The 55,672-nt window shown below is 63.8% G+C and carries 57 protein-coding genes, 3 tRNA genes and 1 other RNA gene (2 of these 61 only partly in view); 18 read left to right on the top strand and 43 right to left on the bottom strand.

Annotated features, from left to right (window positions below):
• The 5 genes from E0473_RS00860 to E0473_RS00840 form a co-directional block, all read left to right on the top strand.
• Positions 1–1,296: the 3' portion of a putative bifunctional diguanylate cyclase/phosphodiesterase gene (locus E0473_RS00860; RefSeq protein WP_137678985.1), read on the top strand. It extends 396 nt beyond the left edge of the window; 1,296 of the gene's 1,692 nt are visible here — the last part of the coding sequence; the start codon falls outside the window, past its left edge; its stop codon occupies positions 1,294–1,296.
• 59 nt (positions 1,297–1,355) lie between these two features.
• Positions 1,356–2,165: a diaminopimelate epimerase gene (gene dapF, locus E0473_RS00855; RefSeq protein WP_137678984.1), complete on the top strand. Its 810-nt coding sequence runs from the start codon at positions 1,356–1,358 to the stop codon at positions 2,163–2,165.
• Between the two features lie 17 nt (positions 2,166–2,182).
• Positions 2,183–3,355 carry a MiaB/RimO family radical SAM methylthiotransferase gene (locus E0473_RS00850; protein WP_137679993.1) on the top strand — a complete coding sequence of 391 codons (1,173 nt, stop codon included), beginning with the start codon at positions 2,183–2,185 and terminating at the stop codon, positions 3,353–3,355.
• On the top strand, positions 3,352–4,281 hold the full coding sequence (gene ftsY / locus E0473_RS00845; protein WP_137678983.1) for a signal recognition particle-docking protein FtsY: 930 nt from the start codon (positions 3,352–3,354) through the stop codon (positions 4,279–4,281). The genes E0473_RS00850 and ftsY overlap by 4 nt, the downstream gene beginning before the upstream one ends.
• A 134-nt stretch (positions 4,282–4,415) precedes the next feature.
• The gene (locus tag E0473_RS00840; RefSeq protein WP_137678982.1) at positions 4,416–5,063 is read left to right on the top strand and encodes an inner membrane-spanning protein YciB; all 648 of its coding nucleotides are present in this window, start codon (positions 4,416–4,418) and stop codon (positions 5,061–5,063) included.
• A gap of 284 nt (positions 5,064–5,347) precedes the next feature.
• Here E0473_RS00840 and E0473_RS00835 read toward each other — a convergent pair whose 3' ends face one another.
• The 10 genes from E0473_RS00835 to E0473_RS00795 all read right to left on the bottom strand — a co-directional run bounded on the left by E0473_RS00835 (position 5,348) and on the right by E0473_RS00795 (position 13,557).
• On the bottom strand, positions 5,348–7,240 hold the full coding sequence (locus E0473_RS00835) for a potassium transporter Kup (RefSeq protein ID WP_137678981.1): 1,893 nt from the start codon (positions 7,238–7,240) through the stop codon (positions 5,348–5,350).
• Between the two features lie 93 nt (positions 7,241–7,333).
• Positions 7,334–8,020, bottom strand: coding sequence for a tetratricopeptide repeat protein (locus E0473_RS00830; RefSeq protein WP_137678980.1), 687 nt, complete (start codon positions 8,018–8,020; stop codon positions 7,334–7,336).
• Positions 8,017–8,433, bottom strand: a complete 417-nt coding sequence (locus E0473_RS00825) for a cytochrome c-type biogenesis protein (RefSeq protein WP_137678979.1) — start codon at positions 8,431–8,433, stop codon at positions 8,017–8,019. Before E0473_RS00825 ends, E0473_RS00830 begins: the two co-directional genes overlap by 4 nt.
• Positions 8,430–8,966 carry a DsbE family thiol:disulfide interchange protein gene (locus tag E0473_RS00820; protein WP_137678978.1) on the bottom strand — a complete coding sequence of 179 codons (537 nt, stop codon included), beginning with the start codon at positions 8,964–8,966 and terminating at the stop codon, positions 8,430–8,432. The genes E0473_RS00825 and E0473_RS00820 overlap by 4 nt, the downstream gene beginning before the upstream one ends.
• Positions 8,963–10,915, bottom strand: a complete 1,953-nt coding sequence (locus E0473_RS00815) for a heme lyase CcmF/NrfE family subunit (RefSeq protein WP_137678977.1) — start codon at positions 10,913–10,915, stop codon at positions 8,963–8,965. Before E0473_RS00815 ends, E0473_RS00820 begins: the two co-directional genes overlap by 4 nt.
• A complete protein-coding gene (gene ccmE / locus E0473_RS00810; protein ID WP_137678976.1) occupies positions 10,912–11,385 on the bottom strand; it encodes a cytochrome c maturation protein CcmE in 474 nt (157 codons plus the stop codon). Before ccmE ends, E0473_RS00815 begins: the two co-directional genes overlap by 4 nt.
• A complete protein-coding gene (locus tag E0473_RS15480) occupies positions 11,382–11,522 on the bottom strand; it encodes a hypothetical protein (protein ID WP_162848934.1) in 141 nt (46 codons plus the stop codon). Before E0473_RS15480 ends, ccmE begins: the two co-directional genes overlap by 4 nt.
• Positions 11,522–12,271, bottom strand: coding sequence for a heme ABC transporter permease CcmC (gene ccmC / locus E0473_RS00805; RefSeq protein ID WP_137678975.1), 750 nt, complete (start codon positions 12,269–12,271; stop codon positions 11,522–11,524). The genes E0473_RS15480 and ccmC overlap by 1 nt, the downstream gene beginning before the upstream one ends.
• 85 nt (positions 12,272–12,356) lie before the next feature.
• A complete protein-coding gene (locus tag E0473_RS00800; RefSeq protein ID WP_137678974.1) occupies positions 12,357–13,439 on the bottom strand; it encodes a Leu/Phe/Val dehydrogenase in 1,083 nt (360 codons plus the stop codon).
• Positions 13,440–13,480: 41 nt separating this feature from the next.
• Positions 13,481–13,557 (bottom strand) — tRNA-His (locus E0473_RS00795).
• Positions 13,558–13,743: 186 nt separating this feature from the next.
• Here E0473_RS00795 and E0473_RS00790 point away from each other — a divergent pair.
• Genes E0473_RS00790 through E0473_RS00780 form a run of 3 tightly spaced genes read left to right on the top strand, consistent with a single transcriptional unit; the run spans position 13,744 to position 15,133 of the window.
• Positions 13,744–14,385, top strand: a complete 642-nt coding sequence (locus E0473_RS00790; RefSeq protein ID WP_137678973.1) for a prolyl hydroxylase family protein — start codon at positions 13,744–13,746, stop codon at positions 14,383–14,385.
• On the top strand, positions 14,382–14,690 hold the full coding sequence (locus tag E0473_RS00785; RefSeq protein ID WP_137678972.1) for a hypothetical protein: 309 nt from the start codon (positions 14,382–14,384) through the stop codon (positions 14,688–14,690). Before E0473_RS00790 ends, E0473_RS00785 begins: the two co-directional genes overlap by 4 nt.
• Entirely contained in the window at positions 14,687–15,133 is a 447-nt protein-coding gene (locus tag E0473_RS00780) for a GFA family protein (protein WP_137678971.1), read from the top strand. The genes E0473_RS00785 and E0473_RS00780 overlap by 4 nt, the downstream gene beginning before the upstream one ends.
• Before the next feature lie 84 nt (positions 15,134–15,217).
• On the opposite strand, the gene rpmE is transcribed toward E0473_RS00780, so the two are convergent.
• From rpmE to E0473_RS00705, 15 genes are all read right to left on the bottom strand, one after another.
• A complete protein-coding gene (gene rpmE, locus E0473_RS00775; RefSeq protein ID WP_137678970.1) occupies positions 15,218–15,445 on the bottom strand; it encodes a 50S ribosomal protein L31 in 228 nt (75 codons plus the stop codon).
• 94 nt (positions 15,446–15,539) lie between these two features.
• A complete protein-coding gene (fabZ, locus tag E0473_RS00770; protein ID WP_137678969.1) occupies positions 15,540–15,989 on the bottom strand; it encodes a 3-hydroxyacyl-ACP dehydratase FabZ in 450 nt (149 codons plus the stop codon).
• A gap of 25 nt (positions 15,990–16,014) precedes the next feature.
• Positions 16,015–16,680 (bottom strand): OmpH family outer membrane protein, encoded by a 666-nt coding sequence (locus tag E0473_RS00765; protein ID WP_137678968.1) that lies wholly within the window; start codon positions 16,678–16,680, stop codon positions 16,015–16,017.
• Complete coding sequence (gene bamA, locus E0473_RS00760; RefSeq protein WP_137678967.1) at positions 16,680–19,388, bottom strand: outer membrane protein assembly factor BamA; 2,709 nt, start codon at positions 19,386–19,388, stop codon at positions 16,680–16,682. Before bamA ends, E0473_RS00765 begins: the two co-directional genes overlap by 1 nt.
• A 175-nt stretch (positions 19,389–19,563) precedes the next feature.
• Positions 19,564–20,673 carry an RIP metalloprotease RseP gene (gene rseP, locus E0473_RS00755; RefSeq protein ID WP_338325083.1) on the bottom strand — a complete coding sequence of 370 codons (1,110 nt, stop codon included), beginning with the start codon at positions 20,671–20,673 and terminating at the stop codon, positions 19,564–19,566.
• On the bottom strand, positions 20,663–21,820 hold the full coding sequence (locus E0473_RS00750; RefSeq protein ID WP_137678966.1) for a 1-deoxy-D-xylulose-5-phosphate reductoisomerase: 1,158 nt from the start codon (positions 21,818–21,820) through the stop codon (positions 20,663–20,665). Before E0473_RS00750 ends, rseP begins: the two co-directional genes overlap by 11 nt.
• Complete coding sequence (locus E0473_RS00745; protein ID WP_137678965.1) at positions 21,817–22,593, bottom strand: phosphatidate cytidylyltransferase; 777 nt, start codon at positions 22,591–22,593, stop codon at positions 21,817–21,819. Before E0473_RS00745 ends, E0473_RS00750 begins: the two co-directional genes overlap by 4 nt.
• Positions 22,580–23,260 carry a polyprenyl diphosphate synthase gene (uppS, locus tag E0473_RS00740; RefSeq protein WP_137678964.1) on the bottom strand — a complete coding sequence of 227 codons (681 nt, stop codon included), beginning with the start codon at positions 23,258–23,260 and terminating at the stop codon, positions 22,580–22,582. The genes E0473_RS00745 and uppS overlap by 14 nt, the downstream gene beginning before the upstream one ends.
• Positions 23,261–23,277: 17 nt before the next feature.
• Positions 23,278–23,835, bottom strand: coding sequence for a ribosome recycling factor (frr, locus tag E0473_RS00735; RefSeq protein WP_137678963.1), 558 nt, complete (start codon positions 23,833–23,835; stop codon positions 23,278–23,280).
• A gap of 30 nt (positions 23,836–23,865) precedes the next feature.
• Positions 23,866–24,585 carry a UMP kinase gene (pyrH, locus tag E0473_RS00730; protein ID WP_137678962.1) on the bottom strand — a complete coding sequence of 240 codons (720 nt, stop codon included), beginning with the start codon at positions 24,583–24,585 and terminating at the stop codon, positions 23,866–23,868.
• A gap of 150 nt (positions 24,586–24,735) precedes the next feature.
• Positions 24,736–25,662, bottom strand: coding sequence for a translation elongation factor Ts (gene tsf, locus E0473_RS00725; protein ID WP_137678961.1), 927 nt, complete (start codon positions 25,660–25,662; stop codon positions 24,736–24,738).
• Between the two features lie 104 nt (positions 25,663–25,766).
• Complete coding sequence (gene rpsB, locus E0473_RS00720; protein ID WP_137678960.1) at positions 25,767–26,543, bottom strand: 30S ribosomal protein S2; 777 nt, start codon at positions 26,541–26,543, stop codon at positions 25,767–25,769.
• 469 nt (positions 26,544–27,012) lie between these two features.
• Complete coding sequence (locus tag E0473_RS00715) at positions 27,013–27,807, bottom strand: CDP-alcohol phosphatidyltransferase family protein (protein ID WP_241657360.1); 795 nt, start codon at positions 27,805–27,807, stop codon at positions 27,013–27,015.
• 145 nt (positions 27,808–27,952) lie between these two features.
• Complete coding sequence (locus E0473_RS00710; protein WP_137678958.1) at positions 27,953–28,705, bottom strand: phosphatidylserine decarboxylase; 753 nt, start codon at positions 28,703–28,705, stop codon at positions 27,953–27,955.
• 105 nt (positions 28,706–28,810) lie between these two features.
• Positions 28,811–28,896: transfer RNA gene (locus tag E0473_RS00705), tRNA-Tyr, on the bottom strand.
• A 149-nt stretch (positions 28,897–29,045) separates the two neighbouring features.
• Here E0473_RS00705 and rlmB point away from each other — a divergent pair.
• Positions 29,046–29,843 (top strand): 23S rRNA (guanosine(2251)-2'-O)-methyltransferase RlmB, encoded by a 798-nt coding sequence (rlmB, locus tag E0473_RS00700; RefSeq protein ID WP_137678957.1) that lies wholly within the window; start codon positions 29,046–29,048, stop codon positions 29,841–29,843.
• 85 nt (positions 29,844–29,928) lie between these two features.
• On the opposite strand, the gene E0473_RS00695 is transcribed toward rlmB, so the two are convergent.
• The 9 genes from E0473_RS00695 to E0473_RS00655 form a co-directional block, all read right to left on the bottom strand.
• A complete protein-coding gene (locus E0473_RS00695) occupies positions 29,929–30,201 on the bottom strand; it encodes an HU family DNA-binding protein (protein ID WP_137679991.1) in 273 nt (90 codons plus the stop codon).
• 267 nt (positions 30,202–30,468) lie between these two features.
• The gene (gene lon, locus E0473_RS00690) at positions 30,469–32,862 is read right to left on the bottom strand and encodes an endopeptidase La (RefSeq protein WP_137678956.1); all 2,394 of its coding nucleotides are present in this window, start codon (positions 32,860–32,862) and stop codon (positions 30,469–30,471) included.
• 112 nt (positions 32,863–32,974) lie between these two features.
• Entirely contained in the window at positions 32,975–33,316 is a 342-nt protein-coding gene (locus tag E0473_RS00685) for a YbaB/EbfC family nucleoid-associated protein (RefSeq protein ID WP_137678955.1), read from the bottom strand.
• Between the two features lie 15 nt (positions 33,317–33,331).
• Positions 33,332–35,188, bottom strand: coding sequence for a DNA polymerase III subunit gamma/tau (locus tag E0473_RS00680; protein ID WP_137678954.1), 1,857 nt, complete (start codon positions 35,186–35,188; stop codon positions 33,332–33,334).
• Between the two features lie 79 nt (positions 35,189–35,267).
• Positions 35,268–35,362, bottom strand: an RNA gene (gene ffs / locus E0473_RS00675) — signal recognition particle sRNA small type.
• A 42-nt stretch (positions 35,363–35,404) separates the two neighbouring features.
• Positions 35,405–36,322, bottom strand: a complete 918-nt coding sequence (gene bla, locus E0473_RS00670; RefSeq protein ID WP_137678953.1) for a class A beta-lactamase — start codon at positions 36,320–36,322, stop codon at positions 35,405–35,407.
• A 14-nt stretch (positions 36,323–36,336) separates the two neighbouring features.
• Positions 36,337–36,615 (bottom strand): ETC complex I subunit, encoded by a 279-nt coding sequence (locus tag E0473_RS00665; protein ID WP_137678952.1) that lies wholly within the window; start codon positions 36,613–36,615, stop codon positions 36,337–36,339.
• 15 nt (positions 36,616–36,630) lie between these two features.
• Positions 36,631–39,114, bottom strand: coding sequence for an ATP-dependent helicase HrpB (hrpB, locus tag E0473_RS00660; protein ID WP_137678951.1), 2,484 nt, complete (start codon positions 39,112–39,114; stop codon positions 36,631–36,633).
• Between the two features lie 102 nt (positions 39,115–39,216).
• A complete protein-coding gene (locus tag E0473_RS00655) occupies positions 39,217–40,239 on the bottom strand; it encodes a polyprenyl synthetase family protein (protein ID WP_137678950.1) in 1,023 nt (340 codons plus the stop codon).
• Between the two features lie 107 nt (positions 40,240–40,346).
• Here E0473_RS00655 and E0473_RS00650 point away from each other — a divergent pair, with 107 nt between their 5' ends.
• Complete coding sequence (locus E0473_RS00650) at positions 40,347–40,646, top strand: chorismate mutase (RefSeq protein ID WP_137679990.1); 300 nt, start codon at positions 40,347–40,349, stop codon at positions 40,644–40,646.
• A 15-nt stretch (positions 40,647–40,661) separates the two neighbouring features.
• Positions 40,662–41,624: a bile acid:sodium symporter family protein gene (locus E0473_RS00645; protein WP_137678949.1), complete on the top strand. Its 963-nt coding sequence runs from the start codon at positions 40,662–40,664 to the stop codon at positions 41,622–41,624.
• Positions 41,625–41,627: 3 nt separating this feature from the next.
• Here E0473_RS00645 and E0473_RS00640 read toward each other — a convergent pair whose 3' ends face one another.
• The 4 genes from E0473_RS00640 to E0473_RS00625 all read right to left on the bottom strand — a co-directional run bounded on the left by E0473_RS00640 (position 41,628) and on the right by E0473_RS00625 (position 44,975).
• Positions 41,628–43,097 carry a sensor histidine kinase gene (locus E0473_RS00640; RefSeq protein WP_421721758.1) on the bottom strand — a complete coding sequence of 490 codons (1,470 nt, stop codon included), beginning with the start codon at positions 43,095–43,097 and terminating at the stop codon, positions 41,628–41,630.
• Positions 43,048–43,725, bottom strand: a complete 678-nt coding sequence (locus tag E0473_RS00635; RefSeq protein ID WP_137678948.1) for a response regulator transcription factor — start codon at positions 43,723–43,725, stop codon at positions 43,048–43,050. Before E0473_RS00635 ends, E0473_RS00640 begins: the two co-directional genes overlap by 50 nt.
• Before the next feature lie 85 nt (positions 43,726–43,810).
• Entirely contained in the window at positions 43,811–44,158 is a 348-nt protein-coding gene (locus E0473_RS00630; protein WP_241657359.1) for a hypothetical protein, read from the bottom strand.
• 79 nt (positions 44,159–44,237) lie between these two features.
• Positions 44,238–44,975 (bottom strand): SIMPL domain-containing protein, encoded by a 738-nt coding sequence (locus E0473_RS00625; protein WP_137678947.1) that lies wholly within the window; start codon positions 44,973–44,975, stop codon positions 44,238–44,240.
• 111 nt (positions 44,976–45,086) lie between these two features.
• Here E0473_RS00625 and E0473_RS00620 point away from each other — a divergent pair, with 111 nt between their 5' ends.
• Together E0473_RS00620 and E0473_RS00615 are read left to right on the top strand one after the other, a co-directional pair.
• Positions 45,087–46,895, top strand: a complete 1,809-nt coding sequence (locus E0473_RS00620) for an ABC-F family ATP-binding cassette domain-containing protein (RefSeq protein WP_137678946.1) — start codon at positions 45,087–45,089, stop codon at positions 46,893–46,895.
• A gap of 153 nt (positions 46,896–47,048) precedes the next feature.
• Positions 47,049–47,813: a hypothetical protein gene (locus E0473_RS00615; protein ID WP_137678945.1), complete on the top strand. Its 765-nt coding sequence runs from the start codon at positions 47,049–47,051 to the stop codon at positions 47,811–47,813.
• Positions 47,814–47,816: 3 nt separating this feature from the next.
• Here the strand turns inward: E0473_RS00615 and E0473_RS00610 are convergent, their stop codons facing one another.
• Entirely contained in the window at positions 47,817–48,299 is a 483-nt protein-coding gene (locus E0473_RS00610; protein ID WP_137679987.1) for a DUF6456 domain-containing protein, read from the bottom strand.
• A 104-nt stretch (positions 48,300–48,403) separates the two neighbouring features.
• Here E0473_RS00610 and E0473_RS00605 point away from each other — a divergent pair, with 104 nt between their 5' ends.
• Positions 48,404–48,976: a helix-turn-helix domain-containing protein gene (locus tag E0473_RS00605; RefSeq protein WP_137678944.1), complete on the top strand. Its 573-nt coding sequence runs from the start codon at positions 48,404–48,406 to the stop codon at positions 48,974–48,976.
• Positions 48,977–48,989: 13 nt separating this feature from the next.
• Positions 48,990–50,174: a glycosyltransferase gene (locus tag E0473_RS00600; protein WP_137678943.1), complete on the top strand. Its 1,185-nt coding sequence runs from the start codon at positions 48,990–48,992 to the stop codon at positions 50,172–50,174.
• Here E0473_RS00600 and secF read toward each other — a convergent pair.
• From secF to yajC, 3 genes are read right to left on the bottom strand one after another with little or no spacing between them, the layout of a single operon-like run.
• Entirely contained in the window at positions 50,171–51,151 is a 981-nt protein-coding gene (gene secF, locus E0473_RS00595; protein ID WP_137678942.1) for a protein translocase subunit SecF, read from the bottom strand. The two genes, E0473_RS00600 and secF, sit on opposite strands and share 4 nt — an antisense overlap.
• A gap of 11 nt (positions 51,152–51,162) precedes the next feature.
• The gene (secD, locus tag E0473_RS00590; RefSeq protein ID WP_137678941.1) at positions 51,163–52,758 is read right to left on the bottom strand and encodes a protein translocase subunit SecD; all 1,596 of its coding nucleotides are present in this window, start codon (positions 52,756–52,758) and stop codon (positions 51,163–51,165) included.
• Positions 52,759–52,778: 20 nt separating this feature from the next.
• Positions 52,779–53,099 carry a preprotein translocase subunit YajC gene (gene yajC, locus E0473_RS00585; RefSeq protein WP_137678940.1) on the bottom strand — a complete coding sequence of 107 codons (321 nt, stop codon included), beginning with the start codon at positions 53,097–53,099 and terminating at the stop codon, positions 52,779–52,781.
• 224 nt (positions 53,100–53,323) lie between these two features.
• Here yajC and E0473_RS00580 point away from each other — a divergent pair.
• Positions 53,324–53,400, top strand: a tRNA-Pro gene (locus tag E0473_RS00580).
• Positions 53,401–53,426: 26 nt separating this feature from the next.
• On the opposite strand, the gene E0473_RS00575 is transcribed toward E0473_RS00580, so the two are convergent.
• Positions 53,427–54,755 carry a cytochrome b/b6 domain-containing protein gene (locus tag E0473_RS00575; protein ID WP_137678939.1) on the bottom strand — a complete coding sequence of 443 codons (1,329 nt, stop codon included), beginning with the start codon at positions 54,753–54,755 and terminating at the stop codon, positions 53,427–53,429.
• 133 nt (positions 54,756–54,888) lie between these two features.
• Between E0473_RS00575 and E0473_RS00570 the strand changes: the two genes are divergently transcribed.
• Together E0473_RS00570 and aroQ are read left to right on the top strand one after the other, a co-directional pair.
• Positions 54,889–55,302, top strand: coding sequence for a holin family protein (locus E0473_RS00570; RefSeq protein WP_137678938.1), 414 nt, complete (start codon positions 54,889–54,891; stop codon positions 55,300–55,302).
• Between the two features lie 131 nt (positions 55,303–55,433).
• Positions 55,434–55,672, top strand: partial view of a type II 3-dehydroquinate dehydratase gene (aroQ, locus tag E0473_RS00565; protein ID WP_137678937.1) — the 5' portion only. Its footprint extends 196 nt past the window's final position; the window shows 239 of its 435 coding nt (coding positions 1–239); the start codon lies at positions 55,434–55,436; the stop codon falls past the right edge of the window.

Here is a 55,672-nt window from a genome sequence, read left to right as displayed (position 1 = left end):
GTGATGGTGCTCGATCTCGACAACTTCAAGCAGGTTAACGATCTCAAAGGCCATCAGCTTGGCGACCGTGTACTGCAAAGCGTTGCCGAGCGGCTTGGCTCGGCGCTGCCCGCAGGAAGCATCTCGATCCGCATGGGCGGTGACGAGTTCGCCTGCGCCATGGCCTACAGCAGCAAGGCCAGCGAAAGCGTGGAGAAGGTCGCCGCCAACATTATCGATCTCGTCAAAAAGCCGATCACGCACGAGGGGCTCGAGGCAGAAGTCAGCACCTCGCTGGGCATTGCCTCGACGCACGATAGAGGGGACGAGACAGCGGACCTGACAGCCGAAGAGCTGATCCACCGCGCCGACATCGCGATGTATCAGGCCAAGAAGCGCGGGCGGAACCGCCACTTCTGGTTCGAACCGGCAATGGAAACCCAATTCCGCCTACGCAACAAGCTTGAGGGGGCCATCCGCCGCGGCATCGCCCTGGGTGAGTTCGTGCCCTATTACGAACAGCAGATCGATATCGGGACCGGCGAACTGGTTGGGTTCGAGATGCTGGCGCGGTGGAAATCGCCGCAATATGGCCTCGTCAATCCCGATGTATTCATTCCGATCGCCGAGGAATGCGAGCTGATTGCGCAGCTTTCCGAATCGCTAATCCGTCAGGCTCTGCGCGACGCCAAGGATTGGGCGCCGCACCTCACGCTGTCGGTGAACATCTCGCCAATCCAGATGCGCGACCCGGCCTTTGCGCAGCGCCTGCTGCAACTGCTGGTGGAAACCGGCTTTCCGCCGACGCGGCTCGAAGTAGAAATCACCGAGACGTCGTTGCACGAGAATCTGCCTTCCGTGCGCGCCATGGCCATCAGCCTCAAGAACCAGGGCATCAAGATCAGCCTCGATGATTTCGGCACCGGCTATGCAAGCCTCGCGCAACTGCGCAACCTGCCGTTTGACCGCCTGAAGATCGACCGCAGCTTTGTGGCCGAACTGGCCAAAAGCCCAGAGGGCGGAGAGCTGGTGGAGGCGATTGTCTTGCTCGGCAACGGAATGAACCTTCCGATTACCGCCGAAGGGATCGAAACACCCGAGGTGCTCGAGGCGCTCAAGTCCTTAGGCAAGCTCAAGGGTCAGGGTTATCTTTATGGCCGGCCCGAAGACGCTGCGGCTACCCGCGCAAGGTTGTCGCGAGGTGAGCTGCCAAAAGGTGTGGAAGATTCAGTTTCCGCAAGCAAACCGGCGGCGTCTGTAACTACTGACCGCACCGCGCCGCTCGCTCATCCGTTCGGAGACCGGCTCGTGAGCTGAATGGGCTCGCGCAGGCACAGCCATTGCCACCGGGCGGCGCGCGCCCTACTTGCCCGGACATGCGCGTAGAGTTCACCAAGATGCACGGACTGGGCAACGATTTCGTGGTCATCGACGACCGCGCCGATTGCCTGCCCGCTTTCGATGCCGAGCGCGTGCGGCAACTGGCCGACCGCCATATCGGGATCGGCTGCGATCAGTTCATCCTGCTGAAGCCCAGCGCCAGCGCCACCTGCCGCATGGTCATCCATAATGCCGATGGCGGCGAGGTCGAAGCCTGTGGCAATGCCAGCCGCGCGGTCGGCCTGTTGGTGGGCGAACCTGCTACGCTGGAAACGCTCGGTGGCACCATCGCTACCCGCCCCGATAGCGCGGGGATCAGCGTCGATATGGGTGAGCCACGTTTCGACTGGGACGCCATCCCGCTCGCCTATGCGATGGATACGCTCACGATGCCGCTCGGCTGGGATGAACTGGAGCAACCCGCCGCCGTCAACGTCGGCAACCCCCATGCGATCTTCTTCGTGCCCGATTGCGACGCGGTTCCGCTTGACCAGCTTGGCCCGCAAATCGAACACGACGCCGTGTTCCCCGAGCGGGTCAACGTCAACGTCGCCACCGTGGTGGACCGCGAAACGGTCCGCCTGCGCGTGTGGGAGCGCGGTGTGGGCCTTACCCGCGCCTGCGGCACCGGTGCCTGCGCCACGGCCATTGCGGCGATGCGGCGCGGGCTCACGAATCGCGAAGTAACGGTCATCCTTCCCGGCGGCCAACTGCGGATCGGCTGGGGCGCGGACAACCGCATCACCATGACCGGCCCCGCCACGGTCAGCTTTCGCGGCAGCTTCGCCTGGGACGACTTCAGTTGAACGCAGCGCCTGAAGCCATTTCTCCCGAGGTTATTTCTTTGGGTTGCCGCCTGAACATCGCCGAAAGCGAGCGCATCCGCGCGCTGGTGGCGGGTGAAGATAATCTGGTGGTGGTCAATTCCTGCGCTGTCACCTCCGAGGCCGTACGCCAGACCCGGCAGGCGATCCGCCGCGCGCGGCGCGCCAATCCCGATGCGCGCCTGCTCGTCACCGGCTGCGCGGCCGATATCGAGCGCCAGCAACTTTCCGCAATGCCCGAGGTCGACGGGCTGATCGCCAATGCCGACAAGCTCGACGCGCGCGCCTGGAACGTGCCCGAGCCCGAACGCACCCCGCCCGCACTGCATACCCGCGCCTTTATCGCGGTGCAGAACGGCTGCGACCATGCCTGCACCTTCTGCGTCATCCCGCAAGGACGCGGCGCGAGCCGTTCGCTAAGCGTTGCACAAGTGCTAAGCGAGGTCGAGCAGCACCTCGCCCAGGGCGCGCCCGAGGTGGTGCTGACCGGGGTCGACCTAACCAGCTGGGGCCATGACCTGCCCGGCTCTCCTGCGCTCGGCACATTGGTGCGCGCCCTCCTCGATGCCTTCCCGCAGCTCCAGCGGCTGCGGCTGTCCTCGCTCGACGGGATCGAGATCGACAGCGACCTGTTCGACCTAATCGCCCACGAGCCCCGCGTAATGCCGCATGTTCACCTATCGTTGCAGCACGGGGCGGACCTCATTCTCAAGCGCATGAAGCGCCGCCACAGCCGCGCGCAGGCGCTCGATCTGGTGGCCCGACTCAAGGCCGCGCGGCCCGAAATCGCCGTCGGCGCCGACATCATCGCCGGCTTTCCTACCGAGACCGATGCGCATCATGCCGATAACCTGTCGATCATTGCCGAACTGCCGGTCGTCCACGGCCACATCTTTCCTTATTCGCCCCGCCCCGGCACCCCTGCCGCGCTCATGCCACAGGTCGAAAAGCCGGTGATCCGCCAGCGCGCGGCAGAACTGCGTGAGGCGGTCGCCAACGCCCGCGGCGCTTGGCTTGCAAGTCTTGTTGGCGAACAGCTCTCTGTGCTTACCGAAAGCGACGGCACCGGCTATGCTGGCAACTTCGCCCGTGTGCAGCTACCCCAAGGCACCGCGCGCGGCACGATTATCGCCATAACTCCCACCCAAGTGACAGAAGGCCTGCTGGTTTGACCGATAGCGCTCCGTCCTGGTCGCAGAAGCTGTTCGGCGGCTTCCGCAAGACCTCCGAACGCCTTGCCGACAATCTCACCGGGGTGGTCGGCTCGGCCACGCTTGATGATGCCACGCTCGACGAGATCGAGGATGCGCTGATCCTTTCGGACCTCGGCCCCTCGGCTGCCGCACGCATCCGTGCCAAGCTGGCCGAAAAACGCTTCGGCCTCACCATCACCGAGCAGGAGCTGAAGGAGGCGGTGGCCGAGGAAATTGCCGCGATCCTGCGCCTGGTCGCCAAGCCGCTGGAGGTGACGGCCTTCCCGCGCCCGCAGGTGATCCTCGTGATCGGGGTCAACGGCTCCGGCAAGACAACCACCATCGCCAAACTCGCTCATTGGTTTCAGGAGGACGACTACGGCGTGCTGCTGGCCGCGGGCGACACCTTCCGTGCCGCCGCCATTGGCCAGCTAAAGGTCTGGGCGGAGCGCATCGGTGCCCCCATCATCACCGGCCCCGAAGGCGGCGACCCGGCGAGCATCGTGTTCGATGCGGTGAAGCAGGCGACCGACACCGGGATAGACGCCCTTGTGGTCGATACCGCCGGACGGCTCCAGAACAAGCGCGAGCTGATGGACGAGCTGGCCAAGATTCGCCGCGTCCTCGGCCGCCTCAACCCTGAGGCACCGCACGACGTGGTGCTGGTGCTCGATGCCACCAACGGGCAAAACGCGCTGTCGCAAATCGAGATATTCAAGGAGGTGGCGGGCGTCACCGGCCTGATCATGACCAAGCTCGACGGCACCGCGCGCGGCGGCGTGCTGGTGGCGGCGGCGGAGCAATATGGCCTGCCGATTCACGCTATCGGCGTCGGCGAAAAACTCGACGACCTGCGCCCGTTCGATCCTGATCTCGTCGCTCGCGTGATTGCTGGAGTGGCCTGAGGTTGATTTGAGTACACACACCCGCTCGCCCTGAGCCTGTCGAAGCGCTGCTTTTGTTTCAGCGCTTCAGGCAGAAGAAAGGGCAATCCTTCGACAAGCTCAGGATGAGCGGATCAGAGATTGTTGGTAAAAGCATGACCACCCAAGCCCCGAAGACAAAATCCGCCAGCGGTTGGCTCAACGTCGCGGTCGACTACGGCCCGCTGCTGGTGTTCTTCCTCGCCTACAAATGGTTCTCGCCCGATGGCGAAGATGCAGCGGGCGAAATCCTCGCTGTGGTCAAAGGCACCGGGGCCTTCATCGTCGCCTCGCTGGTGGCGCTGGCGGTGAGCAAGCTGCGGCTGGGCAAGATCAGCCCGATGCTGTGGCTGTCGACGGTGCTGATCGTCGGCTTCGGCGCGCTGACGATCTACTTCCAGGACGAACGCTTCATCGAGTGGAAGCCGACCGTGATCTACCTCGGCTTTGGTGTCATGCTGCTGGGTGGCTGGCTTAAGGGCAAAGCTTTGCTCAAGGTGCTGCTCGAAACGGCGTTCGAGGGGCTGACCGACGAGGGCTGGCTGAAGCTGTCACGCAACTGGGGCGTATTCTTCCTGTTCCTCGCCGCGCTCAACACGGTGCTGATCTACACGATCAGCTTCGAAGCCTGGCTGGCGGCGAAACTCTGGCTGTTCATGCCGCTCTCTTTCCTGTTCACCTTCACCCAGATTCCCATGCTCTTGAAGCACGGACTGTCACTCGGGGATGAAGAAGAAGTCGTGCAGAACCCGCCGCACGATTAGAGTCTGATGACATGCCCCTGATCCACCTTGCTCCTCTCCTCTCGGGAGGAGCAAGGTGGATCAGGGTGATGTCATCCAGCTGTAAACTTTCCTACAAAGGCTGGGAGGTGCTTGGCGGATATGTATAATCTCCCCCCTAACCCTCATCTGCCGCCGCGCAGATCCGCCACGACTGTCAACTTCGCCGCAGCCGTGCGAAGCTCAGCATTTCTGCGGAAAATCGCGACCTTCGAGCACAGCGATGGTGTCAACTTCGTCAAGCGATCGCGCCGCGCTGGCGCCAGCTAGATTTCCACCTGGCTGCCCAGTTCCACCACGCGGTTCGTAGGCAGGCCGAAGAATTCCATCGCGGTGGTCGAGTTGCGCATCATCCAGGCGAACAGCTTCTCGCGCCACACCACCATGCCCGGCTTGTCCGCCGACAGCAGCGTCTGCCGCGAGAGGAAGAAGCTCGTCTTCATCATGTCGAACGGCCCGCCGCAAATACGGTGATTGTCGAGCACCGCCGGAATGTTGGTCTCTTCCATGAAGCCATAATGCAGCGTGACGCGATAGAACCCGTCGCCAAGCTCCATCACATCGACGCGCGCATCCGGATCGACATAGGGCGTGTCGGCAATTCTCACCGTCAGCACCACCACCCGGTCATGCAACACCTTGTTGTGCTTGATGTTGTGCAGCAGCGCCGAGGGCGTTCCCGCCGTAGCCGAATCGAGGAAGATCGCTGTGCCTTCCACCCGCGCCGTGCTCGACCGGGCGGACTTTGCGAAGATATCCAGCGGCAGCGAGAACTCGCTCATCCGCTGCCGCATCAATTTGCGCCCCTTCGACCAGGTGGTGAGCAGCGTGAATGCGACCGCGCCGATCATCAACGGGAACCAGCCGCCGTCAGCCACCTTCGTAAGGTTGGCGGCAAAGTAAGCCCCATCGACGAGCAGGAACACCAGCACCACGGGCGTTGCCAGCCACCACTTCCATTTCCACACCCCGATCAGCAGCACGGCCATCAACAACGTGTCGATCGTCATCGCGCCGGTGACGGCAATGCCATAGGCGCTCGCGAGGTTGGACGACTTCTGGAAGAACAGGACCAGCAGGATCACCCCGCACATCAGTGCCCAGTTGATGACCGGAATATAGATCTGCCCGTGATGCTCGTCACTGGTGTGGCGGATCGACAGGCGCGGCACGAAGCCGAGCTGGATCGCCTGATGCGTGATCGAGAAAGCCCCGGAGATTACTGCCTGGCTGGCGATGAAGGTGGCGCAGGTGGCCAGAATCACCAGCGGCAGGCGGTAGGCTTCGGGCGCAAGATAGAAGAACGGGTTGAGGATCGCATCCTCGGCCGCCGCATCGCCCAGCCCGATGATCATCGCGCCCTGCCCGAAGTAGTTGAGCAAGAGGCACGGCATCACATAGCCGAACCACGACAGCCGCATCGGACCGCGCCCGAAGTGGCCCATGTCGGAATAAAGCGCCTCGGCACCCGTAACCGCCAGCACCACCGAGCCCAGCGCAAGGAAAGCGAACCACTTGTCGGTGACGAAGAACTGGTAGGCGTACCAGGGGTTCAGCGCCCAGAGGATTTCCGGGCTCTGGACGATGTACCAGATGCCCAGCGCCGCCAGCACGAAGAAGTAGAGCCCCATCACCGGAGCAAACATCGCGCCGACCTTGGCCGTCCCGCGCTTTTGCAGCACGAACAGCGCAATCAGCAGGATCAGCGCGATCGGGATAACGAGGTCGTCGAGCCGGCTGTCGACCACGGTCAGCCCCTCGACCGCCGAAAGCACCGAGACCGCCGGGGTGATCATCGAATCGCCATAGAACAGCGCTGTTGCCGCCACGCCTAGCAGCACAACGAACCAGCCATGTTTCGACTGCCCGATATGCCGCGACAGCAGCGCAACCAGCGCCAGCGACCCGCCCTCACCCTTGTTATCTGCCCGCATCAGGATGGTGACATATTGCAGCGACACCACGATCGTCATCGACCAGAAGATCAGACTGATCACGCCGAAGATGTGCATGTCGTCGATCGGCAAATGGTGTGCGCCGCGAAACGTCTCGCGGAAAGCATACAGCGGCGACGTGCCGATATCGCCGAACACGATGCCCACGGCACCGACGGCGAGTTTCAGCTTGGCACTGGTGCGGTCGGACCCGGCTACGCTCATCGAGGATTTCGACTCATGTCGCTTGTGTGCAATTGCGAAGCGCGCCGCTTAGCAGCGTGGCAAACCCCGTGCAATCGCGGGCAGACCATGTGTCTATTGCCCGGACGGTTCGGGCGCTGCGGGGGGCGGCGGTGCGGGGGCATCTTCCATCTGCGACACGGCGGCCAGCATCGCATCGAGACGTTCAAGCTGCTGACCGACGATCTCGCGTCCAACGGCCCCTTCGGGCGCGGCGGCAAGCGAATCGGCCCAGACCTGCCGCGCCTCCAGAAACCGTCCCTGCCGGATCAGCGCCACGCCCAAAAAGTAGTTCGGCGCGAGATGCTGCGGCTTCAGCTCAGCCGCCTGGCGGTAGGCATAGAGCGCCGGCACTGTCAGCACGCCGTCGGCATGTTCGACCAGCGCGTTGCCTTCGGCAATCCAGGCCTCGAAATCCTGCGGATTGTCACGCGTTACCGAGGCCAGCAATTGCGCCGCCTGCTGATAACGCCCCTCGCGCGCCAGAGCATCGGCAGTCACGATAAAGTCAGCCCGCGAGCGCTCATCGCTGGCGAGCAAGTCGCGGCGCACTTCGACCACGTCGAACAGCGGCGCAGCACGGTTTGCGCCCGCCGCCTTGGGGGCGCTGGGCAAACCGGGGCTGGCCTGAAGCGAATAGCCCGCCAAGCCGACCGCAAGCGCGGCCAGCAGGCTAGACCAAAGGGCCTTCTTCAGCTTGAACAGAAACACCGCAGCACCGAAAGCGAGCGCCGCAAGGGCAATGACGATCAGCCAGGTCATTTGCGCGCCCTCATCCGCCGGAAAATGGCAAAGCCCGCCACCAGCACCACGATCACCGGAATCGCAAACAGCGGCCAGGTGGAGCTGCTCAAATGCGGCTTGTAGCTGACATAGTCGCCATAGCGCGACACCAGCCAGGCGCGGACCTGCTCGGGGTCTTCACCCGCAGCAATGCGGGTGCGGACCTGGTGGCGCATGTCGCCCGCCATAGGCGCATCGCTGTCGGCAATAGACTGGCTCTGGCACTTGAGGCACCGCAGCGTGATCATCAAGTCCTGCGCCTTGGCCTCCAGCGCGGGATCGTCAAGCTGCTGATAGGCATAGGGCGCTGGCGGCAGGCTATCCTGCCCCAGACCCGGCGCGGCCATCGGCAGAACGAGGATCAGCGCGAGCAAAGCAACGAGCCGCCTCATGCGCCCGCCTTCCGCAGTTCTTCGAGGATCATGCTGACCTGCTCGGGACGAATATCACCGATATGCTGATAGGTAATGCGCCCCTGCCCATCGATAACGAAGGTTTCCGGCACGCCCGAGGAGCCGAGCGAGAGCTGCACTTCGGAAATGTCGTCACGCCCGATCCGCGCAAAGGGATTTCCATAGGCGCCGAGGAAACGGTCCACGTCCTCCTCGCGGTCGCGGATGGCTACACCCACGATCGTGGCCCCGGCGCGCTCAAGCTCGGCAAGCTGCGGAGCTTCGGCGGCGCAGGGTACGCACCAGCTGGCGAAGATGTTGAGCAGCTTGGGCTTGCCATCGGCCAGATCGGCACTGGAAAGCGCCGGACGGCTCGCCGTGGCGGCGGGCAGATCGAAGGCGGGAATTTCCTGCCCGATCATCGCGCTCTTCACGAATTCGTCCTTGGGCTGCGTCAGCTGATAGGCGAACAGCCCGAACAGGAAGGCAGCAATGCCGACCAGCACCCACAGGCCGATGCGGACTTTCCTCATGCGCGTGCCTCCTGCTCTTCGCGACGCTCGACCAGCTTGCCCGCGGCGGAACGGCGGCGCAGATCGCCAACCACGCGCCCGACCAGCGCCAGCGCCCCGCCCAAGGCAATCAGCAAGCCGCCATACCAGATCCAGGTGACGAAAGGCTTCCACCACAGGCGCAGCTGCCAGCGGCCATCCTGCGACTGGTTACCCATGGCGACGTACAGCTGGCCGTTCCAGCGCGTTATCAGTGCCACTTCGCTCGTCTCTTGCGGCGGGGTCCAGAAATGACGGGATTGCGGCCGCGCATCGCGCCATTCGCCGCCTTGGTAGGCGACCTTCATTTCGGCCTCCATCGCCACCCAGTTGGGGCCGGCGGCAGGCTTCACCGCGTCAAGCCGCGCCTGCCACGGGCCGATATCGACAACGTCACCGATGTTGGAGGCAATAAGCCGCTCCTGCTGGAACGCGCTGTCTGCCGACATCCCGAACAGCGCCACGGCGAGGCCAAAATGGCCGATACACATGCCCCAGACCGCAATCGGCAACCGCCGCAGCGAACGCCCACGCAGCGGCATGAAACTCGACACCGCGACCGCAACGGAGAGCGCGAGGCCAAGCAATGCCAGCAACGAAATATCGCTCAGCAGCGCCACCGCGACCAGCACCGCCAGACCCAGTGCAGCAGCGATCAGCACCGGCCACTTAACGCGGGCGAAGGAATCCTTCCGCCAGCGGAGCAGCGGGCCGATCACCAGCACCGCCAGCATCGGGTAAAAGAAGATCGCGCTCACCGGATCGAAATAGGGCGGCCCCACCGAAACCTTAACATCGAAGGCCTCGGTAAGCAGCGGGTAAAGCGTGCCCAGCAGCACTATGCCGAGGATCGCCGAAAGCATCACATTGTTGACCACCAGCGCACCCTCACGGCTCAATGGCGAGAACCGCTCGCCTTCCGAGACAGTGCTGGCGCGGGTGGCGAAAACGGCCAGGGCTCCGCCAATGTTGATCGCCAGCAGCGCAAGGATGAAGCTGCCGCGCTCCGGATCGACCGCAAAGGCGTGGACGCTGGTGAGAATACCCGAACGCACGAGGAAGGTGCCGACCATGCTCATCGAAAAGGCGACCACGCCGAGCATGATGGTCCATGTCCGCAAGGCATCGCGCGAGGCCAGTACCGAGGCGGAGTGAAGCAGCGCGGTCGCGGCCAGCCACGGCATCAGCGAGGCATTCTCGACCGGGTCCCAGAACCACCAGCCGCCCCAGCCAAGCTCGTAATAGGCCCAGTAAGAGCCAGCTGTTATGCCGATAGTGAGGAAAATCCACGCGCCCAGCACCCAGGGCCGCATGACGCGCGCAAATTCGGGCGTCACCGCACGGGTCAACAGCGCGCCCACCGCAAAGCTGAACGCCACCGACAGGCCGACATAGCCGACGTAAAGCGTGGGTGGATGGAAGGCGAGACCGATGTCCTGAAGCAACGGGTTGAGCCCGTTGCCCTCGGGTGGAGCTTGGGTAAGCCGCTCGAACGGGTTGGAGGACAGCAGCAAGAAGGCATAGAAGCCCAGCCCGACAAAGGCCTGGGCGCCCAGCGTCGCCAGCATGGTCCGCTCGGGCAGGCGGCGCTCGATCAGCGCTATGGCCCCGCCAGCCAGCGCCATCACCGTGACCCACAGCAGCATCGAGCCCTCGTGATTACCCCAGGCTCCGGCCAGCTTGAAGATCAGCGGCTTCATCGAGTGCGAATTGTTGGCCACCAGCAGCACCGAAAGGTCGGTCACCGCGAAAACATAGAGCAGGCAAAGGAAGGAAAGCCCGCACAGCCCCGCCTGCAACGCCGCCGCCGGTCGCACCAGCGCAGCCAGCGGATGGCCGTTCTCGCCAGCACCGAGCAAGCCGCCCAGCAACTGCAGGACGGCAAGCGCTGCGGCAAGCCACAGCGCAGCAAGGCCGATCTCGGCAATCATTCGAGCGTCGCTTTCACCTGCTGGCGGACCTGTTCCCGGGTCATCCCTTCCAACTCTTTGGGCATATAATTCTCATCGTGCTTGGCCAGCAGATTATCGGCCACGAACACGCCATCGGCGCCCATCTTGCCCTCGGCCACCACGCCCGAGCCTTCGACGAACAGCGCCGGCGCGATGCCGGTGAAGCTGACCGGCACCTCGGCGGTACCATCTTCGACGATAAAGCGGATTGTCGTTCCGTCTGGCTGCTCCGCGATTGACCCCATCTCGACCATGCCGCCCAGCCGGACCCCCTGATCGGGCGCGGGCGCTTCGGAGATGATCTCGCTCGGCAGATAAAAATAGCTCGCCTGATTGCGCAGCGCCCAAGCCGCGAGCAAGCCCGCCCCGATCAGCGCCACCAGCGCGAGCGAAAGCAGCACCAGCCGCTGATGCTTCGGCTTGAGGCCCTTGGTTGCACTATCGGTCATTTCCTGCGGCTCTCCTCGCGGCGCTTTTCCGCCGCGCGCATGGTGGCGAAGCTCCAGACCGTCAGCGCCAGCGTGCCGATCAGGCAGATCGCATATGCCGCGTAGACAAAGTCCATCATGTCGAGCGTTTCGCGCATCAGGCGTCTCCTGGGGTGGCTTGGGCCAGCTCGGCCTTCTGAGCCTTGCGCCGCAAACGCGCCTCGGCCTGCGCATCGGCCAGGATCGCCCGCATCCGGGCGAAGACCACGCCGCCGAACAAAAGCGAGAAGCCAAGCACGCAGGCGAGCAGCGGATAGAGATAGACCGGGTCGATGGCCGAATTGCCCATCGTGATCGATGGCGGCTGATGCAGCGAGTTCCACCATACCACCGAGCGGTTGATGATCGGCACGTTGATCGCCCCGACCAGACCGAAGATCGCGGCGATCCGGCTCGACGAGCCTTCGCGGGCGAGCGCATTGGTGAGCGCGATATAGCCAAGATAGAGGAACAGGAGGACCAGCATCGAAGTCAGCCGTCCGTCCCACACCCACCATGTGCCCCAGGTCGGGCGGCCCCAGATCGAGCCGCTCGCAAGGCAGAGGAAGGCGAACACCGCCCCCGGCACCGCCACCGCCCGCGCCGAGATCGCCGCCAGCGGGTGACGCCAGACCAGTTCGACCAAGCTGGCGATCGCAATCGCCGTCCAGCCGCCCATCCCAAGCCAGGCAGCGGGCAGGTGAACAAACAGGATTTTAACCGAATCGCCCATCAACCGATCGGGCGGAGACGACATCCACCCCCAGATCAGCGCCGCCGCAGTCACAATCAGACCGCCCACCAGCAAGGGCATGGTGAACCAGCGGGCGATTTTTAGAAACCGGGCGGGGTTGGCGTAGCCGTGCATCTCTCGGACAAAGTCAACTTCTTGGCCGCATCAAGCGGTTCGTCCCTTTGGCATTAGTGCGCAGGCAGAGCAAGGGTAACCGGGGCTATTCCCCGCGCCCGATGGCCTCGCGCGCCATGCGGTCAGCCACTTCATGCGCGCCTGTACCTGAACGCTCGCTTTCCTCCCAAATCGTTGTGAGCGTGCGGGCGATCCCGCCAATGCGCTCCATCACCGTGGCAGACGAGCAAGTCTCGCCAGCGCGACGGGCAAGGTATTCGAGGCCCACGTTGATGATGCCGCCAGCGTTTATGACGTAGTCGGGCGCGTAGAGAATGCCGCGTTCACGCAGCATCTCACCATGTTCGGCCCGAGCGAGCTGGTTGTTCGCGCCGCCAGCGACGATGGTGCAATCGAGCTGCGGGATGGTCGCATCATCGAGAATCGCGCCCAGCGCATTGGGGCTAAACACATCGCAGCCGACCTCCATGATCTCGCCGGTCGACACGCAGCTTCCGCCCAGTTGCGCCGCCAGCACCTCTGCCCGGGCGTGGTCGATGTCTGCGAGCGTCACCCGCGCGCCCTCACCCGCCAGCAGCCGCGCAACGCCGCTGCCGACCGATCCGCAGCCCTGCACCGCGACATGCACGCCGTCCATGTCCTTGCCGCCAAGCCGATATTGCACGGCCGCCTTGATGCCGAGAAAGATGCCTTGCGCCGTGTAGGGACCGGGATCTCCCCCTGCCTGTCCCGGTTGAGCGGGCAAGCCACACACGTGCTCCGTCCGCTGATGGATCGCTTCCATATCGGCCACGCTCGCGCCGACATCCTCGGCGGTGACATAGGCCCCGCCGAGCGCCTCGACCGCATCGCCAAATGCAGCAAGCATCTCGGGTGTCTTGGTCCGCTGTTCGTCGAGCAACACCACAGCCTTGCCGCCGCCCAGCGGCAGCCCTGCCAGCGCATTCTTATAGCTCATACCCCGCGACAGGCGCAGCGCATCGCGCACCGCAGCCAGCGGCTGCGGATAGTGCCAGAAGCGCGTGCCGCCCGCGCCGGGGCCACGGTGAGTCGAATGCAGCGCAACAATCGCGGTGAGGCCCGAGGCACGGTCGTGGATGACTTCGACGCGTTCGTGCTCGTCGAAATCGGGCATGGTCCAGATGGCGGCAGAGCCGGGCGCAGTCATAGAGGGAATCCCAGTGCAAGAGCCTGCAATGCTAGGAAAAATGGGGCGATCGAGGGGTCTCGAACCCCCGACCTCCGGTACCACAAACCGGCGCTCTAACCAACTGAGCTACGATCGCCACATGCCAGCCAGGCATTGATCAATGCACGGGCTGTTACGTCCCTGTGCCAGCCGGTCAAGCGGCTTTCGGCACGGGCGAGCGCCTCTTGCACACACTCCCCGTTTTGCAAAGCGAAAATTGCGCGAAAGGTGTGACAATTGTTCATGCTTGAACCCTGCCCCGCGCGCACTATCACGCAAAGCCATGACTCAATGCGGCGCAACCAGCCCTGAAATCCTGCTCGAAACCGCCGGCATAATGCGCGTTCCCAACCCGCGGCTGGCGCTGTTTCAGCTTCCCGAGTTTCTCCCGCCCGACCTGTGTCAGGAGTTGATCGCGCTGATCGAGCGTGACCGGCGCCCCTCCACCATCGCCGACCCCAATGGCGATAACTATTTCCGGACCAGCGAAACCTGCGACCTCCCGGCCGACGAGCCCGCCGTGCTCGATCTCGAACAACGGCTGCAAGCGCTCAACCACATCGACCCGGCGCATGGCGAGCCGGTGCAGGGCCAGCGCTACGATGTGGGGCAGGAATTCAAGCCGCACACCGACTATTTCGAACCCGATGGCGCGGACTTTCAAAAGTTTTGCAATGTCGCGGGCAACCGTACCTGGACCTTCATGATATACCTGAACCATGTCGAGGCCGGGGGTGCGACGCGGTTCAAGGTCATCGACAAGACCTTCAAGCCCGAAACAGGCCGCCTGCTGTGCTGGAACAACCGGCGCGAGGATGGCAGCCCCAACCCGGTCACGCTTCATCACGGGATGAAGGTGCGCAAAGGGGTCAAGTACGTGATCACCAAGTGGTATCGCGAGAAGCCATGGGGATGGAGCGAGTGAGCGGGGCCGTCTTCATCTACCGCTGGCGCGTTGCCGCCGAACACGAAACCGCCTTTCTCGACCGCTGGCGCGAGGCGACACGCGATCTTGGCAATCGCGGCGGACTCGGCTCGCTGATAGGCAAGAACAAAGATGGCGAGCTTGTGGCCATTGCCCTGTGGCCAGATGCGGAGACCCGGGACGCAGCATTCGCCAGCAACGGCGATGCCGAACCCTGGCCGCCCAACGACCGGCTTGCGGCGGAGCAGATCGATCCACTTTCCGACATGTGGAAGCCCGCAGTCTGGAGAGAGCTTAACCGATGACCATGGCCCGAAATGCTCGCTGCCACTGCGGCGCAGTCCGCTTCACGGTGGAATTTCCTGACGAGACACTGCGCGGCTCGCGTTGCAACTGTTCGATCTGCGCGATGAAGGGTGCGGTGATGGTCTACGTGCCGCGCGAAGCCGTCACCGTCACGCAAGGCGAGCACTCGCTCGCCTGCTACAGCTTCAACACAGGCGCGGCGAAGCACCGCTTCTGTAAGACCTGCGGCATCCACTGCTTCCACCAGCCGCGCTCCGATCCCGACCTTTTCGCGGTCAACGCCGCCACGCTCGAAGGCGTGCGACCCTACGAGGACTTTCCCGAGGTATCGGTCAACAACGGCCAGCAGCACCAGCTCGATAACGAGGGTATGCGGCTGCTGGCCGGCACACTGCGGTTCACGCCATCGCCCGATGGCAAATGGCCGCATGAAGGCTGGTGAAGTTGGCCTGGTAGTCGACAACGAAAAAGGGCGGCCCCGCGAGGCCGCCCTTTTCGAATAAACGCCAGTGCTGGCGCGGCTCGCTTACTTCTTCTTGAGCGAGAGGCCGCCGAAACGCTGGTTGAACTTGGCCACGCGCCCACCATCCTGAATACGCTGCGGACCGCCAGTCCAGGCCGGGTGGCTGGTCGGGTCGATCTCGAGGTTCATGGTGTCGCCTTCCTTGCCCCAGGTCGACTTGGTCTGGAACTCGGTGCCATCAGTCATCTTGATCGTGATGGTGTGGTAATCGGGATGAATATCGGCCTTCATGGCATTGGTCCTTCGTAGCCTCGAAGCGGTTCCGACCGCCTCAGCTGTAAATGAGAAGGCGCGCCCCTAGCGAGACGACGCGCAAAAAGCAAACTTATTCCGGTGCGTCTGCGATCATCGCGGTGAACTGCACCTCGCAGGTGGTCTTGCCCTCAACGCTCGCCTTGCCGGCAAACTTGCACACCTTGCTACGCTGCTGGACAAAGCTCGCCTCCAGCTCAAGCAAACAGCCCGGCGTGACCGGAGCACGGAACTTCGCGCCCTCGATCGCCATGAAGAATACCAGCTTGCCGCTACCCGCCAGTTCCAGCGTCTCCACCGCGAGGATCCCGGCGGCCTGCGCCAGCGCCTCGATCTGGAGCACGCCCGGCATGATCGGCGCACCAGGGAAATGGCCCTGGAAAAACCCTTCATTGAAGGTCACGCCCTTCACCGCCCGGATGGATTCGCCCTTGTCGAGCGCGACCACCCGGTCGACCAGCAGCATCGGATAGCGATGCGGCAGGGCGCTGAGGATCTTCGGGATGTCGTAGATGTCGCTCATGCGCCCTGCCCCATTGATGCCAGTTTTAGCGGCCCGAGGTGGCCGGCTGGCCCTGAGCGGCCTGCGCAGCGGCTGCAGCTTCCTGCTGCTGACGCATTTCGCGCGGCACCCAGCCTTCGGGCGGGGTAACCTGCACGCTCGGCAGCATAGTATTGAGCTGGTTCAGCACGGCCTCGTTGAGGTTGTGCGCGTTATCGGCCCACAGGACGGTGTCGGGGCTGAGCACCAGCGTCACGCCGGCAGCCTGCGCGGCGGCCTGAACGGCTGCGCCAAGGCGCTCTTCGATCTGCTCGGTGACATAGGTTTCCGAACGCGAAACCGGGGCAAGGATTTGGTTCAGCTCGGCCTGGCCGGTCTGCTGCAGCTGCTGGATCTGCTGCGCTTGCTGCTGCAAGGCGGCCTGATCGGGATTGGCCGACTGACGGGCGGTCTGGAACGCGCTCATCAGCGGGTTGATCTGCGCCTGCAGCGCGGCACGGCGCTGCTCGGCCTGCTGCAACTGAGCGGCAAAAGTTGTCTGCTGAGCGGTCTGCGCCGCCTGATAGGCGGACGAGTTGGCGATCACCGCCGGCAAGTTGACGATGGCGACCTTCTGCGCGGCCTGCGCCGTAGCGGGCGCGGCGGCAAAAGGTGCGGTCAGCGAAGCGAGTGCGAGCCCAGCGGCGAGCGCGGTCTTGGTGAGAAGTTTCATCAGAATTGGGTCCCTACGTTGAACGAGAGTGTCTTGGTCTGGTCGCCACGCTCCTTAGACAGAGCATAGGCTAGATCGATCCTGAACGGACCGAAGGGGGAGTTCCAGTTGACGCCAATACCAGCTGTGATGCGCGGCTTCCAAGTGTTCCCCACGAACTCCTCCGTGAAGAATCCGCCGAATGGGTTGACGAACAACTGTTCATTCGCCGCGCCGGTCGGCGAAGTCGGGCTGGTGACGGGCTCGAACTGCTGGTTGCCCTGATCGTCGAGCACCGGCGCACCGGTGTTGTCGACAACGAGCTGGCTGTAAAGCGCCTCGCCATCATTATTGCGGCGCGCAATCAGGATCGGATCGTCAGGCGTGTTTTGCGTCAGCACCGGCGTGTCGACACCGAACACCGAGCCCACATCGACAAAGATCGAAGGTCGCAAGCCAAGCTCGCGCGCGCCCGAACCCAGCGGAATTTCGATCTCCGCACGGGCGAGATAATAGGCTCGTCCGCCCAGAGCATCGTCGCGGTTCCTGTCGTTGTCGAGGTCGTTGAGGACGTAATTGCCCTCCTCATCCTGCGTGTAATAACGACGGATAACACGCGGCCCGACACCGCGAATGTCAAAGCCGCGAATTTGCGATTCGCCGAGGGTGAAACGGTCGGTCAGCAGCACGTCGCTTTCGCCCGGCTCGCGGCTGCCCCACCCCATGATATAGCCGCCTTCAAGGCGCAGCGAGCCGATGAAACCGCTGCCCAAAGGCACAAACTGCGCAGCCTCGGCCCGGGCCCGCAGATAGCGGGTATCGCCGCCAAGACCGGCGAGATCCAACCCGACCGTTGCTGAGCGTCCGCGAGTGGGACGAAGGCGCGAATCAAGCGAGTTGTAGCTGAGCGACAACCCAAGGATCGACTGGGTCCGCGATCCCAGCGCTTCACAAAGATAGCGGTTCGTGAACCCCGGTTCGCACGTAGCCACCCCATCACCGTCAAAGTCAGCGAAGTACCTGCTCTCGTCGACCGTAATCTCTTGGAAATTCAGCGTATAGCTGGCCAACGCGCTTAGATACTCCGACAGCGGAATACCCGTCCGCAGCCGCGCGCCAGTGGTCGAATTCTCGTAACTCGCGGTCTGGCCGGAGTAATAGCCGTTGTTGACCTCCTGCCGGTACAGCTCGAAGCCCGCGGCAATATCGCGGTCGAACACATGCGGCTCGGTGAAGCTGATGTTGCCCGATTTCTGATAGCGCGAATAGTTCACGCCCAGCCCGATCGACTGGCCACGACCACGGAAGTTGTTTTGGCGGATCGAGCCCGAGAAGATGAAGCTCTCAAGGCTGGAGAAGCCCGCCGACAGCGACAGTTCGCCGGTCGGCTTTTCCTGCACGTTGGCCACGAGGCGAATGCGGTCAGGGGAAGACCCTTCGACCTGCTCGATCTCGAAGTTCTCCTGGAAATAGCCGAGCGAGTTAATGCGCGCGTTCGAGCGGTTCACTTGAAGCGAACTGAAGGCGTCGCCTTCCGCGATACGGAACTCGCGGCGGATCACTTTGTCCTGCGTCAGCGTGTTGCCGTTGATCTCGATAGCCTCGATGTAGGTCCGGTCGGAATCGGCCACCGTGAAGGTGACGTCCATCGTCAGCGTCTCACGGTTGAGCCGGATGTCGGGACGGACGTTGGCGAAGGCATAACCGAAAGCGCCGGCCGTTTCGGTCAGCCCTTCGACCGTATTGTCGACCAGTTCGGCGTTATACCAGTCGCCGCTCTGCATGGTCAGCGACGAGGTCAGCGCCTCCGAACTGAAATCACGCAGCTGGCTGATAACTTCGACGTCGCCGAACTTGTAGCGCTCGCCCTCTTCCACCACGTAAGTGATGATGAAGTCGCGCTTGTCAGGCGTCAGCTCGGCCACAGCCGAAACAACGCGGAAATCGGGATAGCCTTCGGTCAGGTAAAACTGGCGCAGCTTCTGTTGGTCGAACGCGAGCCGATCGGGGTCGTAGCTGGTGTTCGAGCTGAAGATCTTGAAGAAGCCCGATTCCTTCGTGACCATCTCGCCGCGCAGTTCGCCATCGGAGAACTTATCGTTGCCGATGATGTTGATCTGGCGAACCTTGGACTTGGGCCCTTCGGTAATCTCGAAAATCACGTCGACACGGTTCTGGTCGAGCATCACCATCTGCGGCTCGACACTAGCGGCGAAGCGGCCCTGCCGCTTGTACAGCTCAATGATGCGGGCGACGTCGGCGCGGACCTTCGAGCGGGTGAAGATCTGGCGCGGCGCGAGGTTGATCTCAGGATAAATCTTGTCGTCCTTGAGGCGCTTGTTGCCCTCGAGCACGATGCGGTTGATCACCGGGTTTTCCTGCACCGTGATGACCACGTTGCCGTTGTTGTTGGCGATCTGGTAGTCGGAGAACAACTCAGTCGCCGCGAGATCGAGCAGCGCCTGGTCCGCCGCAGCAGCCGTATAGACCTGGCCCACACGCAGCTTCACGTAGCTGACGATGGTTTCCGGCTCCAACCGCTGCGCACCAGATACCGCGATCGAGCGGATCACATCGCCCTGCGGCTCACTTGCCGTCGTATCTTCGGCGGCGCTATCGGCCTCGGCCTCCTGCGCAAGCGCGGTGCAAGGCAGGCCTGCCAGCATCGTGCAACCCAGCAGGGTTGCAGCAAAGAATTTGGCACAAGGCGTCGCTGTCTTCGAAACCATTATCCGTCCACTCATCTCGGCACCGCACGCCCCGGAACCAACCTGCCCCTGCCATATTCAAACTGGCCAACCGGGAAAGGTGGGGATTGGCGCGAAAAGCGCCCTTGCCCGATGCGCCAGGCGCAATCAAGCAATCCATCCGTATTGGGAAGCGAGTACCCGTCCTTATCCCCGCCTAGCTACCGAAGATCGGCAACTTGGCAATGTCCAGTATCGTCACGAACAGCATCAGCGCGAGCACAAAGGCCATGCCGGTGCGGAACGCCCATTCCTGACTGCGCGGGCTGGCCGGCTTGCGACGGATTGCCTCTGCCGCATAAAAAGCCAGATGCCCACCGTCGAGGGTCGGGATTGGCAGCAAGTTAATGAATGCCAAGTTAATCGAGATAAACGCGATCAGCTCCACGAACGGGAGCGGGCCGAGGCTAAGCCGCTCGCCCGAAATCTTGGCGATGGTAAGCGGGCCGCCAAGTTCGTCGACAGAGCGTTCGCCGACAATGATCTGCTTGATCCCGGTGACCATCATGCCCATCAGATCGACGCTGCGTTCCGCCCCAAAGGCCAACGCAGAAATCGGCCCCTCGCGCACGAATTCCTGCTCGAACGAACCAATCCCGATCCGGCCGATGCGCGAAGCGTTACCAAAGCGATCCTTCAGCTCGACCTCGGCAATAGTGAGGTCGGTAGTGAGCTCGCTTCCGCCGCGTTCGTAGGTGAGTTCCACCGTGCGGCCGGGATAGGGTAGGATCAGTTCCTGCAGCTGCTGGAAGTTTTCCACCTCCGAGCCATCGACCGCGACGATCCGATCCTCCAGCTCAAGCCCTGCCGCTTCAGCGGGCGAGCCTTGCGTGATCGCCTGCACCACCGGCGGTGTGCTGGGCACGCCAAAGCTCATCGCGAAGCTCGCGAAGATAAGTACCGCGATAAGCAAGTTGGTGAGCGGTCCCGCCGCCACGATCAGCGCGCGCTGGTAAAGCTTGGCGTGCTGGAACGCGCCTCTTTCCGCCGGAGCATCGGGATCAGGCGCGGAGGCCGGGTTCATGTCGCCGACGAACTGTACGTAGCCGCCCATCGGGATCGCCGAAATCCGCCAGCGCGTGCCGCGACTGTCGGTCCGCCCCCACAGCTCCTTGCCGAAACCGACCGAAAAAACCTTCGCGCCAACACCGAACCAGCGGCCAACAAGATAATGCCCGAGTTCGTGCAAAGTGACGAGCGGGCCGAGCATCAGCAGGAAGCCGGCCAGCATCATCCACAGGGGAACCGATTCGAAACTATCTGGCAACTTGCAACATCTCCTTGGCGCGGGCCCTCGCCTCGGCATCGACGCTTAGCACGTCATCGAGGCAGGCAGGCGCATTCGGTCCGAATTTTTCGAGCACCGTGCCAACCAATGCAGCAATTTGGGTGAATTTTATCTGACCGTCCAGAAAAGCGGCCACTGCGACCTCGTTGGCAGCATTGAGCACCGCCGGCGCGCCAGCGCCCGCCTGCGCCGCCTCGCGCGCCAAACGCGTGGCCGGAAAGCGCTCCTCATCGGGGGCGAAAAAGGTCAGTTCGCCGATCGCGGCAAGGTCAAGCGGCTTGCACGGCGTGTCCATCCGCGCTGGGTAAGCCAGGCAAGAGGCGATGGGCACACGCATGTCCGAAGGGCCGAGCTGCGCGAGGGTGGAGCCGTCGCGGTATTCGACCATCGAATGGACAACGCTCTGCGGGTGGACGACGATCCTCAACCGGTCGAGGCCCACCGGGAACAAGTGCCAGGCCTCAATGAATTCGAGCCCCTTGTTCATCATCGTCGCGCTATCGACGCTGATTTTAGCACCCATGTCCCAGTTGGGATGAGCGACGGCCTGTGCGGGGGTGGCAGCCTCAAGCTCGGCGAGCGACTTCGTGCGGAACGGCCCGCCGCTGGCCGTAAGCGTGATCGAGCGTACCTCCTCGATGCGATTGCCTTCGAGGCACTGGAAGATCGCGTTATGCTCGCTGTCGGTCGGCAACAGGGTGGCGCCGTGTCGGGCCACCGCGTCCATCAGGATCGACCCGGCGGAAACCAGCGCCTCCTTGTTGGCAAGCGCGATGGAGCGCCCGTTCTCGACCGCGCGCATTACCGGGCCGAGCCCGGCGCAGCCGACGATGGCGGCCACCGTCATATCGACCGGTCGCGCTGCCGCTTCGCACAAGGCTTCGCGGCCACCGGTGGCCTCAATCGCCGTGCCAGCAAGGTGCTGGCGAAGCTCGTCAAGACAGCTTTCGTCGGACACAACAGCGACTTGCGCGTCGAATTCGATAGCGAGTTTTGCCAGCTTCTCCGCCGAGCAATTGGCCGTGAGCGCCACAACCTGCCAGCGCTCCCGATTACGGCGGATGAGGTCGAGCGTGGAATCGCCGATGGATCCGGTCGCGCCGAGGATGGAAATAGTACGGGTCATGAAAAGCCGAAGATTTGCGGCGCGGTGACGAGCAGATAGATGCCGACGAGCAAGGATACGGCCACCAGCCCGTCGATGCGATCGAGCACGCCGCCGTGGCCCGGAATAAGCTTGGACGAATCTTTCACACCGGCGCGGCGCTTGAGCCAACTTTCCAGAAAATCGCCACTCTGGGCGACAACCGCGATGAGCAGGCCCACCCCGATCAAAGCCGCATAGTCCCCCGCCTGCGGCTGCCAGTAGGGCCCACATCCCGTAGCGAAGCCACCATGTACATAACCAGAGGCTGGCTCACGCCATTCGCAGATCCAGCGCGGCACCTGGGAGTTGAGAACCACGGCCAGCGCGGCCCCGACGGTCCCGCCTGCGAGGCCCGCCCAGGTTTTCGACGGGCTGATCCGCGGCGCGATCTTCGGTCCGCCGATAGACCGCCCGAAGAAATAGGCGAACACGTCCACAGCGATCACCGCGCTGATAATCAATGCCAGCCACGAAATACTCTGCACGCTCACGCTCACGAGCACGAAAACAGCCAGAGCTAGATAAACCGCGCCAAAAACGGTCCAGGCAAGCCTCGCACCTCCGGTGAAACCCGCACTTGCCAGGCGCGAAAACTCCCAGAAACCTGCGGCACCCACGGCAACAATGAACGCCGTAAGCACCCAGCCGCCAAGCCAGATCGCCGCCCCCGCCACAGCTAGCATCACCACAGCGCTCGCCGCGCGCACGCCCAGATCGGACGCGCCCTTCGCCTTGCGGTCAGCGCCCTCCATAACGACGCTCCCTCGTAGCGAATTCTTCGCAAGCCCCGCGCAATTCGGCCTCACCGAAGTCGGGCCAGAGCACATCGGTAAAAATCATCTCGGCATAGGCCGACTGCCACAGCAGGAAGTTCGACAGCCGCACTTCACCGCTGGTGCGGATGAGCAGGTCGAGCGGCGGCAGCTCGGCAGTGTAAAGATGCTTCTCGATGGCAGAGGCCGTCACCTCGCCCTCTTGCGCCGCCAGCGCCGCCGCGCGGACGAGTTCCTGCTGTGCTCCGTAATTCAGCGCAACCGCCAGAGTGCGCGTTCCGCCTGCCGTGCGCTCCAGCGCATCGTCAAGTCGCGCGACAATATCGGGATCGAAGGCGTTGTAATCGCCGATAATTCTTAGGCGCAAACCCTTGGCGATAAAGTCCCCGATGTTCGCTTCGATGAAGCGGCGCATCAGGTTCATCAGGTCGGAGATTTCCTCTGCCTCGCGCTTCCAGTTCTCGCTACTGAAGGCATAGAGCGTAAGGCACTCGATCCCGAGCACCTCGCACGCCTCGACCACGCGCTTGACCGCATCGCCGCCCGCCTTGTGCCCCATGGCACGCGGCAGCCTGCGTTTCTTCGCCCAGCGGCCATTGCCGTCCATGATGATGGCGACATGACGGGGATAGGACGGTGCGGACATGGAAACCTTTCTGGCGCTTACTGCGTCAGGATTTCCTTTTCCTTGGCTTCGGTCGCCTTGTCCACATCGGCCACATACTGATCGGTCAGCTTCTGCACCTCGTCCTCAAGCCGCTTGCGCTCGTCCTCGGAGATTTCCTTCTTCTTCTCGTCGTCCTTGAGCGCCTCGTTGGCGTCGCGGCGCACGTTGCGGATGGCGATCTTGGCCTGCTCGCCATAGTTCCCGGCCAGCTTGGCCAGTTCCTTGCGCCGCTCTTCGTTGAGATCGGGCAGCGGCAGACGGATCGTCTGCCCGTCGCTCATCGGGTTGAGGCCGAGATTGGCTTTGGTGATGCCCTTTTCCACGGCGCTGACGTTCGACTTGTCCCACACCTGCACGCTGAGCATACGCGGCTCCGGCGCCGACACCGTGGCCACCTGGCTGAGCGGCATCATCGAGCCGTAAACCTCGACCACGACCGGATCGAGCAATGCGGTGTTCGCGCGGCCGGTACGCAGGCCGCCCAGGTCGCTCTTGAGGCTCTCCACTGCGCCCGCCATGCGGCGTTCCACGTCAGCCTTGTCGTATTTTGCCATGATAAATTCCTGAAATTCTTTATGTCTGAGTCAGTCCTTGCGGACAATCGTCTGCACACCCTCACCCGCCAGAACGCGCGCAACATTGCCCTTCTCGCGGATCGAGAACACCACGATCGGGATGTCGTTCTCGCGGCACAGCGCCACTGCCGCTGCATCCATAACCTTGAGATTGGCCGAAAGCACCTGCGAATACGAGATAGTTTCGAAGCGCACCGCATCGTCGGCCTTTTTCGGGTCCTTGTCATAGACCCCGTCAACGCTGGTGCCCTTGAGCAGCGCGTCGCAATTCATCTCCGCCGCGCGCAGCGCTGCGCCGGTGTCGGTGGTGAAGAAAGGGTTGCCGGTGCCTGCGGCGAAGATCACGATCCGCCCCTTTTCCAGATGCCGCTCTGCGCGGCGGCGGATATAGGGCTCACACACGGCGGGCATGGGAATGGCGCTCTGCACGCGGGTTTCCACGCCCGCATTCTCAAGCGCGTTCTGCATCGCGAGCGCGTTCATCACGGTCGCCATCATGCCCATATAGTCGGCGGTGGTGCGGTCGAGCCCCTTGGCCGCGCCCGAGATACCGCGAAAGATGTTACCGCCGCCGATCACGAGGCAGATTTCCAGCCCCGTGGCGTGAGCGGCCTTCACCTCTTCGGCGAGCCCCGCCACGAACTCGGCATCGATCCCGAATTCCTGCTCGCCCATCAGCACTTCGCCCGAGAGTTTGAGCAAGATGCGCTTGGTGTCGGGCAAAAGCATGTGGGGGTATCCTAAGGCAAGAATGCGTGTTGGCGGCGTCTTAGTGCGCGGGCCGTCCACTGCCAAGGGGGCTATGGCCGCGCCGCACAGCAAAACGGCCGCCGGAGCATCCCCCGGCGGCCGCTGTGTTGCTTCAAATGATCGAAAGGATCAGCCGGCCACAGCCGCGGCAACTTCTGCCGCGAAGTCGGTCTCTTCCTTTTCGATGCCTTCGCCGAGCTGGAAGCGGACATAGTCCTTCAGCACGATCGACGTGCCAGCTTCCTTGCCGGCCTTGGCGACCACGTCAGCGATCGGGGTCTTGTTGTCCATCACGAAGATCTGGCTGAGGAGAGCGTTCTCCTTGGCGTACTTCTTGACAGCACCGTCGACCATCTTCTCCTGCACTTCGGCGGGCTTGCCGCTTTCGGCAGCCTTTTCCGCAGCGATCTTGCGCTCGCGCTCGATCACGTCGGCATCGAGGCCGTCAGCGTCCAGCGCCTGCGGGAAGGCAGCAGCGATGTGCATGGCGATCTGCTTGCCGAGCGGCTCGAGCACGTCGGCACCGGCTTCGCTCTCAAGCGCGACCAGCACGCCGATCTTGCCAAGGTTCGGCGCGGCGGCATTGTGCATGTAGGGCACGATCACACCGTTCGACACGGCCACGCTCTTCATGCGGCGAACCTGCTGGTTCTCGCCGATGGTGGCGACATTGTTGGTCAGCTTGTCGGCCACGGTGCCGCCGTCGGGATAGGTGGCAGCCTTGAGCGCTTCCACATCGTCACCCTCGATGCCGAGAGCGACCTGCGTCGTCTTGCGCACGAAGTCCTGGAACTGCTCATTCTTGGCAACGAAGTCGGTTTCCGAGTTCACCTCGACCGCAACGCCCTTGGTGCCTTCGACAGCCACGCCGACGAGACCCTCGGCCGCGGTACGGCTCGACTTCTTCTGCACGGCGGCGAGACCCTTGGCGCGCAGTGCGTCGACCGCGGCTTCGATGTCGCCGTTGGTTTCTTCGAGCGCCTTCTTGGCGTCCATCATGCCTGCGCCGGTCTTTTCGCGGAGCGCCTTCACGTCGCTTGCGGTAAATGCAGCCATTGTTTTCTTCCTTTATTTTGTTCCGGTGGCGCCGGACCTGTGATGGCCGGCGCCTTGGAGTGCCTGTGTGACATGCCGCTTACATTGAGCGGCGCGCGGCCGGATCAGGCGTCGGCAGCAGCCGGAGCTTCGCTAACGGCAGCCTCTTCCGGCGGGACGTCCATGGCACCGATGTCGGCACCCGAATCGGTCACACCTTCGCCGCGACCGCTCGACGCGGCAGCAGCCACCGCCTCGCAATAGAGGCGCACGGCGCGGCTGGCGTCGTCGTTACCGGGAATCGGGAACGCGATGCCCGAGGGATCGACGTTCGTATCGAGCACGGCCACGACCGGAATACCAAGCACGTTGGCTTCCTTGATTGCGAGGTCTTCCTTGTTGGCGTCGATGACGAACATCACGTCGGGAACGCCGCCCATGTCGCGGATGCCGCCGAGCGAAAGCTCAAGCTTGTCGCGCTCACGGGTGAGGTTGAGGATTTCCTTCTTGGTCAGGCCAGCGGTGTCGCCGTTGAGCGTTTCTTCCAGCGTCTTGAGACGACGGATCGAGCCCGAAATGGTCTTCCAGTTGGTGAGCATACCGCCCAGCCACCGGTGGTTGACGAAGTGCTGGCCGCACGAACGCGCAGCCTGTGCAATCGGCTCAGAAGCCTGGCGCTTCGTGCCGACGAACAGCACCTTGCCACCAGCGCGGGCAGTCGCCTGCACGAAGTCGAGCGCACGGGCCATCAGCGGCACGGTCTGCGACAGGTCGATGATGTGAACACCGTTGCGGGCACCGAAAATATACGGCTTCATCCGCGGGTTCCAGCGGTGGGTCTGGTGGCCGAAGTGTGCGCCGGCCTCGATCAATTGCTGCATCGTGACGGTAGGAGCCGCCATAGGTAAATTCCTTTCCGGTTAAGCCTCTGGATAGCGGGGAACCGGACCCGGCAAGAAGCCGGATGCGGCACCGGTGATGTGTGCCATCCATGTGGATTTGCTGAAAAACGCCCATGCGAGGGAATCGCATGACCCGCTTCAACGCGGCGGCCTTTAACGCCCTTGCGAGAATTAATCCAGCCCCAACTACGCAAAGCGCGCCGCGAGGCCCGGAACCAAGCCGACCTTCGCCATTTGTTCCAAAATGGTGGCAAAACCACTTGACGGACTGGAACAAAAAAAGAACAAAGGCCGCATTGAGAACATTGCCGGAACATCCGGTGATTCGCAACTAGGAAGACTACGATGATCTTTGCTGTCGCTCTCTCGCTATTTTTCGGCGTTTTGGCCGGGCTTTCTTTACTCGTATGCTATCGTTCGGGCGCTGAAGGCCTTGCGCAGTGGCGCACGATCAAGGCGGAATTGGCGCTTATCGATCAGGCCGGTCGGCAAGAGATTGCTCCACTTCGTCCACGCCCAACGGCTTTCGCGCAGGGGGCCTGGCGGCTTCATCGCGGGCGCGCCTGACCTTGGCATAGCGCACGATGCCAAGCGGCATCAGCGCGAGGTAGATTGTGGAGATAAACGCCAGCGTCCACCACGGCTCGCTCAGCAGCGCGGCGAACAACAGGCCCGAAAGCGCAATGGCAGGGAGGCGCACGTCGGAAGACGGACGCAGCGATTTCCAGCTCAAGGTGGCAATGTTGCTGATCATCAGTACCGCTATTGCCAGCGCCCAGAGGCCCACCAATATCGGCTCACGGAAGATCGCAAGGCCGCTGCCCAGCCACAAATAGAGAGGCAGAAACACCAGCCCCGCCCCGACCGGCGCCGGAACACCGGTGAGAAAACCGGCAGACTTATGGGGCTGCTCATCGACATCGATCTGCGCATTGAACCGCGCAAGGCGCAAAGCGCAGCAGATCGCAAAGGCCAAAGCCGCGAACCAGCCCAGGCGCGGCAAGTCTTGCAAAGACCACAGGAACAACACCAGCGCGGGCGCCATGCCGAAACTGAGCGAATCGGCCAGACTGTCCAGTTCGGCGCCAAAGCGCGACTGCGCCTTCAAGAGCCGCGCAATACGGCCATCGATCCCGTCGAGCATACCGGCGAGGATGATGGCGAACATGGTCTTTTCCCACTCGCCTTCGATGGCGAAGCGGATGCCGGTCAGCCCGGAGCACAGGGCTGCTGCCGTAATCGCATTGGGCAGCACCGCGCGCATCGATAGCCCACGCGGGGCCAGTGAGCGCTGAGTCGATTCATGTTCGCTGGCCTTGGGGCCGAGCCAAGCCGGGCCATGCGGCACGGGACGCTCCTCATAAGGCAGCTCATTGCGGTCGATATCTTCGTCGCTCATAGTTGCCCCCTCACTGGGTCACGCCTTCGATCAAAGCTGTTGCCCCGATCTCGGCCAAAACGGTTTCGCCTGCGATCATCCGCTGACCGGGGAGAACCTTGGGGTCAGTTCCGGCGGGCAGATAGACATCGACCCGGCTGCCGAACCGAATCAGCCCAACCCGCTGCCCTGCCGCGACAATGTCACCAGGCTTCACGAAGGGCACGATTCGGCGCGCCACCAGTCCGGCGATCTGAGTAAAGCCAACGGCCGCTCCGTCGGCCTTTTCGATCAGGATATGCTGCCGCTCGTTCTCTTCGCTGGCCTTGTCGAGGTCGGCATTGAGAAAGCGGCCCGGCACATAGACAATGCGCCGAATCGTCCCGGCGACGGGCGCGCGGTTGATGTGAACATCGAACACCGACATGAAAATCGAGATTCGCGTAACCGGCTCGCTGCCGAGGCCGGGGCGCCCCTGCTCATCAGCGCCCTGCAATTCGGGCGGCGGGGCAACCTGCGTAATCAGCGAAACCATGCCATCAGCGGGGGCCACGATCAGCCGGTCGCTTTGCGGCACCACGCGTTCGGGATCGCGGAAGAATGCGAACACACCGCCGGTCAGCGCCAGCAGCGGCCAGCCCAGATATTCCCAGTCGACCAGGAACAGCACGATCAGCGAGATCGCAAGCGCCAATAGCCCGAAGCGGCGCCCCTCGGGATGGACGGGCGGAAAGCTCCACTCGCCAATACCGCGCCCGCGATTATCTTTCAGTTCACCTGCCATCGCCGCAAGTTAGTGAATCAGGCCTTGGCCTACAAGCGCAGCCACCGGCTTATACGCGGGTTTGCTGCGCCTAAGAGCGAGAAACGCATCATTGGGGAGCGGCGGTGGTGGACAGGGCTGGATTCGAACCAGCGTACGCTTGCGCGGGCAGATTTACAGTCTGCTGCCTTTAACCACTCGGCCACCTGTCCACACAGATGCCGGATGCAGGCCCGAGAACCTGCTGCGAAAGTGGCCCCAAAATGGGTGCCGCTCCGGCCGAGAGGCGCCCCTTTGGCGAAGCGCCGCTTGCCTGTCAATGGTCGCACTGGCACTAGGCGCGCGAAAGTTAGGACACGAAATGGCAAAACAGTCGGAAAAACGAAATTTGCGCGGCCGTGCTGGACGCATGAAAGGCGGACGTGGCTCGGGTCGTACGAACAAAGGCGCGGTGCGCCTATGGGGCCGTCACGCGGTTGAGGCAGCGCTGCTTAACCCTGTGCGGCAACACCGCAAGCTCTGGGCCACCCACGAGGGCATAGAGAGCCTGTGCGGCGATCTTCCGCCCGATTTCCCGCTCGAATATGCCGGACCGGAAGACCTCGCCCGCCTCGTCGCGCGCGATGCGCCGCACCAGGGGCTGGTGCTCGAATGCGAACCGCTTGAGGATCTGCACCTCAGCGAAGTGCTCGCGAGCGACGACAATCGGCCGATTCTCCTGCTCGATCAGGTGACCGACCCCCACAATGTCGGCGCGATTCTCCGCTCGGCGGCGGCCTTCGATGCTGCTGCCATCGTAACGCAGGATCGCCATGCCCCGCCTGAAGGCGGCGTGCTGGCAAAGTCTGCCTCCGGGGCGCTGGAAAAGGTGCCGTGGGTGCGGGTCGTCAACCTGTCACGCGCGCTCGAAGAAATTGCCGCAGCCGGATACTGGCGCATCGGCCTGACCGGCGAGGCGGAGGCCACGCTTGCCGAGGCCCTTCCCGCCGGACCGGTGGCTCTGGTGCTGGGCGCGGAAGGCGAAGGGATGCGCGCCAACGTCGAGAGCCACTGCGATGCGCTCGCCAAACTGCCGATCAGCGAGGCGATGGAAAGCCTCAACGTATCGAACGCCGCCGCCATCGCGCTTTACGCCATAGCGACGCGCGTAGAAGGCTGATCACCGCTTCGGACAAAGAAAAAGCCGTCCCGCAAGGGACGGCTTATCTTGCCGACCATGAAGGCCGGACGAAAGTTGGTTCGGCTTAGTTGACCGCATCCTTGAGGCCCTTGCCAGCCTTGAACTTGGGCTGGGTGGAAGCCTTGATCGTCATCGGTTCGCCGGTGCGCGGATTGCGACCGGTCGACGCCTTGCGCTTCGCAACCGAGAAGGTGCCAAAGCCGACCAGGCGCACTTCATCGCCCTTCGAAAGAGCCCCGGTAATGGTGTCGAACACACCCTCCACAGCCTTTGTGGCATCGTTGCGCGACAGGCCGCTGACGTCAGCAACGGCACCGATCAATTCGTTCTTGTTCATCTCGTTGGAAACCCCTCGTTCCAGTGTCATAGCGGCGGGCCAAGAAGCGAAAACAGACTCGCCACGCTGGCGCAGCAAGAGAGCGACTTTTCCCGCTAGTGTCAAAGGCAAAGCCACTCCAAGTGGCGCAATTCCGCGGTAAATCGAGATTTTAGGTTATTCGGGTTACCATTAGATACTGAACCAACCGCAGCAATGGTCAATTTGCTGGCGTAAGTGGAGCCGATTCGCTGCGGCGCAACCACGGTGATGCGCCGCAGCAGAAGCTCAATGCGCCGTCGGCGATGGCGGCGCGTCGGTCCCACCGGCGGCGGGCTGGCTCGCCAGATCGTCGGCCTCGGTCCATTCGATGGGCGCTGGAATCGCGCTCAACGCATGTTCCAGCACCTGGTCGACATGGCTCACCGGAACGATCTCCAAGCCTTCCTTCACATTGTCGGGAATCTCGGCGAGATCTTTTTCATTCTCCTCCGGAATGAGCACCTTTTTGATCCCACCACGCAGCGCCGCGAGTAGCTTCTCCTTCAAGCCGCCAATCGGGAGCACCCGACCGCGAAGGGTAACCTCGCCGGTCATCGCCACTTCGGGGCGCACGGTGATACCGGTCAGCGTCGAGACGATCGAGGTGACCATCCCGATGCCCGCGCTCGGTCCATCTTTGGGCACCGCGCCTTCGGGCAGGTGGATATGGATGTTCTTGCGCGCAAAGACGCTCGGCTTGATACCGTAGGCTGGCGCGCGCGCCTTCACGAAACTGAAAGCCGCGGCGACACTCTCGTTCATCACGTCGCCGAGCTTGCCGGTGGTCTTCACCTCGCCCTTGCCCGGTGTCGTGACGCTTTCGATTGTGAGCAGCTCACCGCCAACCGAAGTCCAGGCGAGGCCCGTCACCGCGCCGACCTGCGCCTCATCTTCCGATACGCCGTGCTTGAAGCGGCGAACCCCGGAGAAATCCGACAAATTTTCGGGCGTCACGGTGACGCTTTTGGTTCTGCCTTCGAGTATCTGGCGCAGCGCCTTGCGGCACAGCTTGGCAATCTCTCGTTCAAGCGTGCGCACGCCCGCCTCGCGGGTGTAATAACGGATCAGGTCGCGCAGGCCTTCTTCGGTGAGCGTGAACTCGCCCTTCTTGAGCCCGTGGGCTTTGATCTGCTTGGAAACGAGGTGCCGTGTCGCGATTTCGACCTTCTCATCCTCGGTGTAACCTTCGAGACGGATGATCTCCATCCGGTCAAGCAACGGCTGCGGCAGGTTCAGCGAGTTCGCCGTGCAGACGAACATCACGCCAGACAGGTCGATATCGAGTTCGAGATAGTGATCCTGGAACTTCGCGTTCTGCTCGGGATCAAGCACCTCGAGCAGCGCCGAAGCCGGATCGCCGCGGAAATCCTGACCGAGCTTGTCGATCTCGTCGAGCAGGAACAGCGGGTTGCTGGCACCGGCCTTCTTCAGGTTAGACACAATCTTGCCCGGCATCGAACCGATGTAGGTGCGCCGATGGCCACGAATCTCGGCCTCGTCGCGCACACCGCCCAACGACTGGCGGATGAACTCACGCCCGGTTGCCTTGGCGATCGACTTGCCGAGGCTGGTCTTGCCGACGCCGGGAGGGCCGACGAGGCACAGGATCGGCCCCTTTAGTTTGTTGGTGCGCGCCTGCACCGCAAGATATTCGACAATCCTGTCCTTCACCTTGTCGAGCGCGTAGTGGTCGGCATCGAGCACCTCCTGCGCCTTGGCGAGATCCTTCTTGAGGCGGCTCTTCTTGCCCCAGGGCAGGCCGAGCAGCACATCGAGATAGTTGCGCACCACGGTGGCTTCGGCGCTCATCGGCTGCATCGATTTCAGCTTTTTGAGTTCCGCCTCGGCCTTGGTCCGGGCTTCCTTGGAAAGCTTGGTTTCGGCGATCTGCTTGGTGAGTTCGGCTATCTCGTCGCCCTCATCGCCCTCGCCGCCGCCCAGCTCGCTCTGGATCGCCTTCAATTGCTCGTTGAGATAGTATTCGCGCTGGGTCTTTTCCATCTGCCGCTTCACGCGGCCACGGATCTTGCGCTCGACCTGAAGGACCGAAAGCTCGCCCTCCATCACCGAGAAGACCATCTCCAGCCGCTTGAGAACATCGACCTCGGCAAGCAGCTGCTGCTTGCTATCGACCTTGGCGGCAAGGCTGGCGGCAATGGCATCGGCCAGCGCGCCCGCGTCTTCGATGTCGCGCAACTCGCCCTCGATCTCGTCGCTGAGCTTCTTGTTGTGGCGCGCATATTCGGCGAACTGGTCAAGTGCCGAGCGCATCATCGCCGAGACTTCGCTGCCCGAGGCGGTCTGCTCCTCGATCAGCGCGGTCTGTGCGAGAACGAAGCCATCGCTCTCGCGCATGTCGAGCATCCTGGCGCGCGCCTGCCCTTCGACCAGCACGCGAACGGTGCCGTCGGGCAGTTTGAGCATCTGCTGAACCTGCGCGATCACGCCGACGTCATAAAGATCGTCAGCCTCGGGATCGTCACAGTTGGGATCGAGCTGGGCGACCAGCAGGATGTCCTGATCGCCCGCCATGGCCGCTTCAAGCGCGGCGACCGACTTGTCGCGGCCCACGAACAGGGGCACGACCATGCCGGGAAACACGACGATGTCGCGCAGGGGAAGAAGGGGAAATGCGGTCATAATAGGTATCCGAAAGCTCTGTTTGCTCAAGGATATGGGGACGACCGGCCGCCCCTGCAATGCGGTGAAAGGCCGGGGCTGTGGACGGAGCCACTAGCGACCGGCCATCGCATCACCCCATGCCCGGCAGATTGAACCCCGGCGGCAGGCCGAGGCCGGACTGCATTTCCTGCATCTGCTCGTTGGCGGCGCGGTCCGCCTTGTCGCGCGCATCGTTGAAGGCGGCCGCGACCAGGTCTTCCAGCATCTGCTTCTCGTCTGGCACGATCAGGCTGTCATCGATGGCCACGCCGATGATCCGGCCGCGCGCGCTGGCACGCACTTTCACCAGACCGCCACCCGAATTGCCTTCGACCTCGATATTGTCGAGCTTCACCTGCGCATCGCTCATCTGTTGCTGGATCTTCTGCGCCGCTTCCTGCGCGGCCTTCATCATTTCTTCCATGCTCTGCATTGTTCAATCCTTGCTTTAGCCGCGCTGGCTCCATTGCTGGTGGCCGCGCGGCGCTTCTGTTTCCTCAACAAATTCTGCCCCCGGAAAGGCCTCGAGAGTGGCCCGCACCAGCGGGTGGGCTCGCACCCGCGCTTGCTCCGCCGCCGCTTCGGCCTCGGCCTGCTCGGTGAGCGAGGGGGCGCCCTGCCCCTCCCCGCGTTCGACCCGCCAGCTTGCACCGGTGGCTTTCACCAGCGCCTCGCGAATCTCGCGCGAGGGATCATCTTTGATGCCGTCTGCGAGTTGGTAGATCAGTTCGCCCGGCGCAAGGCTGATTACCCGCACCCAGTCGCGCATAGTGGCTGCTGCGATCAGCGCGCCACTGGCATCGACCCGGTCCACCAGCTCGGACCAGTCGATCCCAGCAACCTGCACCGAAGCGACTGGCGCTGCGGCTACCGCCCCTGTCGGCGCACTGGCGGACGGCGCACCAGCGGAGGGCGCAGCGCCGCCCGAACCGCTTGCGGCCATATCCTGCAATTGGCGAGCGAGTTTGCCCGGATCAGGCATATCGGCGGCATGGAGAACGCGCAGAAGCGCCATTTGCGCCGCCACCAGCGGATCGGGCGCGCGCGCCACCTCCTCATGCCCCTTGAGCAGCAGCTGCCACAAACGGTGGACCTGCCCCGGCGACAAGCGCCCGGCCCAGTCGCTCACCGCTTCGCGCTCGTCAGCGACAGGCGCATCGCTTTCACCGCCGGCGACCTGGGCCAGCGCGATCTTGTGCGTAAACTCCATCAAGGAACGGATCAGCGCCAGCGGCTCCACCCCCAGCGCATATTGCCCGTCGACCGCCGAAAGCATTTCGGGTGCATCGCCTTTCAGCAGATGCTCGAACAATCGCCGCCGCGCGCCGCGGTCGGCAAGGCCGAGCATCGACTGGACCTTCGCCGCCGTCACCTTGGTTTCGCCTTCGCCCGAATCCATATCGGCATGGGCAATGGCCTGATCGAGGATCGACAACCCGTCACGCACCGATCCTTCCGCAGCAGCGGCGACCAGCGCGATTGCCTCGTCCTCGGCTGTCACCCCTTCCAGCTCGCAGATATGCGCGAAGTGGCTGGCCAGCAGCTCGCTCGGAATGCGCCGCAGGTCGAAGCGCTGCGTGCGGCTGAGCACCGTCACCGGCAGCTTTTCGACCTCGGTGGTCGCGAACAGGAACTTCACATGGGCGGGCGGCTCTTCGAGCGTCTTCAGCAACGCGTTGAAGGCGTTGCGCGAGAGCATGTGGACTTCGTCGATGATGTAGATCTTGTAGCGCGCCGATACGGCGGAATAACGCACCGCCTCGATGATCTCGCGCACATCGTCCACGCCGGTGTGGCTGGCGGCGTCCATCTCGATCACGTCGATATGGCGGCCTTCGGCGATGGCCTTGCAGGGCTCGCACACCCCGCACGGGTTGATCGTGGGGCCGCCCTCGCCATCGGGGCCGACGCAGTTGAGCGCCTTGGCGATCAGCCGCGCGGTGCTGGTCTTGCCGACCCCGCGCACGCCGGTCATCAGGAAGGCATGGGCCAGCCGGTCGCGCGCGATCGCGTTCGACAGCGTACGCACCATCGGCTCCTGCCCGATCAGCTCGGAGAAGGTCTGCGGACGGTACTTTCGCGCAAGCACGCGATAGGGCTGATTCGCAGCCGGAGGCGCTGTGGCAGGCGCAACGGGTGCGGGAGCGGCCTCCTCCGCCACACGCGCAGGCGCGGCAACTGGCTCCGAATCGCCGAACATCGCGTTTTGCCCTGCTGCCTCAAGCTCGGCAGCGCTCGGCTGGGCCTCTTCCTCTTCGCCCTGATCCCAAGGCGGCAGGCCAGAATTGTCCGGTGAATCGCTCATCGCTGTAATCTAGGCCCGGGCTTGCCCGCTGTCGAACGATTGCAGAAGCGCTGTGCCCGCATAATTCTCTGCCTGAGGGGTAAGAGGAGCCGAGCGACCCGCCGCAAGACACTTGGGCTGCTTCCTTCCGGACCTGACCCGGTGAGCGAACGCAAACGTCCACCCGACTCCCGGCGCGCCATATGGCAACCTAGCGACTATAGTTCAAGCGCAAGATCACGCTTCGGGGCGAACAAGCTCCGCTGCGATAGCGCCCACCTCGGCCGCAAGCTCGTCGACAAAGGCACCCGTCTCTCGCGGGCGATCGAGCATGAAGGCCAGCGTGTACCAGCCGCTGCCATCGGGATCGAACACCGCGATATCGTTGATCTCCACTGCGCCGGGTTCGGCACAATACCAGGTCTTGTCGCCTACGCGCCAACCTTCGGGCACGCCCGCACGCAGCCGGTCTAGCCCGGTCACGCTGGCGTTCAGCCACCCGGCGAGATGATCGCGCTGGGCCGCGCCGAGAATCGCATCGTCGTGCATGACTTTGCGATAGGTTTCGGCAAAGGCCAGCGGAGCGGTGGTGTCGCGCGGATCGCCGGCAGCGTTTTCGTTGAGTTCCAGTTCGCGCCGGTCAAGCCGCGTCACATCGTCGCCCAAAGTGCGAATCCACTGCGTCAGTCCGCTCGGGCCGCCGACCTGATCGAGCAAGAGATTGGCCGCAGCGTTATCGCTGACGGTCACGATATGCTCGGCCGCCTCGCCGACCGTCATCCATCCTTCGTCCAGCCGCGAGCGGGTGAACGGCGCATGGCCTTCCACCGCCGCCGGATTGATCGTCAGCCGGTCATCGAGCTGCAACCCGTTCGGGTCTGAGAGGATACGCGCGGCAAGCAGGGTCTTGAAGGTCGAGCACATAGCAAAGCGCTCGTCGCCGCGCTGCGAGAGGATGAAGCGCCCTGCGGGATCGACCAGCGCGACGCCAAGCCGGCCGCCGCTGCGTTTCTCGATATCGATAATTCGCGCCTTTGCCGCCGCGATTGCCACGGCAGAGGGCGCGCTTGCCTCGCTCTGCACCTCGCTAGCGGACGCGAAACATCCGCCCGCCGCGATCAGCGCGGCGAGAATACCGTAAGTCCAGATTTTCACTTGTGGCCAGACTCTTACTTGAAGTTGTCAGCGTAAGCCTGAATCTTCAGCGCGCGCGGCGGGGTCTTATGGACGATGACATCGATGCCATGTTTGCTGGCATAGTCCTGCGCCGCTTCGCAGCTTTCGAACTTCAGCTGCACCTGCTGCTGGGTGTCGCCGCTCCCGGCCCAGCCCATCAAAGGATCGGGCTTCTTGGCTTCGGCGGGCACGAAATCGAGCACCCACTGGTCGGTGCGGGCCTTGCCGGACTGCATGGCGTTCTTCGGACGCTGGTAGATACGGGCTTGCATGGCCACGGCCTTAATTCACTCGCCCGATTTCTGGAAGGCGTTTTTCGTCCGCAAGCTCGGCTTTTCAGTCCACGGTTCATCGGGCCAGCGATGTTTCGGGTAGCGACCCTTCATATCCTTGGCGACATCGGCCCACGATCCGCGCCAGAAACCGGGCAGGTCGCGTGTGGCCTGAAGCGGTCTTCCCGCCGGGCTGGTGAGGTGGATAAGCAAGGGCGCGGTGCCGATCATCGGATGCTGGTCGAGCCCGAACAGCGCCTGCACCCGCACCTCGCAGGCAGGGGCGTGATCGCTGTCGTAGTCGATGGCATGGTGCGTGCCTGCGGGGCTGACGAACTGGCGCGGGGCGAGCTTGTCGAGGATCTGGCGCTCGTCCCACGACAGCAGGTTCAGCGCCGCCTCTGCATAGCGCCCTGCCGGCAGATCGAGCTTGCGCTTTCCGTCTAGCAGCGGGGCCAGCCATTCATCGGCCCGCACCGCCATCTGTTCGGGGTCGAGCGCTGCGATCCCGGCGAACCGCCCTCGGGCGAGCAGACTTTTGGGCAGCAAGTCCACAAGGTTTTCCACAGCCTTATCCACGAGCAGCGCGGTGATAGCCTCGCGGTCGGGCTCCGGGTCAGGCCCGCTGGCGAGCGTGATCGCGCCCAGCCGCCGCTCGCGCCGCGCCTCGACCCTGCCCTCGCCCGCATTCCAGCGCGCCACGGAGCGTTTTTCGATCAGGTGGCCAAGGTGTTGTTCGATCTCATCCAGCGCCAGCAGCGCGGCGGCGGTGATGCGGGCGGCCTTGGCCTGCCCCTGCGCATCGCCGATCGCAAGCCACTCGGCGCGTGCGAGCGGGCTCGCCGGATCGAGCCGATAACCGCGCCCGCCCGCCGAAAGCCAGGTCTCGCCCGAGGGATCACGGCGGCGGGCGATGTTATCGGGCAGCGCGCGGGCGATGAGGATGGCTGGTGCCTGTCCTTCGACAAGCTCAGGACGAGCGGGGGTGGTGCTAGCCTCCATCCGCTCAGGCTGAGCCTGTCGAAGCCCACGCGCCAGCTTCGCCCACCGCTGCGCCAGTTTGCGCGCCGCCTCAGCCCGCCCTGAGCGCTCGCCATCCCAGCGCATCAGCCGCGCTTCGAGGTCTTCGCCGCGCCCGCCGAGCCCGCGCTCCTGCAACAGCACCGCCAGCTTCGCCCCCAGCAACGCCGCGCCGCTGTCCGCTCCGGCAAGCACCATGGCCGCCTGCCACGGCTCCATCGGCAGCGCCGCAATCGCGCGGCCCTGCGCGGTGATCGCGCCGGCCTCATCGAGCGCACCAAGCTTGCCCAGCCGCTCCCGCGCCGAGCCAAGCGAAGCGTCGGGCGGCGGATCAAGCCAGGCGAGGCTCAGCGGGTCGGCTACGCCCCACTGCGCGAGGCTCAGCACCAGCGGCGCAAGATCGGCGGTGAGCATCTCGGGCGGATCGAACGCGGGCCGTCCGGCATGGCCCGCCTCCTCCCACAGGCGATAGGCGACCCCCGGCCCCTGGCGCGCCGCACGGCCTGCGCGCTGGGCAGCGGCGGCCTGACTGGCGCGGGTGGTGACAAGATGTGTAGTCCCCGCCGCCCGGTCGAACTCGGCGCGGCGGGCCAGCCCGCTATCGACCACCACCGAAACGCCGTCGAGCGTGAGCGAGGTCTCGGCAATGCTGGTGGCAAGCACGATGCACCGCCGCCCTTCGGGATCGCGCCGGATTGCCGCGCGCTGCGCGGCGGGCTCGACCTGACCGTGCAGCGGCAGCACCGGCATGTTCGGGAGCTTCTCACAAAGTCGCTCGCGTACCCGCTCGATTTCGCCCACGCCGGGAAGGAAGGCAAGAATATCGCCCAGCTCCTCGCGCCAAGCCGTGAGCACGGCGGAGGCCATCGTCTCATCCAGCCGCTTTTCGGGTGCTGCACCCAACCAGCGGATCGCCAATGGATAGGCCTTGCCCGCGCTCTCGATTACCGGCGCGCCCTCGCCCAGAAGACGGGCGAAGCGGGTGCCGTCGATGGTCGCTGACATCACGCAGATACGCAGGTCTTCGCGCAGCACGCCTTGCGTTTCGCGCGCCAGCGCGAGGCCGAGGTCGCTATCGAGATGGCGTTCGTGCGCCTCGTCGAATAGCAGGCAGGAAACGCCTGCAAGTTCCTGATCGTCAAGCAATCTGTTGACCAGGATGGCCTCGGTGACGACCAGAATTCGTGTCGCCTTCGACTGTTTGGAATCGAGCCGGGTCAGGTAGCCAACTCTGTGCCCGACTTCCTCACCAAGCATTTGCGCGATCCGCTCGGCAGCAGCGCGCGCGGCGACACGGCGCGGCGAGGTGAGGATGATCTGGTCGGTGCACCAAGGCTCGTCGAGCAGCGCGGGGGCAACGGCGGTGGTCTTGCCCGCCCCCGGCGGCGCGATCAGGACTGCGCTTGGACCCTCGCGCAGGGCGGCAAGCAGCTCGGGCAGCACGGCCTGGATGGGGAGCGCGTCACTCACCATTTTCATCCCGCTCGTGCTGAGCTTGTCGAAGCACTGCCCTTCCTTCCGGACGAAGGCTCTAAAGAGGAAAGCAACCCTTCCACAAGCTCAGGGCGAGCGGTGGAGGTGCTAATACGCGCGCGAAACCGCGAACTGCGCCGCCTCGACCATCGCCCGGCGCGCCTTGCTGTCGGGGAACATCGCCAGCGCATCGCAGGCCTTCTGCGCAAAGTGGCGCGCTCGCTCGCGGGTGGCGGAGATGCAGTCGTGCCGCCCGATCAGCTCGACCGCATGGGCTAGATCCTCGTCGGTATCGCGGAAGCCGGCGATGGCCTCCTCCCAGAACTGCCGCTCTTCCGGCGTGCCGCGCGCATAGGCGAGGATCACCGGCAGAGTCATCTTGCCCTCGCGGAAATCGTCGCCCCGGTCCTTGCCCATTTCGGCGGCATCCGAATCGTAGTCGATCGCATCGTCGATCAGCTGGAATGCCACGCCGAGGTTGCGACCATAGTCGTCAAGCGCGCGCTCAGCGGCTTCGTCCTTCTCCGCGACCACGGCAGCGATCCGGCTGGCGGCGGCGAACAGCGCCGCCGTCTTCGCCCCGATGATGCCCAGGTAGCGATCCTCGCTGGTTTCGATCTTGCGCTGAGCGGTCAGCTGGTCGACCTCGCCCTGCGCGATGGTCGCGCTGGCGCTGGAGAGGATTTTCAGCACCTTGAGGCTGCCATCTTCGACCATCAGCTCGAACGCGCGGCTGAACAGAAAATCGCCCACCAGCACCGTCGCCGGATTGCCGAACACGATGTTGGCCGCTTCCTTGCCCCGGCGCATCTCGCTGCCATCGACCACGTCGTCGTGCAGCAGGGTGGCGGTGTGGATGAACTCGACCGCAGCGGCGAGCTTGTGATGGCGCGTGCCTTCATAGCCAAGCAGCTCTGCACCCGCGAGCGTGAGCATCGGGCGCATACGCTTGCCCCCGCCCGCGATCAGGTGCCCGGCAAGCGCCGGAATCAGCGGAATTTCGCTTTGCATCCGTTGCAGGATGATCTGGTTGACCGAATTCATTGCCGTCGCCGTCAGCGACAGAATCGGGCTAAGGCTCGGCTCGTCAGCGCCGATGGCGCGCTTGATCGGGACCACATTGTCGCTCATGCGCCCCAGATGGAGAACCCACACACGCTTGGCAAGCGGCCATTTCTCGCCCAAGAGGACTGACGATGACCGAGCCTGCCGAACAGCCCGCAGTAGAGAAGCACAAGATGGCCACTACCGCACCGCCCGCCAATCCCGTGCTGGATGGCTTTCGCAAGAGCATCGACAATATCGATGCCGCGCTGATCCACATGCTGGCCGAGCGCTTCCGCATCACCCAGGCGGTGGGCGAGTATAAGGCGAAGACCCAGCTTCCCCCCGCCGATCCGAACCGCGAGGCGCGCCAGATCGAGCGGCTGCGCAAGCTCGCCATAGACGCCGATCTCGATCCCGAGTTCTCCGAAAAGTTCATCCGCTTCGTGATCGACGAAGTGATCCGGCACCACCGCAAGGCGCGCGGCGAATAAGCCTCGCCAGCGCCGATGCTGAGAAGGCTGACCAACAATTTCGCGCCGCTCACGCTGGCGGGCGTTGCCTTGGCGTGGTTCGTGCCGGGGGCCTTCACCTGGGTGACCGACGGCTCTCACCGGTTGCTCGGCCAGCCGCTGCTGTCGGTGTTTCTCGGGCTGATCATGCTGGCCATGGGGCTGACCCTGCGCTTTGCCGACTTCCGCGCCCTCGCCACTATGCCACGCGCATTTCTTGTCGGCGTGGTGGGCCAGTTCGCGATCATGCCGCTGGCGGGCTTTGCCATCGCGCGCGGCATGGGGCTGGAACAGGGGCTGGCGGTCGGATTGATTCTGGTGGCCTGCTGCCCTGGTGGCACCGCCTCGAACATCGTGACCTATCTCGCCAAGGGCAATGTCGCGCTGTCGGTTGCCATGACGATGGCCTCTACGCTGGTCGCCATCGCCGCCACGCCTCTGCTCGCCGGAGCGCTGGCCGGAGCCTATGTGGATATAAACCGCTGGAGCCTTTTCGCCGATATGGTGTCGATAGTGCTGGTGCCGCTGATTGCGGGAACCGTGCTGTCAGAGCTGCTACCGCGTGCCGCGAAGGCGGTGGGCGAAGTGCTGCCGCTGGTCGCCATCGTGCTGGTGATCCTGATCGTCGGTGGGATCGTCGGCGGCGCGAAAGACCTGATTCGCGCCCATGCCGGGGCGCTGCTGATCGCGACCTTCCTCCTCCACCTGATGGGGTTCGGCTTCGGCTATGCTTTCGCGCGCCTGATGGGCCTTGCCAGCCGCGAGGCGCGGACGGTCTGCATCGAGGTGGGGATGCAGAATTCAGGGCTCGGTTCGGGCCTCGCCAAGGCCCCGAGCTTTGCCGCCCAGTTCTCCTCAACCACACAGGCCGCGCTCGCGCCGGTGCCCGCAGCATTATCGGCGGTCTGGCACGTGTGTATCGGCAGCCTCCTCGCCTCGTGGTGGCGGCGACGCGGCTGAAGCTCAGGCGCGCGGTAGCCGCAACTCCACCAGCAGTCCGCCCAGATCCTCGCTCTCGCCGAGGCTGACTTCACCACCATAAATGCCCGCCACATCGCGCACGATGGCCAGTCCCAACCCGGTGCCGGGCTTCTCCGTATCGAGCCGCGCGCCGCGCTCGAAGATCGCGACCCGCTGCGCTTCGGGAATGCCGATGCCGTCATCCTCGATCCAGATCGCGCACAGCGGATCCTCGGGCCGCGCATCGACGGTCACGAACACGGAGCCGCCACCATACTTGGCCGCGTTCTCCATCAGGTTGCCTAGCAGCTCTTCCAGATCCTGCCGTTCAAGCGACACGGCGGCACCCGCATTGCCCGCCAGATCGAGCCGCACCTCGGGATAAAGCGTGCGCACCGCGCGCTCCACCGCGCTGGCGCTTTCCATCACCAGGCTGCGCGAATGGCCGATGGCGCGCCGCCCCACCGCACGGGCGCGAGCGAGATGGTGATCGACCTGCCGCTGCATACTGGCCGATTCGCGCAGCACGATGCTGTCGAGCGCCGGATCGTGCCCGCGCGCGGCATTATTCAGGACTGTCAGCGGGGTCTTCAGCGCATGGGCGAGGTTACCCGCATGGGTGCGCGCTTCCTCGGCCTGCCTCTGCGAGTGGTCGAGCAGCGCGTTGAGCTCCTGCACCATCGGCTGCACTTCAAGCGGAAGCGGCTCGGTCACCCGGTTCGAACCCGCCTGCCGGATCGAAGCAATCGCCCGGCGGATGCGGCGCAGCGGCGAAAGGCCATACCAGGTCTGCGCCACCGCCATCAGAAACAGCCCCACGCCCAGCACCGCAAACGACCAGCCGAGCAGCGCGCGGATCGAGTTGAGCTGGTCGTCCAGCTCCTCGCGCGATCCGGCGACGACGAACTGCCACTGCGTGTCCGAGCCCGGAATCTGTACCGTGCGCTGCACCATGCGCAGGCTCTCATCGGGGAACTGGTCGGAATCGTAAAACACCGGATTTTCGGCATCGAGATCCTCGTCGATGGCGAGCGTGCGATCCCACAAGGAGCGCGAGAAATAGTTCACCGCACCATTGCCGTTGATCTGATAATAGAAGCCCGAATTCGGCTCCAGGAAGCGCTGGTCGGCGAGCGGGCGATTGAACCACACGTCGCCGTAGGGATCGATCTCGGCAGAGGAAATCATCGCTGTCAGCGGCAATTCGAGCTGTTCGTCGAACTGTTTGGAAAGCAACTGAGTCAGCGCCCGGTCCAGCGCGAAGCCGCCAATCGCCAGCAGCACCACGATCCACACCGCCGCGATAATCATCATCCGGCGCGCGATGGAGCCGGTGTTGCGGGTTTCCATGTCGGGCGCGATTTCTCCCGCGGGCGCCTCCTCGGCGCTCACGTCAGCGGGAGCCACGCCCTCGTCATCGCCGCTATTCGCGCGCGCCTTCGGAGGGGTCGTCGAGGCTGTAACCGAGGCCACGGATCGTTGTGATTACCTCTGCGCCAAGCTTCTTGCGGATGCGCGTCACGAACACCTCGATGGTGTTCGAATCGCGGTCGAAATCCTGATCGTAAATGTGCTCGATCAGTTCGGTGCGGCTGACCACCTTGCCCTTGTGGTGCATCAGGTAGCTCAGCAGCTTGTATTCCTGCGCGGTCAGCTTGACCGGCTCACCCGCGCGGGTGACGCGGCCTGAGCGGGTATCGAGCCGCACGTCACCAGCGGTCAACTCGCTCGAGGCATTGCCCGAGGCGCGGCGGATTAGCGCGCGCAGGCGGGCGATCAGCTCTTCGGTCTGGAACGGCTTGGCGAGATAATCGTCGGCCCCGGCATCGAGCCCGGCCACCTTGTCCGACCACGAATCGCGCGCGGTCAGCACCAGCACCGGGAACTTTCGCCCCTCCTTGCGCCACATGCCGAGCACGGTCAGGCCGTCGATTTCGGGCAGGCCGAGGTCGAGCACCACGGCATCGTATTCCTCGGTCGAGCCAAGGAAATGGCCGTCTTCACCGTCGGTAGACAGGTCGACCGCATAGCCGTTCTGTTCCAGCGTGTTCTTGAGCTGCTGACCCAGCGTCGGTTCGTCTTCCACGATCAGGATGCGCATTGATACCCCTTCGCAAACATCTGCGCCCGTGCTTGGGCGAATGTCATGAACGCGTCAACCAGGGCTGCGGTTTCCGGCGGATGGCTCAGCGCTGCTCGCGCAGCACACGGCCCGTGCGCGGATCGGCATCGACAAACAGAAGTCGCCCGTCCTTGATGAACTTGAGCCGATAGATCGAGGCAACGCCATCGTATTCGAAGGTTAGATACTCGAACCCCTGCCGCTCGTAGCGCGGGACTATGCGTTGTTCGATGGCGCGGATCGGCAGGTTGCGCCCGGCCTGCATTTCGGCACGGGCGCTCGCCTGATCGTCGGCCTGAAGGCGCGACGGCATCGGCTGTGCGGCGGCGGGAACTGCCAGTGTCGCACCGACCAGCGCGAGCGCCCATACCGTGGCCAAGGCAGAAATACGAAAGGCAAAGGCGGTCATCATCACGGGTTCTGCCTAAGTCAGGGGCATTGAACAAGGTGTGAATGCCGCGCTTTGCCTGCCGCAAGCTCTAGCCTGTGCTCTATTGCTCCAGCGCGTACTTCACGGTCAGCGTGATCTGCGTCGCCACCCGGCCAGGACGCGTCGGGGTCGAAGCGGCCGGCGCGGCGCTGACCGCCTGCGGGGCGATGCGATCGTACATCGGGGTGGCATAGTCGAGCGTTTCTTCCACCGCCAGCAGCCGCGCCGAACCGAACCCGGCCATCTTCGCATAGCCCTCGGCCTGCTCGCGCGCTTGCGCAAAGGCCGCCTCGCGCGCGCTTTGCTTGGCGCTGGTGTCGTCGACGATAGCCCACATCGGCCCGTTGAGATTGGTTGCTCCTGCTGCCACAAGCGCATCGAGCACCGGCCCGATCCGGTCGAGTTCGCGCAGCTCCAGCGTCACCGTGTTGGTCGCCTCATAGCCGGTGAACTGCGGCGGCTGATTGTTGTTGTAATTGTACTGCGGGTTGAGCGTGATTCCGCTGGTCTGGACGCGGTCCTCGGGCACCCCAAGGCTGGTCACCTGCGCGAGCATGCGCTCCATTTGTGTGGCATTGGTTCGCATAGCTTCCACCGCAGTCGCCCCGCGAGTGGTGACGCCGGCGTTGACCGTCGCCTTGTCGGGATCGGACAGCACCTGCTGTGTCACGCGCAGTTCGACCACCGGGCCTTGAGCAGCAATCGCCACATCCGCGGCCGCGGAAGGCGTCGCACCGAGCGGCACCATCGCCACGAGTGTTGCCGTAGCAGCAAGGGCGGAAAAAGAGAGTCGCGACATATAATCACTCCATAGATAAATAAACGGCTATCTCCGCAACAACCGATTTCCGCTTCCTGAACGCGCGCGGAGCTTGTCAGGTCCTCGCCGTCTCACTAGGTCGCGCCGATCATGGCAGAACCCCCTATTCTTTCCTGGGAAGGCCTCGGCCTTCAGCAAGGCGGCGGCTGGCTGTTCGGCAACCCGGCGCAGGGGGACGGCCTCGACATCCATATCGGCCCACGCGACCGGCTCGCGCTGATCGGTCGCAACGGCGCTGGCAAGACCACGCTGCTCAAGCTGATCACCGGCGAGATCGAGGCCGACCGCGGCCTGCGCAAGATCAAGCCGGGCACGAACATCGTCTGGCTCGAACAGGAGCCGGACTTTACCGGCTGCGCCACTCTGATGGACTTCGCGCTGGGCGGCGATAATGCGCCGGCCGAATACGAGGTCGAGGCGATTGCCGGCCAGCTTGGCATCGACATGGGCCGCGAAGCCGCCACCGCGAGCGGCGGCGAGAAGCGTCGTGCTGCCATCGCCCGCGCGCTGGCGATGAGCCCCGACCTGCTGCTGCTCGACGAGCCGACCAACCACCTCGATCTTGCCGCCATCGACTGGCTCGAAGACTGGCTCACGCGCTTTCGCGGGGCCTTCATCGTCATCAGCCACGACCGCACTTTCCTCAAGCGGCTGACCAACGCCACCCTGTGGCTCGACCGTGGCAACATGCGCCGCAAGGAAGTCGGCTTCGGCGGCTACGAAGCCTGGGAAGAGCAGGTCTATGCCGAGGAGGCGCGCAACGCTCACCGTCTCGATGCCAAGCTGAAGATCGAGGCACACTGGCTCGAACGCGGCGTCACCGCGCGGCGCAAGCGCAACATGGGGCGGCTCGAAAAGCTGTGGCAGATGCGCGCCACCCGTGCCGCCATGATCCAGCCCACCGGCACTGCCAAGATCGCGCTTGGCAGCGATGCCGAGTTCAAGTCGAAGTCGGTGATCGTGGCCGAGGATATTTCCAAAACCTACGGCGAACGCACTATCATCAAGCCCTTCAGTCTGCGCATTCAGCGCGGTGACCGCATCGGTGTGGTCGGCGCGAACGGCGCGGGAAAGACCACCCTGCTTAAGATGCTTACGGGCGAGCTGGAGCCAGACACCGGCACCGTCACCCACGCGAACACCCTGTCGGGCGTGATGATCGACCAGCAACGCAAGCTGCTCGACCCGCAGAAGACTGTCCGCGACGTGCTCGCGGAGGGCGGCGACTGGGTGGATATGCGGGGCACGCGCAAGCATGTGCAGGGCTATCTCAAGGAATTCCTGTTCGCCCCCTCGGTGGTCGACGCGAAGATCGGCACCTTCTCGGGCGGCGAACGCTCGCGCATCCTGCTGGCGCGCGAATTCTCCCGCACTTCGAACTTGCTAGTGCTCGACGAGCCGACCAACGATCTCGACCTCGAAACGCTCGACCTGTTACAAGAGGTGATCGCCGACTACGACGGCACCGTGCTGATCGTCAGCCACGACCGCGACTTCTTGGATCGCACCGTCACCGTGACGCTCGGCCTAGATGGCACCGGCACCGTGGATATTGTGGCGGGCGGCTATGAAGACTGGCAGGCCCAGCGCAAGGCGCGCACGAAGACCCCGGCCAAAAAGGCTGCTCACAGCGCGCCGCCGCCACCACCGCCCCCGCCTGCCCCGGCTTCGAATAAGCTCAGCTACAAGGACCAGCGCGACTACGAGCAGCTGCCCGCACGGATCGAGGAACTCGACCGCCTGATCGCCAATGGCGAGGCGGCGCTAGCCGATCCCGATCTCTATTCGCGCGATCCGGGCAAGTTCGAACGCATCTCCAAATCGCTCGAACTGGCGCGCGAAGAGAAGGACGAGGCCGAGATGCGCTGGCTCGAACTGGCGGAGCAGGTCGAGGGATAACGGCACGCGCGGGCAACAATTTAACGCTTACCCGCAATTAACCAACTATCGACACTCCGCCTCCACCAACTTGGTGGTTTAAGAGGCCTTATGGGTCCGAACTCTTCTTCCACAGCCCTGCGTTCCGAGGATGCCTTTGGCAGCCTCGCGAGCATGGGAGCGCGCCGGCTGAAGAAGAAGCCCGTCCTCGTGGTCGATCCCGACGAGCTGGCGCAGGCCCATCAATTGTTCCAGCAAGGCGCGGCAGAGCAGCTCGACGAGTATGTTCCCGAGGAACGTCCGCGCGCAAATGTCAGCCTGTTCGGCCTGGCGCCGATGTCGGAAAGCGACAAGGACGATATTTTTGCGCAGCCGCTCTCTCCGTTAAACGACGACGACAAATGGGTCGACGATCTTGAAGAGGCCGACCCTCCCGCGCCGGAGAAGATGCTGTCTCTGACCCGCCCGCGCGAACCGAAGCAGCCGCAAATCACCATCTTTGGCGCGCTTCCCGATGCCTTGTCGCAGCAACCGAGCGAACCTTTGCTGGCGCAAAAACCGGCCGTTCGCGAAGCCGCGCCGATTGAGAAGCAACCCCTCCAGCCAGCGCCCGCAACCGAGCGCTCGCCAGAGCGCCTCGGTCTGATGCACGATTACGACGATGTCGCCCCCGGCTTTTCGCACCGCGAGCCAGCGCCGAAAAGCGCGCCAATGCAGCCGCCGGTCGTCGATGATGCCGTGGCCTCGGTCATCCTGTTCGATGAGGACGAGGCTCCCCGCCCCGCCCCCAAACCCGTCACCCACGCCCCCTCGGCCCAAAGCAACCTGCGCGCCCGTCTCATGCGCGAAGACGTTTGCCTGTCCCATCCGCACCCCTCGCTTTTGCAACGGTTCCTCGGGCTATTGCAGCGTTGGTATGCGACGCTGACCGGCCGCTAAGCCTCACCGCAGGCGGTAAAAGTCCGCCACCCGGTCCAGCGCCAGCCGCAGCACTAGCTTGCCCGAACGCGCCGGCCAGGCCAGCGCCTTTTCCGCAACCGGTAAGGTCTCGCCCGCGCAGACCACCCGCCACAGCACGTCTTCCAGTCCCCTGCCGGCGGCCCTCATCGCTCCAGCGAAGCGCTGGCGCGCTGCGATCTGCTTTTCGCCCTGCTCCAGCCCGCGCTCACCGGTCGACTTCACCCGCACCGGATCCCAGCGCATCGTGATCGACGGCGCGACCTGCGCCCGCTCGTAATCACTGCGCAGCGCCTCCCCGGCGGCGAAGAGCCGGTCGTCGAGGTGGCCATGGGCGTGCAGCCAGCTGAGCGGGCTTTCGGCAAGATTCATAGTGACACTGCGCCGCCTGCGCGAAATCCCGCCTGCCTTGCCACCACGCCGTGGCCCCTCCTCGGTAAGCTCACGTTCAACCAGTTCGCGCGGCATCGTCATCGGCGTTCTCCCCAAGATTGCAGTGGCGGCGACTTGCCAGCACCGGTACGATGTAGGAAAGTGGAAAAACCGATTTGGTTATTTTGGAGCCCCGAGCGGTGATCAATCGCATCCGAGCCATCCGCAAGCAGAAGGGCCTGACGCTGGCCGAAGTGGCCGATGCTTGCGATCCGCCGACCACCGCACAAACGATTGGCCGCCTTGAAACCGGGATGCGTAACCTTTCGCTGGCGTGGATGAATCGCATCGGCGCGGCGCTTGGTGTCGAGCCTGAAACGCTGGTGAAGGGCGAGGAGCAGGCCGCGCCGCAGGTCATCGCCCGCCTCACTGACACAGGGCCTGAAAGCCTCACCGCCCCGCGCGATGCCATCCTGCCCACCGAACTGGTGGATGGCGGGGCGCTGGTGTGCCTAGTCGTGGAGTTCAGTCAGGGCGAATATCGCAGCGGCGACCAGCTGTGGCTGCGCAAGGTCGATCCCAACGATAGCCCTGCTCTCGTCAACCGCGACGTGCTCGCGCCGCGATCGGGCGGGCGATTCGCTTTCGGCAGACTGATCGATCGCCGGGGCAACTTCGTGGGCCTGTTACCGCCGGGCAGCGGTCAGCGGCAGATCGTGATCGACGGGCCGCCCTGGCTCGCCGTGGCCGAAATGCTGGTGCGAAAGCTCTAACGGGGCGCGGACGATGAAGCGCGTCCTTTCGCTGGCGACACTCTACCCCAACAGCCACACGCCCCGCTTCGGCACTTTCGTCGCGCGGCAGATGGAAGCGCTGGCCGCGCGCGGCGACTGGAGCGTTACCGTCATGAATCCGATTGGCGTGCCGCCGGTGCCGATGGGGCGCTACCGCGCGCTCGCACTGGCCGCGACCTCGGGTATGGAACTTGGGGTCGAGGTCTACCGTCCGCGTTTCACACTGATCCCCTCCGTGGGCGGGCCCTTCAACCCGGCGATGATCGTGCGCGCGGCCTTGCCGCTGGCCCGCCGCCTCCACACCATCGCCCCGTTCGATCTGGTCGATGCGCAGTTCTTCTATCCCGACGGCCCCGCCGCCGCCCGCATTGCCGAGGATCTGGGCCTCCCGCTGAGCATCAAGGCGCGCGGGGCGGATATCTCGCACTGGGGCATGAAGGCCTATGCCAACCGCAAGATGCGCGGCGCTGCCGCCCAGGCCACAGGCTTGCTCGCCGTGTGCGAAGCGCTGGCCGATGATATGGCTGAGATCGGCCTTCCGCGCGAGAAGATCACGGTTCATTATACAGGGCTTGACCGCAGCCTGTTCCGCCCGCTTGACCGGGCAGAGAGCCGTGCTTTCCTTGCTAGCCATTTCGGGGTGACACTAGCAGCCGATGCGCGGCTGGTTGCCTCCATCGGCGCGCTCATCCCGCGCAAGGGTCAGCACTTCGTTATGCGTGCGCTTACGCAGCTGCCCGATACCCATCTGGCGCTCGCCGGTGTCGGACCGGATCGCGCTGCGCTGGCTGAATTGGCCGAGGAACTGGGCCTGTCAGACCGGGTGCATTTCCTCGGCTCGCTCGGGCACGGCGATCTGCCCCGCGTGCTCTCGGCGGCGGATGCGACGGCGCTGCCCTCCGCCAGCGAAGGCCTGGCCAACGCCTGGGTCGAATCGCTTGCCTGTGGAACGCCGCTCGTCATCACCGATGTCGGCGGCGCGCGCGAGATACTGCCGAACGAGGCGAGCCCGGCAGGGCGCATCATTGCGCGCAATGCCGATGCGATCGCCGAGGCTTTGCAAGAGCTGTTCGCCGAGGCGACGCCGCCCAAAGTGGTATGCAAGAGCGCCGGCCGCTTCAGCTGGGAGGCCAATGCCGAAGCGCTGGCCTCCTATTACGAGCAGCTCACCGCCTAGACTTCGCCGCGCGCCTTGCGTTCCTGCCGGTCGGCAACAGTTTCGGTCGGTACGAAGCTGTCGCTGTTCACACCGAGCCAGATCAGGATCGGCGCGGCCATGTAGACCGACGAATAGGTGCCGACGAAGATACCCAGCGTGATCGCCGCCACGAGGCCGAACAGGCTCGCCGGGCCGAACATCAGCAAAGGAATAAGCGCCACCAGCAGCGTAAGCGAGGTCATCACCGTACGCGCCAGCGTCTCGTTGACAGAGAGGTCGAGCAATTCGGGCACCGGCATCTTGCGGAACTTCTTCAGGTTCTCACGGATACGGTCGTAGACGACGATGGTATCGTTCAGCGAGTAGCCGATGATGGCAAGGATCGCGGCGATGATCTGGAGCGAGAACTCCATCTGGAACAGCGCGAACATGCCCAGCGTCAGCGACACGTCGTGGAACAGCGCGAACAGCGCGCCCACGCCGAACTGCCACTCGAACCGGATCCAGATGTAGATCGAGATCGCGATCATCGCGAACAGCAAGGCATAAAGCGCGGTATCGCGGAACTCGCCCGAGACCTTGCCCGAAACCGAATCTACACCGTCGATCACCACATCCGGGTGCGCGGCGCGCATTGCGGAGGTGATTTGTTCGGACATGCGGTTGGCAAAGCCGGGATCGCCTTCGGCCTCGTCGGGCAGGCGAACGCGGATCGAAACCTGGTTCGGATCGCCAAAGCGCTGGATGGTCGGATTTTCCACCTCGGGCAAAGCGCTGATCGTGTCGCGCAGTTCAGCCACCGGAGCTTCGGCCTCGCCAGCGAAGGTGGCGCGGATTTCCTGACCACCGGCGAAGTCCACACCGTAGTTCAGGCCCTGCGTGAACACGAGCGCCCAGCTCGCCGCGATGATGAGGCACGAGACGATATAAAACGGCAGGCGCCACTTCAGGAAGTGGATGTTGGTGTCTTCGGGGACGAGTTTCAGAAGGCGCATTGTCTCTCCCCTCAGATATGAATTTCGGAAGGCTTGCTACGCAGCCAGCCAGCCACCCACATCCGGGTGAACGTTACAGCGGTGAATACGCTGGTGAACAGGCCGATGATAAGAACCACGGCAAAGCCGCGCACCGGGCCGGAGCCGAAGGCGAACAGCAGCACACCGGCGATGAAGTTGGTGGCGTTCGCGTCGTAGATTGCGCGGCTCGCCTCGCGATAGCCGGTCTCCACCGCGTTGAACACGCGGCGCCCTCGCTTTCGCTCCTCACGGATACGCTCGTTGATCAGCACGTTGGCGTCCACCGCCGCGCCGATGGTGAGCACGAAACCGGCGATGCCGGGCAAGGTCAGTGTGGTGTTCATTAGCGCCATGATCCCAAGGATCATCAAGACGTTAATCACCAAAGCTGCCGTCGCATAGACGCCGAAGCGGCCATAGGTGGCGATCATCAGCAGCACCACGAGCAGCGAGCCGATACCCATCGCGACCATACCGCGATTGATCGAATCGGCACCGAGGTCCGGCCCAACGGTCCGCTCCTCCACCACTGCAAGATCCACCGGCAGTGCGCCCGAGCGCAGCTGAATTGCGAGCTGGTTGGCGCTTTCGGCGGTAAAGCCACCCGAAATGCGCGCCGAACCGCCAATGATCGGCTCATTGATGTTGGGGGCCGAGAGCACCTCGTCATCGAGGATGATCGCGAACGGCCGGTTCACGTTCTCGCTGGTGAGCTTTGCGAAGCGGGCACCGCCGGTCGGATCGAACTGGATCGTAACAACGTTTTCATTGGTCTGGGGGTCGACCGTCGCCTGCGCGCCGGTCAGCGTATCTCCGCGAATGCCGCCGAGACGGCGCACCGCGATCCGGCGGCCCTCATAGTCGCTGCCCGGAGCGCCTTCGAGGATTTCGCTGCCCGGAGGGGCAATGCCCTGTTCGATATCGGAAGGCAGCGCGTTGGTATCGACCAGCTTGAATTCGAGGTTGGCAGTCTGGCCAAGCAATTCCTTCAACGCAGCCGGGTCTTCAAGGCCGGGCACCTGCACCACGATGCGGTTATCGCCCTGACGGATGATGGTCGGCTCGCGCGTGCCCAGCGCGTCGATACGGCGGCGCACCACTTCGGTGGCCGAGTCCATCGCATTGCTGACGGCCTCTGCAAGGCCCTGCGCGGTCGGCGTGAGAATGAAACGGTTGCCGTCGTTGACGGCCAGATCCCACTCGCGAGTAAGGCCCGAGCCGTTGATTAGCGGCAGCAGTTCTTCGCGGGCGGCATCTACCTGCGAAGCATCCTCAAGCATGAACGACAGACGGCCGTTGGCGGTGGAAATATCGCCGATGCGGATGCGCGGTTCGGTATCGCGCAGCGTTGAGCGAACCGATTCCTCCAGCGTCTCCAGCCGCTGCGCGGCCACCTGCGAAGGCTGCGCCTCAAGCAGAATGTGGCTGCCGCCAGCAAGGTCGAGGCCGAGATTGACCTCCGGATCGGGCAAGCCAGAGGGCCAGCGCACACCTGAAAGCGAAGCGATAGAAGGCAGCGCGGCCAGAATCACCAGCAGGGCCACGCCCCACAGCGAGATGCGCTTCCAGAGGGGAAAATCGAGCATGGCTTATCCGAACCGTTGTATCAATCGTTGGCAGGCTTGCCACCGGGCGGAACGATGTCGCCCAGCGTACTCTTGACGACCTTGATCCTCACGCCCTGCGCGATTTCGAGATCGACATAGTCGTCGTCCACCCGCACGATCTTGCCGATCACGCCCCCAGCGGTCACGACCTGATCGTTTTTCTTCACGCCGGCGATTTTCGCAGCGTGTTCCTTCTGCCGCTTCATCTGCGGGCGGAAGATCAGGAACCAGAAGATCACGATCATGCCGACGATGGGCAGGAACTGCACCCAACCGGGAGGCGACGAACCGGCGGCGCCGGCGGCAAGAATATCAAGCATAGGATCGGCCCAATAACAGCACGAATGAAAAGATTGGCGCAGGAAGAGGGTTGATTGCCCGGCCAAGGCATAGGCAACAACACCCTCCCCGGTGCGTGGCTGCCGCGCCTAGCAGCAATACCTGGGGCTGGCAATCAGGCCAAATTCGGCCAACTGTGCGGATTGCCAATGCAACGGCTTGCCATGCGCGAGAGCCTTGCCTATAGGCGCGCTTCCACTGGCATCGGGACGTGGCGCAGTCTGGTAGCGCACTATACTGGGGGTGTAGGGGTCGCTGGTTCGAATCCAGTCGTCCCGACCAGTGGAAAATTTCCCTCAATCGCTTTCTTAGCGTGTCGCATCGAAGGCGAAGCTGACGTTGACCGTGGGGGCAACGCCTTCTGCCGCATCGCCCGTGCCGACGCTGAACGCCTTGCGATCGATCGCCGCTGTGCCGCTGACCGAGCGCCGTGCGCCGCTGCCCGAAAGCGTGAACGCGATCCGCTGCGGGCGGCTCACGCCCTTCAGCCTCAGTGTGCCATCGGCCGTATAGCGATTGCCGCTGACCCTGCGCACGCTGGTGGAGCGCCAGGTCGCCGTGGGATTCGCACCGGCGCCAAGAAAGTCCGGCCCCTTGAGCATGGCATCCTGCGTGCCGTCACCGAGCGTGGCGCTGGCAAGATCAATCTCGATCGCAATGCGCGCGCTTTCAGGTGCTTCGGGATCCATCGCGATGGTGCCGCTCCAACGTGAGAAACTGCCGTTCAGCGCCATGCCGCCGTTATCGACATTGAAGCGAAGTGTGCCGCCGGGCTGGATCGTCCACGATGGCGGGGGGCCGGAAGCCTGCGTTTCCTTTGCCTCCGGCTCATCTTCGGTAGCCACCTCGTCATCGCCCGGCTCTTCCGCGCCCTCGGCAGCCTGATCTTCGGTCGGCTCCTGTTCCGCCGCGCTCTCGGCATCGAGCGCGACACGCCCCTCAGCTTGCGAGCCATCGGGCGGCAGCGTCACGTCCTGCTCCTGCCGAGTATCCTCCTCGTGCTCGTGCTCGTGCTCGTGGTCATGCCCTGCGCCGCCGCCCAGCCCGAAGTACACCGCCGCCCACAGCGCGATCACCGCGACCATGAGGCCGAGCGTTGCAGCAGCCGCTCCACCAGGCGCCATGCGGCCCAGCAGCGAATCGCGCATCAGGAAGTGATGCCGCAGCGCCCCGACCACGTGGAGCACAAACAGGCCGATGCCGACCTTGGCCAGAATCTCGTGCGCGTCCTCGAACGTGTGGTTCATCCCCGCGTCGAGCGGCAGATGCGGCCAGGGCACCACACCGAAGATCATCGTCGGCACGCTGATCGCCGAGGTGGAGACAATCGCCCAGCCCGTCAGCGGCACGCCGATCATCAGGACATAGAAGCCGACATGCACCGCGCTCGCGAGAAAGCCGGTGATACCGCCCTCGATCTTCGGGGGGCGCTTGTGAGTAAGCCGCCAGCCGAGCCGCATGAGGCTAAGCACGAGGATCGTTATGCCGATCGACTTGTGCAGCTGATAAAGCTCGAACCCGCTGGCATCGCGCGGCATGGTAAAGCCCAGCGCCAGTTCACCCGCCAGCAACAGCGCCAGCAGCCAGTGCAGCAGGATCGCCCCGCCCGAATACCGTTGTTGTGCTCCGCCCAGCATCTAATGCCCCTCTCGCGTCCCGTAAGTGTGTTGGTGATAACCCAATATTTGCCATGTTCAAATGCCAAACCACTTTCCTACACGAGCCTATTTGGTTCACAGATGGATTACCTCTAACCAAAGGAAACGGCTCATGGCTCTGCTCGAAACCCTCATCGGCCCGATTGCCTCGCTGATCGACAAGATCATTCCCGACCCCCAAGCGCGCGAACGGGCCAAGCTCGAATTGCTGCGGCTTGAAGGTACGCAGGAGTTGGAGGCGATCCAGGCGCGCCTCGCCGCCATCGTCGCCGAAGCGCAATCGTCCGACCCCTGGACAAGCCGCGCGCGGCCAAGCTTCCTCTATGTGATGTACACGCTGCTGCTGTTCGCGCTGCCGATGGGCGTGCTGGGCGCGTTCAATCCCTCTGCCGCGAGGGACATTGCCAGCGGGATGAACGCCTATCTCAATGGCCTGCCCGAACCGCTCTATGCGCTCTTCGGCACCGGCTACCTCGGCTATACGGCGGCGCGCCAGTGGGGCAAGATCAAGGGGGTGGACCAGTAGGCCGGGCCGCCGGCAGGTGTGACAGCATCCGGTTTTCCTGTCTGGACACTGTCACACCTGTCACACCTTGTTGGAAAGGCGCGGCCCGCAAGCCCCTTTGCGGGCCTACAGAGTGCGGCTATGGAAGCGCCATGACCCAGACCGTCTATGTCCTCAATGGCCCGAACCTGAACCTCCTCGGCACGCGCGAGCCCGAAATCTACGGCTCCGACACACTCGACGATGTCGCCGCCCGGCTCGACGAACGCGCTTCGGAGCTCGATCTCGCAATCGAGATGCGTCAGTCGAACCACGAAGGCCACCTGATCGACTGGTTGCATGAGGCCCAGGCCGATGGCGCCAAGGCCGTTATCCTCAATGCCGGGGCCTA

The sequence above is a fragment of the Aurantiacibacter suaedae genome (genome assembly GCF_005434915.1).
In the GTDB taxonomy this organism is placed as follows: Bacteria; Pseudomonadota; Alphaproteobacteria; order Sphingomonadales; family Sphingomonadaceae; genus Alteraurantiacibacter; species Alteraurantiacibacter suaedae.
This window is presented reverse-complemented; position numbering and strand designations above follow the sequence as displayed.

Bases quoted from the DNA above. Each gene is read 5' to 3' on its own strand.
- dapF (WP_137678984.1), top strand. From the start codon at position 1,356: ATGCGCGTAGAGTTCACCAAGATGCACGGACTGGGCAACGATTTCGTG.
- E0473_RS00655 (WP_137678950.1), bottom strand. From the start codon at position 40,239: ATGAGCGACAATGTGGTCCCGATCAAGCGCGCCATCGGCGCTGACGAG.
- E0473_RS00745 (WP_137678965.1), bottom strand. From the start codon at position 22,593: ATGGAGGGCGCTGACCGCAAGGCGAAGGGCGCGTCCGATCTGGGCGTG.
- rpmE (WP_137678970.1), bottom strand. From the start codon at position 15,445: ATGAAGGCCGATATTCATCCCGATTACCACACCATCACGATCAAGATG.
- lon (WP_137678956.1), bottom strand. From the start codon at position 32,862: ATGACCGCATTTCCCCTTCTTCCCCTGCGCGACATCGTCGTGTTTCCC.
- secD (WP_137678941.1), bottom strand. From the start codon at position 52,758: ATGCTCGATTTTCCCCTCTGGAAGCGCATCTCGCTGTGGGGCGTGGCC.
- E0473_RS00800 (WP_137678974.1), bottom strand. From the start codon at position 13,439: ATGACTGCGCCCGGCTCTGCCGCCATCTGGACCATGCCCGATTTCGAC.
- E0473_RS00840 (WP_137678982.1), top strand. From the start codon at position 4,416: ATGACCACCCAAGCCCCGAAGACAAAATCCGCCAGCGGTTGGCTCAAC.
- uppS (WP_137678964.1), bottom strand. From the start codon at position 23,260: ATGTCCGCACCGTCCTATCCCCGTCATGTCGCCATCATCATGGACGGC.
- bamA (WP_137678967.1), bottom strand. From the start codon at position 19,388: ATGGTTTCGAAGACAGCGACGCCTTGTGCCAAATTCTTTGCTGCAACC.
- E0473_RS00615 (WP_137678945.1), top strand. From the start codon at position 47,049: ATGGGAGCGCGCCGGCTGAAGAAGAAGCCCGTCCTCGTGGTCGATCCC.
- E0473_RS00665 (WP_137678952.1), bottom strand. From the start codon at position 36,615: ATGCAAGCCCGTATCTACCAGCGTCCGAAGAACGCCATGCAGTCCGGC.
- tsf (WP_137678961.1), bottom strand. From the start codon at position 25,662: ATGGCTGCATTTACCGCAAGCGACGTGAAGGCGCTCCGCGAAAAGACC.
- ccmC (WP_137678975.1), bottom strand. From the start codon at position 12,271: ATGCACGGCTACGCCAACCCCGCCCGGTTTCTAAAAATCGCCCGCTGG.
- E0473_RS15480 (WP_162848934.1), bottom strand. From the start codon at position 11,522: ATGCGCGAAACGCTCGACATGATGGACTTTGTCTACGCGGCATATGCG.
- fabZ (WP_137678969.1), bottom strand. From the start codon at position 15,989: ATGAGCGACATCTACGACATCCCGAAGATCCTCAGCGCCCTGCCGCAT.
- E0473_RS00685 (WP_137678955.1), bottom strand. From the start codon at position 33,316: ATGCAGAGCATGGAAGAAATGATGAAGGCCGCGCAGGAAGCGGCGCAG.
- E0473_RS00680 (WP_137678954.1), bottom strand. From the start codon at position 35,188: ATGAGCGATTCACCGGACAATTCTGGCCTGCCGCCTTGGGATCAGGGC.
- E0473_RS00715 (WP_241657360.1), bottom strand. From the start codon at position 27,807: ATGCGCGCGGTGCTGCCCAATGCGATTACGGCAGCAGCCCTGTGCTCC.
- E0473_RS00650 (WP_137679990.1), top strand. From the start codon at position 40,347: ATGGCCACTACCGCACCGCCCGCCAATCCCGTGCTGGATGGCTTTCGC.
- rpsB (WP_137678960.1), bottom strand. From the start codon at position 26,543: ATGGCGGCTCCTACCGTCACGATGCAGCAATTGATCGAGGCCGGCGCA.
- E0473_RS00610 (WP_137679987.1), bottom strand. From the start codon at position 48,299: ATGCCGCGCGAACTGGTTGAACGTGAGCTTACCGAGGAGGGGCCACGG.
- E0473_RS00750 (WP_137678966.1), bottom strand. From the start codon at position 21,820: ATGACCCGTACTATTTCCATCCTCGGCGCGACCGGATCCATCGGCGAT.
- pyrH (WP_137678962.1), bottom strand. From the start codon at position 24,585: ATGCTTTTGCCCGACACCAAGCGCATCTTGCTCAAACTCTCGGGCGAA.
- ccmE (WP_137678976.1), bottom strand. From the start codon at position 11,385: ATGACCGATAGTGCAACCAAGGGCCTCAAGCCGAAGCATCAGCGGCTG.
- E0473_RS00790 (WP_137678973.1), top strand. From the start codon at position 13,744: ATGACTCAATGCGGCGCAACCAGCCCTGAAATCCTGCTCGAAACCGCC.
- frr (WP_137678963.1), bottom strand. From the start codon at position 23,835: ATGGCAAAATACGACAAGGCTGACGTGGAACGCCGCATGGCGGGCGCA.
- E0473_RS00625 (WP_137678947.1), bottom strand. From the start codon at position 44,975: ATGTCGCGACTCTCTTTTTCCGCCCTTGCTGCTACGGCAACACTCGTG.
- E0473_RS00830 (WP_137678980.1), bottom strand. From the start codon at position 8,020: ATGACCTGGCTGATCGTCATTGCCCTTGCGGCGCTCGCTTTCGGTGCT.
- hrpB (WP_137678951.1), bottom strand. From the start codon at position 39,114: ATGAAAATGGTGAGTGACGCGCTCCCCATCCAGGCCGTGCTGCCCGAG.
- E0473_RS00825 (WP_137678979.1), bottom strand. From the start codon at position 8,433: ATGAGGCGGCTCGTTGCTTTGCTCGCGCTGATCCTCGTTCTGCCGATG.
- E0473_RS00620 (WP_137678946.1), top strand. From the start codon at position 45,087: ATGGCAGAACCCCCTATTCTTTCCTGGGAAGGCCTCGGCCTTCAGCAA.
- E0473_RS00780 (WP_137678971.1), top strand. From the start codon at position 14,687: ATGACCATGGCCCGAAATGCTCGCTGCCACTGCGGCGCAGTCCGCTTC.
- yajC (WP_137678940.1), bottom strand. From the start codon at position 53,099: ATGCTTGATATTCTTGCCGCCGGCGCCGCCGGTTCGTCGCCTCCCGGT.
- E0473_RS00815 (WP_137678977.1), bottom strand. From the start codon at position 10,915: ATGATTGCCGAGATCGGCCTTGCTGCGCTGTGGCTTGCCGCAGCGCTT.
- E0473_RS00570 (WP_137678938.1), top strand. From the start codon at position 54,889: ATGGCTCTGCTCGAAACCCTCATCGGCCCGATTGCCTCGCTGATCGAC.
- E0473_RS00835 (WP_137678981.1), bottom strand. From the start codon at position 7,240: ATGAGCGTAGCCGGGTCCGACCGCACCAGTGCCAAGCTGAAACTCGCC.
- E0473_RS00820 (WP_137678978.1), bottom strand. From the start codon at position 8,966: ATGAGGAAAGTCCGCATCGGCCTGTGGGTGCTGGTCGGCATTGCTGCC.
- E0473_RS00645 (WP_137678949.1), top strand. From the start codon at position 40,662: ATGCTGAGAAGGCTGACCAACAATTTCGCGCCGCTCACGCTGGCGGGC.
- E0473_RS00635 (WP_137678948.1), bottom strand. From the start codon at position 43,725: ATGCGCATCCTGATCGTGGAAGACGAACCGACGCTGGGTCAGCAGCTC.
- rlmB (WP_137678957.1), top strand. From the start codon at position 29,046: ATGGCAAAACAGTCGGAAAAACGAAATTTGCGCGGCCGTGCTGGACGC.
- secF (WP_137678942.1), bottom strand. From the start codon at position 51,151: ATGCGCCTTCTGAAACTCGTCCCCGAAGACACCAACATCCACTTCCTG.
- E0473_RS00630 (WP_241657359.1), bottom strand. From the start codon at position 44,158: ATGATGACCGCCTTTGCCTTTCGTATTTCTGCCTTGGCCACGGTATGG.
- E0473_RS00600 (WP_137678943.1), top strand. From the start codon at position 48,990: ATGAAGCGCGTCCTTTCGCTGGCGACACTCTACCCCAACAGCCACACG.
- E0473_RS00575 (WP_137678939.1), bottom strand. From the start codon at position 54,755: ATGCTGGGCGGAGCACAACAACGGTATTCGGGCGGGGCGATCCTGCTG.
- E0473_RS00765 (WP_137678968.1), bottom strand. From the start codon at position 16,680: ATGAAACTTCTCACCAAGACCGCGCTCGCCGCTGGGCTCGCACTCGCT.
- E0473_RS00710 (WP_137678958.1), bottom strand. From the start codon at position 28,705: ATGGCAGGTGAACTGAAAGATAATCGCGGGCGCGGTATTGGCGAGTGG.
- E0473_RS00695 (WP_137679991.1), bottom strand. From the start codon at position 30,201: ATGAACAAGAACGAATTGATCGGTGCCGTTGCTGACGTCAGCGGCCTG.